Annotated in this window: 38 protein-coding genes (1 of these 38 running past the window's edge); 20 read left to right on the top strand and 18 right to left on the bottom strand. The window is 66.0% G+C overall.

Going from position 1 to position 57,671, the window contains the following annotated elements; translation table 11 throughout:
• Positions 1 to 464: 464 nt before the first annotated feature.
• Entirely contained in the window at positions 465 to 3,485 is a 3,021-nt protein-coding gene (locus tag G5C50_RS23920) for a BPTD_3080 family restriction endonuclease (protein ID WP_165073492.1), read from the bottom strand.
• Positions 3,486 to 4,149: 664 nt separating this feature from the next.
• On the bottom strand, positions 4,150 to 5,088 hold the full coding sequence (locus G5C50_RS23925) for an NAD-dependent epimerase/dehydratase family protein (protein ID WP_165073493.1): 939 nt from the start codon (positions 5,086 to 5,088) through the stop codon (positions 4,150 to 4,152).
• Positions 5,089 to 5,301: 213 nt separating this feature from the next.
• Here G5C50_RS23925 and G5C50_RS23930 point away from each other — a divergent pair, with 213 nt between their 5' ends.
• Positions 5,302 to 6,267, top strand: a complete 966-nt coding sequence (locus G5C50_RS23930) for a DUF1570 domain-containing protein (RefSeq protein WP_165073494.1) — start codon at positions 5,302 to 5,304, stop codon at positions 6,265 to 6,267.
• Between the two features lie 5 nt (positions 6,268 to 6,272).
• Here the strand turns inward: G5C50_RS23930 and G5C50_RS23935 are convergent, their stop codons facing one another.
• The 4 genes from G5C50_RS23935 to G5C50_RS23950 all read right to left on the bottom strand — a co-directional run bounded on the left by G5C50_RS23935 (position 6,273) and on the right by G5C50_RS23950 (position 11,072).
• On the bottom strand, positions 6,273 to 8,222 hold the full coding sequence (locus G5C50_RS23935; RefSeq protein WP_165073495.1) for a preprotein translocase subunit SecA: 1,950 nt from the start codon (positions 8,220 to 8,222) through the stop codon (positions 6,273 to 6,275).
• A 158-nt stretch (positions 8,223 to 8,380) separates the two neighbouring features.
• A complete protein-coding gene (locus G5C50_RS23940; protein ID WP_165073496.1) occupies positions 8,381 to 9,370 on the bottom strand; it encodes a cell division protein FtsQ/DivIB in 990 nt (329 codons plus the stop codon).
• A 100-nt stretch (positions 9,371 to 9,470) separates the two neighbouring features.
• Complete coding sequence (murB, locus tag G5C50_RS23945; protein ID WP_165073497.1) at positions 9,471 to 10,355, bottom strand: UDP-N-acetylmuramate dehydrogenase; 885 nt, start codon at positions 10,353 to 10,355, stop codon at positions 9,471 to 9,473.
• A gap of 75 nt (positions 10,356 to 10,430) precedes the next feature.
• A complete protein-coding gene (locus tag G5C50_RS23950; RefSeq protein WP_165073498.1) occupies positions 10,431 to 11,072 on the bottom strand; it encodes a hypothetical protein in 642 nt (213 codons plus the stop codon).
• Between G5C50_RS23950 and G5C50_RS23955 the strand changes: the two genes are divergently transcribed.
• Positions 11,058 to 11,414, top strand: coding sequence for a hypothetical protein (locus G5C50_RS23955; RefSeq protein WP_165073499.1), 357 nt, complete (start codon positions 11,058 to 11,060; stop codon positions 11,412 to 11,414). The two genes, G5C50_RS23950 and G5C50_RS23955, sit on opposite strands and share 15 nt — an antisense overlap.
• A gap of 68 nt (positions 11,415 to 11,482) precedes the next feature.
• Positions 11,483 to 13,828 carry a hypothetical protein gene (locus G5C50_RS23960; protein WP_165073500.1) on the top strand — a complete coding sequence of 782 codons (2,346 nt, stop codon included), beginning with the start codon at positions 11,483 to 11,485 and terminating at the stop codon, positions 13,826 to 13,828.
• Here the strand turns inward: G5C50_RS23960 and G5C50_RS23965 are convergent.
• Positions 13,727 to 16,372: a serine/threonine-protein kinase gene (locus tag G5C50_RS23965; protein WP_240907345.1), complete on the bottom strand. Its 2,646-nt coding sequence runs from the start codon at positions 16,370 to 16,372 to the stop codon at positions 13,727 to 13,729. The two genes, G5C50_RS23960 and G5C50_RS23965, sit on opposite strands and share 102 nt — an antisense overlap.
• Before the next feature lie 37 nt (positions 16,373 to 16,409).
• On the bottom strand, positions 16,410 to 17,468 hold the full coding sequence (locus G5C50_RS23970; RefSeq protein WP_165073502.1) for a Gfo/Idh/MocA family protein: 1,059 nt from the start codon (positions 17,466 to 17,468) through the stop codon (positions 16,410 to 16,412).
• A gap of 374 nt (positions 17,469 to 17,842) precedes the next feature.
• Between G5C50_RS23970 and G5C50_RS23975 the strand changes: the two genes are divergently transcribed.
• Both G5C50_RS23975 and G5C50_RS23980 read left to right on the top strand, forming a co-directional pair.
• Positions 17,843 to 19,144, top strand: coding sequence for an acetyl ornithine aminotransferase family protein (locus G5C50_RS23975; protein ID WP_165073503.1), 1,302 nt, complete (start codon positions 17,843 to 17,845; stop codon positions 19,142 to 19,144).
• 28 nt (positions 19,145 to 19,172) lie between these two features.
• Complete coding sequence (locus tag G5C50_RS23980; protein WP_165073504.1) at positions 19,173 to 20,588, top strand: hypothetical protein; 1,416 nt, start codon at positions 19,173 to 19,175, stop codon at positions 20,586 to 20,588.
• A gap of 241 nt (positions 20,589 to 20,829) precedes the next feature.
• Here the strand turns inward: G5C50_RS23980 and G5C50_RS23985 are convergent, their stop codons facing one another.
• From G5C50_RS23985 to G5C50_RS24005, 5 genes are all read right to left on the bottom strand, one after another.
• Positions 20,830 to 23,181, bottom strand: coding sequence for a c-type cytochrome domain-containing protein (locus tag G5C50_RS23985; protein ID WP_165073505.1), 2,352 nt, complete (start codon positions 23,179 to 23,181; stop codon positions 20,830 to 20,832).
• Positions 23,182 to 23,237: 56 nt separating this feature from the next.
• Entirely contained in the window at positions 23,238 to 25,742 is a 2,505-nt protein-coding gene (locus G5C50_RS23990; protein ID WP_165073506.1) for a DUF1549 and DUF1553 domain-containing protein, read from the bottom strand.
• A 71-nt stretch (positions 25,743 to 25,813) separates the two neighbouring features.
• Positions 25,814 to 28,273, bottom strand: a complete 2,460-nt coding sequence (locus G5C50_RS23995; protein WP_165073507.1) for a peptidase — start codon at positions 28,271 to 28,273, stop codon at positions 25,814 to 25,816.
• 106 nt (positions 28,274 to 28,379) lie between these two features.
• Positions 28,380 to 29,687, bottom strand: coding sequence for a DUF1501 domain-containing protein (locus G5C50_RS24000; RefSeq protein ID WP_165073508.1), 1,308 nt, complete (start codon positions 29,685 to 29,687; stop codon positions 28,380 to 28,382).
• Positions 29,688 to 29,969: 282 nt separating this feature from the next.
• Positions 29,970 to 31,526: a glucoamylase family protein gene (locus G5C50_RS24005; protein WP_165073509.1), complete on the bottom strand. Its 1,557-nt coding sequence runs from the start codon at positions 31,524 to 31,526 to the stop codon at positions 29,970 to 29,972.
• Between the two features lie 413 nt (positions 31,527 to 31,939).
• Between G5C50_RS24005 and G5C50_RS24010 the strand changes: the two genes are divergently transcribed.
• From G5C50_RS24010 to G5C50_RS24025, 4 genes are read left to right on the top strand one after another with little or no spacing between them, the layout of a single operon-like run.
• Positions 31,940 to 32,968 carry a cobalamin-independent methionine synthase II family protein gene (locus G5C50_RS24010; protein ID WP_165073510.1) on the top strand — a complete coding sequence of 343 codons (1,029 nt, stop codon included), beginning with the start codon at positions 31,940 to 31,942 and terminating at the stop codon, positions 32,966 to 32,968.
• Between the two features lie 33 nt (positions 32,969 to 33,001).
• Positions 33,002 to 33,847 (top strand): MBL fold metallo-hydrolase, encoded by an 846-nt coding sequence (locus G5C50_RS24015; RefSeq protein WP_165073511.1) that lies wholly within the window; start codon positions 33,002 to 33,004, stop codon positions 33,845 to 33,847.
• On the top strand, positions 33,844 to 35,385 hold the full coding sequence (xylB, locus tag G5C50_RS24020) for a xylulokinase (RefSeq protein ID WP_165073512.1): 1,542 nt from the start codon (positions 33,844 to 33,846) through the stop codon (positions 35,383 to 35,385). Before G5C50_RS24015 ends, xylB begins: the two co-directional genes overlap by 4 nt.
• 55 nt (positions 35,386 to 35,440) lie before the next feature.
• A complete protein-coding gene (locus G5C50_RS24025; RefSeq protein WP_165073513.1) occupies positions 35,441 to 37,585 on the top strand; it encodes an ArnT family glycosyltransferase in 2,145 nt (714 codons plus the stop codon).
• Here G5C50_RS24025 and G5C50_RS24030 read toward each other — a convergent pair.
• Positions 37,575 to 38,471: a class I SAM-dependent methyltransferase gene (locus G5C50_RS24030; RefSeq protein WP_240907339.1), complete on the bottom strand. Its 897-nt coding sequence runs from the start codon at positions 38,469 to 38,471 to the stop codon at positions 37,575 to 37,577. The two genes, G5C50_RS24025 and G5C50_RS24030, sit on opposite strands and share 11 nt — an antisense overlap.
• Positions 38,472 to 38,602: 131 nt before the next feature.
• On the opposite strand from G5C50_RS24030, the gene ispG reads away from it, so the two are divergent.
• On the top strand, positions 38,603 to 39,772 hold the full coding sequence (gene ispG / locus G5C50_RS24035; RefSeq protein WP_165073514.1) for a flavodoxin-dependent (E)-4-hydroxy-3-methylbut-2-enyl-diphosphate synthase: 1,170 nt from the start codon (positions 38,603 to 38,605) through the stop codon (positions 39,770 to 39,772).
• 24 nt (positions 39,773 to 39,796) lie between these two features.
• Here the strand turns inward: ispG and G5C50_RS24040 are convergent, their stop codons facing one another.
• Positions 39,797 to 41,266 carry an NAD-dependent succinate-semialdehyde dehydrogenase gene (locus G5C50_RS24040; RefSeq protein ID WP_240907340.1) on the bottom strand — a complete coding sequence of 490 codons (1,470 nt, stop codon included), beginning with the start codon at positions 41,264 to 41,266 and terminating at the stop codon, positions 39,797 to 39,799.
• A gap of 281 nt (positions 41,267 to 41,547) precedes the next feature.
• On the opposite strand from G5C50_RS24040, the gene G5C50_RS24045 reads away from it, so the two are divergent.
• The 6 genes from G5C50_RS24045 (at position 41,548) to G5C50_RS24070 (ending at position 46,700) form a co-directional block, all read left to right on the top strand.
• Positions 41,548 to 42,165, top strand: coding sequence for a PEP-CTERM sorting domain-containing protein (locus G5C50_RS24045; RefSeq protein WP_165073515.1), 618 nt, complete (start codon positions 41,548 to 41,550; stop codon positions 42,163 to 42,165).
• A 145-nt stretch (positions 42,166 to 42,310) separates the two neighbouring features.
• On the top strand, positions 42,311 to 43,780 hold the full coding sequence (locus tag G5C50_RS24050) for a DUF1501 domain-containing protein (RefSeq protein ID WP_165073516.1): 1,470 nt from the start codon (positions 42,311 to 42,313) through the stop codon (positions 43,778 to 43,780).
• Positions 43,781 to 43,978: 198 nt separating this feature from the next.
• Complete coding sequence (locus tag G5C50_RS24055) at positions 43,979 to 44,716, top strand: YebC/PmpR family DNA-binding transcriptional regulator (protein WP_165073517.1); 738 nt, start codon at positions 43,979 to 43,981, stop codon at positions 44,714 to 44,716.
• Positions 44,717 to 44,912: 196 nt separating this feature from the next.
• Positions 44,913 to 45,215 (top strand): hypothetical protein, encoded by a 303-nt coding sequence (locus G5C50_RS24060; RefSeq protein ID WP_165073518.1) that lies wholly within the window; start codon positions 44,913 to 44,915, stop codon positions 45,213 to 45,215.
• On the top strand, positions 45,216 to 45,680 hold the full coding sequence (locus tag G5C50_RS24065) for a type II toxin-antitoxin system VapC family toxin (protein WP_240907341.1): 465 nt from the start codon (positions 45,216 to 45,218) through the stop codon (positions 45,678 to 45,680). It begins immediately after the preceding gene.
• Between the two features lie 237 nt (positions 45,681 to 45,917).
• Complete coding sequence (locus G5C50_RS24070; protein ID WP_165073520.1) at positions 45,918 to 46,700, top strand: SDR family NAD(P)-dependent oxidoreductase; 783 nt, start codon at positions 45,918 to 45,920, stop codon at positions 46,698 to 46,700.
• A 406-nt stretch (positions 46,701 to 47,106) separates the two neighbouring features.
• Here G5C50_RS24070 and G5C50_RS24075 read toward each other — a convergent pair whose 3' ends face one another.
• Positions 47,107 to 48,375, bottom strand: a complete 1,269-nt coding sequence (locus tag G5C50_RS24075; RefSeq protein ID WP_165073521.1) for a three-Cys-motif partner protein TcmP — start codon at positions 48,373 to 48,375, stop codon at positions 47,107 to 47,109.
• Positions 48,376 to 48,588: 213 nt separating this feature from the next.
• Between G5C50_RS24075 and G5C50_RS24080 the strand changes: the two genes are divergently transcribed.
• The 3 genes from G5C50_RS24080 to G5C50_RS24090 all read left to right on the top strand — a co-directional run bounded on the left by G5C50_RS24080 (position 48,589) and on the right by G5C50_RS24090 (position 53,708).
• Positions 48,589 to 49,440, top strand: coding sequence for a DUF5131 family protein (locus G5C50_RS24080; RefSeq protein WP_165073522.1), 852 nt, complete (start codon positions 48,589 to 48,591; stop codon positions 49,438 to 49,440).
• Positions 49,441 to 50,460: 1,020 nt separating this feature from the next.
• Positions 50,461 to 52,047, top strand: coding sequence for a methionine--tRNA ligase (gene metG / locus G5C50_RS24085; protein WP_165073523.1), 1,587 nt, complete (start codon positions 50,461 to 50,463; stop codon positions 52,045 to 52,047).
• 137 nt (positions 52,048 to 52,184) lie between these two features.
• A complete protein-coding gene (locus G5C50_RS24090; RefSeq protein WP_165073524.1) occupies positions 52,185 to 53,708 on the top strand; it encodes a hypothetical protein in 1,524 nt (507 codons plus the stop codon).
• Between the two features lie 3 nt (positions 53,709 to 53,711).
• Here the strand turns inward: G5C50_RS24090 and wecB are convergent, their stop codons facing one another.
• Positions 53,712 to 54,854 carry a non-hydrolyzing UDP-N-acetylglucosamine 2-epimerase gene (gene wecB / locus G5C50_RS24095; RefSeq protein WP_165073525.1) on the bottom strand — a complete coding sequence of 381 codons (1,143 nt, stop codon included), beginning with the start codon at positions 54,852 to 54,854 and terminating at the stop codon, positions 53,712 to 53,714.
• 60 nt (positions 54,855 to 54,914) lie between these two features.
• Positions 54,915 to 56,147 carry a glycosyltransferase family protein gene (locus G5C50_RS24100; RefSeq protein WP_165073526.1) on the bottom strand — a complete coding sequence of 411 codons (1,233 nt, stop codon included), beginning with the start codon at positions 56,145 to 56,147 and terminating at the stop codon, positions 54,915 to 54,917.
• A 577-nt stretch (positions 56,148 to 56,724) separates the two neighbouring features.
• On the opposite strand from G5C50_RS24100, the gene G5C50_RS24105 reads away from it, so the two are divergent.
• Positions 56,725 to 57,671: the 5' portion of a glycosyltransferase gene (locus G5C50_RS24105; RefSeq protein ID WP_165073527.1), read on the top strand. The gene runs 3,616 nt beyond the window's last position; the window shows 947 of its 4,563 coding nt (coding positions 1-947); the start codon lies at positions 56,725 to 56,727; its stop codon lies beyond the right edge, outside the window.

The following is a 57,671-nucleotide window of genomic DNA, read 5'->3' on the forward strand; positions in this document are numbered from 1 at the left end:
CTCGCGGGGGAAGGTGGCCGCGAAGCGGCCGGATGAGGGGGGATCGGCTCCGCGTTCAGGTCGGCCGGACGGATGCGTGTCCGACGTCGGTCGTCCCCCTCATCTGACCGCTGCGCGGTCTGTCTACCCCCGCGAGGGGGGAAGACCGTGCTCCAGAAATCCGACCACGACGGCCTTCCCCCCTCGCGGGGGAAGGTGGCCCGAAGCGGCCGGATGAGGGGGGATCGGCGTGGCGTACGGGCGATCGTCGGATTCACATGCGACGGCGGTCGACCCCCTCGTCTGACGCCTTCGGCGTCTGTCCTCCCCCGCGAGGGGGGGGGAAGACCGTCGGGCGCCTCGCTCGTTTCGAAGTCCGACGACCCTCACCCGGCCCTTCGGGCCACCCACTCCCGGGAGGAGAGGGGACTTCGGCTCGGCCGGCTGCTGGGATGGTGGAACGTCCATCTTGCCTGGTCTCCACGTCAACGAGTTGCGGCCGTCTCGACGAGCAACTTCCGGATCTCCTGCTTGGTCTTGTGGAGGTTGGAGCCGTCGATTTCGAGGAACGCCCAGCGGCCGAACGTGCCCTGGTTGTTGACGGCGGGAATCCACATCGATTTCGTCGTGTTGACCTTGGACTCCTTCTCCTTCTTGCGCTGGCCCGAGACCTCCAGGACGAGGTTGAGCAAGTCGCCGGGCCCGCGGCCGTCATCGAGCTTGACGATGAGGTCGGGGAAGTAGTTGCCGGGCCGGCCCTCGCAGGTGTAGGGGATGCGGAAGCCCATCCCCTGGTTCTTGGCGTAGGCGCGGACCTCGTCCATCTCTTCGAGCTTCTGGCAGACGATCGTCTCCCAATCGCTGTCCTGGGGGACGAGGTTAAGGTGGCACCTGGCCGGGTCGGTGGTCCAGCAGGTCTTCACCGTGTCGAACGAGACCCCCGCCGTGGTGCCGATGGGATCGTCCCGTTGCAATTCCGCCCGCATCCGCTGGGCGCCGCCGGAGGAGTTCCGGATCGCCCCCATGATCTTCTCGCAGACCGCGTGCTTCTTCTCGCCGAGCAGGAGCAGCCCGGGGAAGGTGTCGTCGCCGTAGTCGACGTTCGGCGAGTCCTCCTCGGGATCGCCCAGCCATTCGCGGACTATGCCGAACAACTGCGGGAAGAGCCAGGCCTTCTCCGGGAAGAAGCGCTGCTGAAGGTGGGTGGCCAGCCGGAAGGCGACCGCCTGGGGCCGCATCTCGCGGGCGTCGTCCAGCGTCAACTCGGCCTGCTCGCCCACGATCGGCGCGTTCAGGGTGCTGGTCGGGACGTCCTGGGTGGTCAGGACGATCCGGTGCGTTTCGTCGAACCGCGCTGAGAGGTGCTCGGCGGGGACGTCGAAGCGATAGCCGGTGACGCGAGGGAAGGTGACTTCCAGCCAGGGGGCGTCCAGCAGCCGTTCGGCGACGGCGCGCACGGCCTTGCCGGGCTTCGGCGTGGGCGGGGTCCGCGTCTCGGGGAGGCCGGCGACGGGGAAGCCGGTGAAGGGGACGCCGAAGATGTCGGCGTATTCGGGGGTCATCATGCCGTCGTCCCCCAGCGCGTAGCTGCGGCGGCGGAGCCCGCGGCCCATCACCTGCTCGCAGAGCAGGCGGGTGCCGAACGCTCGGACCCCCAGGATGTGGGTGACGGTGTTGCAGTCCCAGCCCTCGGTGAGCATCGAGACGGAGACGACGCAGCGGATGTTCTCCCCGAGCTTGCCCGGCTTGCCGACCGTGTTCAGGACCTCGCGCATCAGGTCCTCGTCGGTCAGGTTCTCAACGTCTCGGCCGGGGAAGCGTTTGCGGTACTCGGCCTTGAAGTCCTCGATTTGGTGCTTCGCCAGCTTCTTGAAGTCGTCGGACATGCTTTCGCCCGAGTCGAGCTGGCGGCTGTCGACGAGGATGGTGTTGGGTCGGTGCAGCCAGCGGTCGTTTTTTACGTTGCTGAACAGCGCCAGCTCCCCGCCGCCGGCGACGACCGGCTCGCCGTCGGGATGCTTGTGGCCGTTCTCATACCCCGAGATGTAATCGAACACGGCCTTGCTGACGTTGGTGTTGTTGCAGACGACGATGAAGACCGGGGGCGTGCTGCCATTCGCTCGGGCCTCCTCGTCGGCTTCCCAGGCGGCGAAGGTCTCGGCGTAATGGCCGTACAGGCTCTTGAGGGCTCCTTCGAGCAGGCCGGGGATCGAGGGGGGGAGATTCGCGTCCTCCGGCCCTCGGCGGAGGTCCTTCAACCCTTCGCGGACGTGGACCCAGAGGTCGCGGTACTTGGGGTAGTCGCCAGTCATCGCGTTATCGGCCACCGGCACGCGCGGGATCTTGACGATGCCGGATTCGATCGCGTCCATCAGCGAGAAGTCGCTGACGACCCAGGGGAAGAGCGTCCCTTCGGGATAGCCTGAGCCCTTGAGGTAGAAGGGCGTTGCGGAGAGGTCGACGACGGACTTCACGCCGATCTTGCGATGCACGGCCTCCAGGCCGGTGATCCAGAGCCGGGCTTCCTCGGCCCGGTCGCGGGCCTCGCTGGCTTCCTCGCGGGTGAGCTTCTCCTTCTTTTCGACCGGCCGGCCGCGGTAACAGTGGTGGGCCTCGTCGTTGAGGACCATGATCTCCCTGCGCCGGCCCAGGTCCTTGCAGATCCGGTTGACCATCTCGTCGGCAGACTCGGTGAAGGCGCCCGGGGTGTTCACGGTGAGCAACCGTTTCGTCAGGCCGCCGGCGTCCCCCTTCTCGCGGAGCTTGAAGGCGTGGAAGTTGGTGACGACGATCTGCGCCGTGGCGAGGTCGGCGCGAGATTCGGGGGGGACGATATCGAGCTCCCGGTAGTAGCTGTTGGGGTCGGACGGGAGCAGGACGCGGAGCCGATCGCGGATGGTGATGCCGGGGGCGACGACGAGGAAGGCGTCGGTGAAGCGGTTGTCGCGTGGGTATCGGCGTTTGTTGAGGACCTGCCAGGCGATGATCATGGCCATGACCACCGTCTTGCCGCTGCCGGTCGCCATCTTGCAGGCGATGCGGAAAAGGTCGGTGCCGGCTTCCTCGGCCTTGTCCCGGAGGTACTTCTCAATCCACTCGTCGCCGTACTTGGTCTGTTTGGCGACTTCCGTGACGTAGACGAGCGTCTCCAGGGCCTCGATCTGGCAGAAGAAGAGGGCGCGCGAGCGGTCGTCGGCCTCCCAGTGCTCGAAGAGGGCCCGCGTCGCGGGCGTGATGTCGGGCCTCCCCATGCTGCGCCAGGTTCGGAGAAGCCCTCGGATGCGATTGACGTGTCCGCTCTCGGTCTTCTTCTCCTCCAGGGCGTCGAAGAGCGAAGGTGCGGCCTTCTTCTTGGGCGTGGCGATGGGGAGGAAGTAGCTGCTCTCCCTGCGGCCGGGGTCGACGGCGTCGGTGATCTGGTTGTTGGCGTCGAAGCGGAAGTGCTTGGAGGGCTCGGCGTAAGGCGAATTCAGGATCGGATTGTTGAGGGAAGCGACCTTCGACATCGAGCGACTCCGTCTAAACTTCGACCGATCGGATCGGCCCGGACGGAATTCATTGTAACCGACGATTCGAAGGACCACGCAAGCGTGGGCCCGACGTTCGGCCAATCCTTCGCGTCACCCGTTTTGCCGAAGATGTCGGGGGTTTCGTTTGACGCGGTTGCGCAGGGGCCTCTTTCGCCCTTTTCCGGGTCGGAATCCGCACCCCTGCGACAGGGTATTGAATGGAGAGCCGAGGTCTTTTCGCTGGCTCCCTGGGCGAAGTTCGGGGCGAAAGCGACGCAGGTTTCTCGACATCACCGGAGGAGGCATGCCATGGACCTGCGTGAAAGCTTCACCCGACCATCGCCGATCGCGTGGCCATGTAAGAGTGGCCATGGCACCCGAGAACGATTCTCTTCCTGGATACGAGGAGCGGCGTCATCGAGTCGAAAGCGTCTTGAAATTGGTCGAACCAACCCAATTTCGGGGGGCGGTTTGGGTGACCCAATTGATTTCATTTCAAGGACTTATCGTGTCGCATCTGCGTGGGAACCACGCACGGACGAACCCAATCGAAGCCGGCCGGCCGGTTCGATGGGTGAAGGCGGGACGGGAAACGAGAAACGCCCCGGACGCGGCGGGGCGTCGGGGGCGTTTGGTGGTTGGTTGGTCGATCGGGGAGGGCTCAGTTGCGGGCGTCGGCTTCGGCCTTGTTGGCCATGTACCACTTGATGGTCTTGGCGAGGCCGGCTTCGAGGCTGGTGGGAGGACGCCAGTTGAGGACGGATTCCATCTTGGAGACGTCCAGCACCTTGCGCATGACGCCGTCGGGCTTGGTCTTGTCCCAGACGATCTCGCCTTCGAAGCGGGTCAGGCGGGCGACGATCTCGGAGAGCTCCTTGATCGTGGTGCCGACGCCGGTCCCCATGTTGAGGGGCTCGGTGTAGCCGCTGTCCAGCAGCCGGGCGGTCCCTTCGGCGGCGTCGCCCACGTAGATGAACTCGCGGACCGGAGCGCCGGTACCCCAGCAGACGACTTCCTTCTTCTTCTCGATGACGGCGTCGGCGAACTTCTTGATGAGGGCGGCGGCGACGTGGGAACGGTACTCGCCGAAGACGTCGTGCTCGCCGTAGAGGTTGGTGACGATCGGCATCTGGCCGACCATCCCGCAGCCCTTCTGGTAGGCCCGCATGCCGACTTCCATCACCTTCTTGGTGAAGCCGTAGGGCTCGACCGAGGGGTGGAGGGCGCCCGACCAGGAGTCGGACTCTTTCATGTCGCCGTTGACGGCACCGGCGTAGGCGCAGGCGGAGCCGATGGTCATGAACTTCTTCACGCCGACCTTGGAGGCGGCGTCGAGCAGGTTCACGCCCATCACGACGTTGCGCTGGAAGATCTGGATCGGCTCGGCGACGCAGATCCCCAGGCCGCCGTAGTACGCCGCGGAGTGGACGACGGTGGTCGGCTTGACCTGCTCCAGCGTGCGGAGCGTGGAGGCGGCGTCCATCAGGTTGAAGTCGGGCCGGCCGGGAGTGACGACGGTGTGGCCTCGGCCGCGAAGGGCCTCGGCGATGCGGCGGCCGAAGAAGCCGGTTCCACCGGTCAGCAAGATGCGCTCAGACATGGCGATCCTCGCAGGCGTTCCGGCGCGGGGAGCGTCGTCGAAGGTGCGGACGGCGCGTTCGGCACGCGAGGGAACGAGGGGGTGTTGCTCTTGATCCAAATCCATCCCTGTGGGGCCCGATGCGGAACCGAGCCCGTTCTCTGGACGGGGCGGAGTATAATCGAGTCTCCCTCGCGCGCCGAGACGAATCGCTTTCCGATGGAGCCCGCACGCATGGACCGGCAACAAACCAACCTCGATCTCTCGAGGCGGCAGTGGCTCTATCAGGCGTCCGCGGCGTTAGTTCTCGCCTCATCGGGCCTTTCGACCTCGTCCCAGGCCGCCGACCCACCGGCCGCGCCCGGGGAGGACGAGCGGATCGGCAAGATCGTGGAGAAGGCGAAGGATGCGGGGATCGCCCCATTCGGGGTTTCGCGGTCGACGCATTTTCTGGGCGTCGGCAACGCCCCGGACGACTTCCGGGCCGAAGCGCTCGAGGTCTGCGAGGGGATCGGCCGCGTCTTCCTCAAGCAGTTGCGCGATCGCGGGTTCAAGATCGACTATCCAACCGAGCGGATGATGGTCGTGATCCTGAAGGATGCGACCTCCTACGGCGCGTTCGTCGGCGGCGTGCCGATGCTGAACGTCGGCGGCCACTTCGACATGGACTCCGACCGGCTCGTGGTCTTCGACTTCCGGGCCGACGCCGCGCCGGGGGCGGCTCGCACGAACACGTTCGCACTCGTCCACGAGACGACTCACATGCTGAGCTATCACACGGGGCTTCTGACGCTCGCCCGGGATCCCGGCAAGTGCGTGAGCGAGGGGATCGCCGCGTACTTTGAGATGTGGCGGCCGACCGGCAATGCGCCCGTGGGCCGGATCAACCAACCCCGTCTGGAATCGATCCGCCGGGCCTCGCGTCAGGATGCGGTCGAGTGGATCGACACCGCCAAGCTGCTGACCACCGACGCTCTCTTCGACGAGGAGAAGACGGCCGAGCAGGCGTACGGTCAGGCCTGGTTGATGATGTACCACCTGCTGTCGTCGCGGTCGCTCTGGCCGAAGGTCGTCGACTGGTTCGGCGACCTCCGCGCGGGGAGCAGCGACCGGATCGCGACCCTGGAGAAGCACCTCGGGCCGATCGCGAAGCTCGACGACAGCCTGCGACGGCTGGGCCGGGAACTGGTTCGGGGCTGAGGCGATCAGCCCAGGACCGGATTGAGCCCCATGTTGGTGCGCATCTCGGCCCGCTGCTTCTCATAGTGCATGAGGAGCTTGCGGTCCTTGAAGTGCTGCCGCTCCTTGCGACGTTGGGCCTGGACGAAGTAGCGGCGCCAGGCGGCGCTGGTGAGTTCGCCCCGGCCGTCGTTGCGGAGCCGGACGCGGTTGGCGGGCTTCTCGCCGAAGGAGTCGACGATCTCGTCTCCCAGACAGACGAAGAACTGGCAGATGCCGGGGTCGCCCTGACGGGCGGAACGGCCGGCGAGCTGGCGGTCGATCCGGAGCGACTCGTTGCGCTCGGTGCCGATGACGTGGAGCCCGCCCAGATCGGCGACGCCCTCGCCCAGCTTGATGTCGGTGCCGCGGCCGGCCATGTTGGTGGCGACCGTGACCTTCCCCTTCTGACCGGCCTGAGCGACGATCTGGGCCTCGATCTCGTGGTTCTTGGCGTTGAGCACCTGGTGCTCGATGCCCGCCTCGGCCAGCAGGGCGCTGAGGTGCTCGGACTTCTCGATCGACCGCGTGCCGACGAGGACCGGAGCGCCCTTGCGGTTCCACTCGACGATCTGGTCGGCGACGGCCTGGAACTTCTCAAGCTCGTTGGAGAAGACCCGATCCGGCAGCCAGACGCGGGCGTTGCGGCGGTTGGTCGGGATCTGCATCACGCCGACCTTGTAGATCCGGCGAAGTTCGGCGGCGTCCGAGGTGATCGTGCCCGTCATGCCAGCGAGCTTCTTGAACCGCTTGAAGAAGTCCTGGACGGTCACGCGGGCGGCGGTGATCGTCTCCAGGGTGATCTCCAGCTTTTCCTTGGCCTGGATCGCCTGGTGGAGGCCGTCCTGCCACTGGCGGCCGGGCATCATACGGCCGGTGAACTCGTCGACAATGACGACCTCGCCGTCGTGGATGACGTAGTCGCGATCGCGGAGGTAGGCGATCTGAGCCCGCAAGGCGCGCTCGACGTACTCATACAGGCTGTCGACCGTCAGCATGACGAACGACGGATGCGCCGCCCGGGCCTGAACCTTGCGGCGGCCGGCGGCGGTGAGTTCGGCCTTCTTCTCGACCGGATCGTACTTGTAGTCCTTGATCCGGACGAGGGTCAGGGCGAGTTGGTCGGCGCCGTAGTAAGCGGAGGCCTCTTCCTGAGTCGGCTGGTTGTTGGCGCCGATGATGAGCGGGGTTCGGGCCTCGTCGATGAGGATGCTGTCGGCCTCGTCGACCATCGCGAAGTTGTGGCTGCGCTGGACGGGCTGTTCCCCCTCGCCGTGGTTCCCCTGGCCGAGGAACGCCTGCTCGAAGGACTTCCGCGTGGTGTCCCCCAACTGGAGCCGCTTCAACTCGTCCCGGAGGAAGTCGAAGCCCATCTCCTTGCTGGTGCCATAGGTGATGTCGCAGTTGTAGGCCCGGCGGCGCTCGTAGTCGGACATCCCGGTCTGGATGCAGCCGACGGTCAGGCCCAGATGGCGGTAGATCTGGCCCATCCACTCGGCGTCGCGGCGGGCGAGGTAGTCGTTGACGGTGACGACGTAAACGCCCTTGGCCGGCAGGGCGTTGAGCACGGCCGGCATGGTGGCGACCAGCGTCTTGCCTTCACCCGTTTCAAGCTCGGCGATGCAACTGTTGTGGATCGCGATGCCGCCGAGAACCTGGACGTCGAACTGGCGCTGGCCGATCGTCCGCTTGGCGGCCTCTCGGGTCAGGGCGAAGGCCTCGGGGAGAAGCCCGTTCAGCGAATCCCCCTGGCGAGCCCGAAGGCGAAGGGCGAGGGCCTTCTCTCGCAGCTCGGCGTCGGTCATCGGCTCGAACGTCGGCTCCAGAGCGTTGACGCGCTGGACTTGCACGGCGAACGAGGCGAAGCGTCCCGCCGACGTCGGCCCCGCGAGTCGGCCCACCTGGTTGATCCATCCGACGCCGAGTCGGTTTGCCATGGGTGCTTCCTCTGACTGGCCCAAGAGTCCCGATCGACGGTTCCGAAACGCCGCCGCAGGCGCAGAACGGATCCCGCCGTAGAGAATGGGACGTCGAGGAACGACGCCTTCCCGGGAATTCCGAAAGGAGGCCGTCTCTGGGGAATGGAGACGCTGGCTCAGGGGGGGGCGACCCGCGTGTAGATCATCCCGGTTCGGTTGAACGACCAGTAGTCCCCTGGTCGTTCCAACTTGACTTCGCCCTCCTTGGCTTGCTTCGCCAGCATGCCCCATTTCTCATCGGCCGAGGGCTCGCCGGACTTCTCATCGCCGGGTCCGTGGCCCCAGAGAATCAGGGCTCGCGTGGCCGTCTGGACGAACAGTCCGCGGTTGTTCGGGGGATTATCCGGGAGGATGGCGGTGATCCGAAGCGAAGGGTCAGTCTTGGCTTCGGACTCGCGGGAGGGGTCCAGAAGAAACCCGGCGAGCCGGGCGGCCTGAATCACCATCCGGTCGACGTCGGGGTCGGCGGTCTTCCAGATCAGGCCGACGCGGTCAGCGGCCGGGGCGACGAGGCTGCGGCCCGAGACGGCGATCAACCGTCCGATCTTCTCCGTATCGATGTCCTCCATCGGCAGGATGCAGCCCTCGCGGTCGAGGACTTGCTGAACGGCCCCCGCCGCCTGCACCCGGACGACCGGCTTGCGGTACGCCAGGCGGACGACCAGCGAGTGGGGAGGGAACTCAACCGACTCCACCCGCTCGACCCAGGGGAATTGCTTGAACGCTCCGGCCAGGCTTTCGGCGTCGACGTCCAGGACGGGGAGGACTTCCGGCTCCCGGGCGTTCTTGCGGACCCGTTCCAGGAACCCGGCCGCGCCGCCTCGAAAGCACTCGGGCGGCGGTACGGGGAGTTCGATGCGATCGAACGGAAGCTGGTACTGGGGCTGACGATGCAGCCAGGCGACGGCCGACTGGAGGGCGTGCCCGCCGGCATAGAAGAGGACGACCAGCAACGCGACGACGATCCCCGACGCGGCGGCGACCTTGCGGAGGTCCAGTCGGCTGGCGGCACGGGCGAGTTCAAATCGGCGAGGGGGGGGCGGGAAGTCCTCGCCGTCGTCGTCGCCGTCAGGGGCGACGATTCGGGTCCGGTTGCGGTACTCCATGTCCCCGGCTCCTCCCTGATCGCCCGGCGCGCAACGGCCCGGGCGCGATGGAACGCCGGCGGATCCCGCGTCGCGACGCCTCGCTCCGGACGTGTTCACCCTACCAGACCTGGAGCTGGAGTTCCAACTCGTAGCCGAACTGCTGCCAGACCCGCTGCTGGATCTGGTCGATCAGGTGGAGGACGTCTTCCGCCTTCGCGCCGGGGTGGGCGATGACGAAATTGGCGTGGCGGTCCGAAACCTCGGCCCCGCCGTGCCTCGTCCCCTTCAGGCCGGCCTGGTCGATCAGGGCGCCGGCGGAGATGTCCGGCGAGGGGTTCTTGAACATGAGGCCCGACGACTGATGGCCGTAGGGCTGGTTCTCCTTCTTGACGATCCAGATCTTCCGCATTCGACGGACGACGGCCTCGGGTTCCTCCCGGGTCAATTCGAACCGGGCGGAGAGGATGACGGGCTCGTCCAGGTTCGATTCCCGGTCGACGAAGCTGAGGTCGTCGCGCTCGCGCTGCTGGACCTCGAAGGAGGAGTCAAGCACGTCGACGCCGCCGACGAAGGGGCCGATCGCACCCTGGCGGCTGCCGGCGTTGCCGCGAAGGGCGCCGCCGACGGTGCCGGGGATGCCGGTGAGAACTTCCAACCCAGCCAGGCCCGCCCGCGCCGCCTGGGAAATCAGGGCGGTCAGCGGCACCGCGGCACCGGCGGTGATCGTTTCACCTTCGATGGCGACGTCGGAGAAGAAGGGGCTGTCCATGTGGACGACCAGGGCGTCAGTCCCCTGGTCGCGGACGAGGACGTTGGTCCCCCCTCCGAGCATCTTGACGGGGATGTTGGCCTCGGCGGCTCGACGCAAGACGGCGCGAAGGTTCTCGACCGTGTGGGGCTTGGCGAAGTAGGCAGCCGGCCCCCCGATGCGAAACCAAGTCAGCGGCGCCAGCGGGTAGTCCTCGGCGACGAACTCCTGGAATTCCTGAAAGGGATGCTGCAAGCGACGAACCCCAAACTGGCGACCATACGGACCTTGAGCCGGACGGGCGCATGGTAGCCGCAACCCGAAGGACCGTCAAGCGCGCGGAGCGCCTCCGGGGCGAGCCGTCGACGTCGGCGGGGCGTTGGTAGACGGCGAACCGCGGCGAGCCGTCGCGCCGGCCTTCGCACCCTTGGCCGCGTCGGCCTTGGAGATCGCCGTCGTCGGCGGTTCTGCCGGCGTCTTCGCCTTACGATATGCTGCCAGGGACCGACCCGCGTCGAGCCGCCATCCCGAGCCGTCGTCCCCCGTGAGGACCAGGGTGATGTCCACCGAGCCTCCCATCCGAGGGTCGATTGAGACGTCGTGCACGGAGATCCCGGTACGTCCCCCCGCGCTCTCCGGCTTGATCGAGGCGATCACCTCCGCGAGCCCTGGACCCGGGGATTCCGTCTTCCGCGCGACTTCGACCATCGGCGAGGTCGATCCCACGATGTCCGTCCGCCCCTGGAATTCGGGCTGCACCGCTTCCGAAAGTTCCTTCGCCGCGGCGGGGTCGACGGTGAGATCCTTCAACGCGTTGGGATCATTGTGGGCCAGGGCGCGAGCGACGGCCGTCGTCTGGTCGGTGAGCCCGACCGGTCCGCGTCCCCGAATGAACGGCCAGGCGATGACAGCCGCCACGAGCAACCCCAGGGCGATTGCAACCTTCGGCAGCGTGTCGTGGATCTTCTTCATGACGAGGTCGATTTCCTCGTCGACATGATCGAACTCGTGCCCCGGCGTTTCGTGATGGACGGGTTCTTCGTCCTCGTCGTGGGGCGGTGGTCCAGGCAAAACCCTCTCATCCATCGTCAGATGGAAGGTCTTGAGGCACTTTTTGCAGATGAGGCGCTGGTTGATTTTCTCTTTCGGGATTCGACCTTCCGCGCCGCAGGAGGGGCAGTGCATGGCAATCACGGCGAGATTCCTCCTATCCTGGATTCGCGGGCGTTTCTCCTCAGTTGCTTCGGGGAATTCGCGCACGATCCCCCTGATATACATACGGGCGATCGGTCGGACTGTGTCGACCTCGGATGAATAAATCTGCGGATTTGCGTTTTAAAGATATCGGCCTTCGTCCCCTGTTCGGAAACCTTGGATCGAACATGAAGAGTATCGGACTCGCCGCATGCAACTCCGCCGCGCTCTGGACCTTGGCTCTCGCGGCGGCGGTTCTCTCAGGCTTGCTGATCGGCGTCGAGCCGGTCGGCGGCGACCCCGATCGGATGTACCGACCGATCAAGGCTGAGCTGGCGAAAAATCTTGCCGAGGGCCGCATCCCGTACTGGTCGGACAACGTCGGCCTGGGCTTCCCGCTGGTCGCCGAGAGCCATGCGGCAGCGTTCTATCCACCCAATCAGATCTTCTATCGCGTGCTCTCCGTCCCGGTCGCCTATCGCCTTTCCATGTTCCTGCATTATTTGATGATGGCGGGGGCGACGTTCGCCTATGGTCGTCGACTGGGGCTGACTCCTTATGGAGCGGGTCTGGCCGCGATCAGCTTCACCTTCTGCGGGTTCCAGTCGATCCACTCCAGCCACGAGTGGTCCTACCACGCACTCGCCTATCTACCGCTCGTGTTGCTGCTGGCTGACCTGGTTATGGCGGAGGGCCGGTGGATCTGGGTCGCCGGATTGGCGGCGGCTTATGGGATGCAGTTGACGGTGGGGCACTTCCAGGTGCAGTCCTGGACGGGAGGACTCGCAGCGGCGACGGCGCTCTGGCGGTGGCTTGGCTCGCCTCGCCAGATTGGGCGAGTGGGCATGGTGTTCCTCGGTCTGGTCTGGGGAGCGGCGATCGCCGCCGTTCAGCTTTCGCCAAGCTGGGAGCTGACGCGGTTCGTCGGGTTTGACGAGAGGCCGTTCCGCGAGCTGGCGTTCTTCGGCTTCCCGTTCGCTCATTGGGCCGAACTGATCGCGCCCTGTTGGCTGCGCGGGATCCCGGGAGGGCCGGAGGCTGGTTACTGGTACTCGCTGGGGACGACGGGCTATGAAGCCTGTCTCTATGTCGGGACCATCCCGCTGATCTTCGCGGTCGTGGGGCTCTTCGCGAAGGGCGATTCGGCAACGCGGTTCTGGACGCTCGTCGTCGCGATCACCTTCGCCCTGGCGATCATGCCGACGACCTGGCTGACCGGATATCAGTGGGTCGCTTCGATCCCCGGGATGGGACTGTTTCGTGCCCCCGGGCGATTCCTGGCGCTGACGAGCCTGGGGCTGGCCCTTCTCGCCGGCAAGGGGCTCGATTCGGCGAGTCGCCGCGGCCGGGCCTGGATCGGTCTGGGAGTCGCGGTTGGGCTTGCAGCGGTCGGAGCCTGGTGGATCGTCTCGTGGTCGATGCGGCCCGACCATGTCCGCGAGCTAGGCGGCGATCGACTCCTGATCCGGCTGGCGACGGCCGGCGGGGTCTGGCTCGTCGCGGCGATCCTGGCGGCGGTCTGGATCCGGGGAAGACTCGCGCCGCAGATTTTGCTGATCGCGACGGCGCTGGAACTGGGCGTCCTCTACTACACGTCGACGACCGACTGGGGATGGGCGGTGCCCGTGCCCGAATCAAGCCCCATCATGACACGCCTGGCCCAGGAGGAGGGCGTCGGCAAGGTGGCCGGGTTGCTGACCGACATGCCGATGCGGATCGGACTGGCTCCCCTCTACCCATACACGGGCTTCGCCGCGCCCGCGCCGCACCCGAGGCTGGAGGCTTTCGCCCAGCGCAAACCGCCGATCGGCAGCCGGCTCGACGAGCTTCGTTTCTTCGGCGCGACGCACGGCGTCTGGGACGGGCCGATCGACCCGTTCAACCTCGTCCCGAACACCTTCGAGACTATCCTGGAATCGCCCGACGAGGCGCTCGACCGCCTCGTTCACAAGGACCCAGGAATGCCTGCGCATGCGCTGTGGCGGCTGGTTCGGTTCAAGAATCCGATCCCCCCGGCGCGAGCTGCGCGGAAGGCTCGCTACGGCTGGAGCGAGGGGATGGGCTTCGCGAATGATCCTTCGGTCGTCACTTACGCCCGAGAGGATCAGTCGCCCCCCGGTCGTGAGCCGACCGCCAACGTGGCCGAGGTGGATTCATGGGACGGCCGAACCGCGAGCGTACGCCACGACGGTCCCTTCGACCTCGTCGTCAACCGGATGTTCTACCCCGGCTGGTTCTACTCGATCGACGGCGGTCCAGCCGAGCCCGTCGCGCGGGCAGTCTTCGGCATTCAGGCCGCACACGTTCCCGGCGCTGGGACGCATCAGGTGACGTTCAGCTATCAACCGACGCGCGTGTTCCCGGCTGTGGTCGTCAGTGGGACTTCCGTCGTGCTCGCGCTCGTCGTGCTCGGCCTGGGCGCCTTGCGGCGATCATCGCCGCCCGAAAACGACTCCCAGGGCCAGCAGGACGACGCCCAGAAGCATGGCCTGGGTGGCCGGGGCGAAGGTTCCGGCGAGGCTCTGGCTGGTTAGGCCGATCACCGGGGCGAAGAGCACGGCTGCCGCGGCGAGGTACGCGGCGAGCCCCACGCCTCGCGAGCGATACACGGCCGAGAGCAGCAGCAAAAGTCCGGCGACTCCCAGGTTGGCGGCGAAGATCGAACGGAACGGACCTGGGACCCAGTCGTCGCCGAGCGGCTTCGCAACCTGCGAGGCGTCGACGTTGGGGACGTCCACGTGGGTCTCGGCCAGGGCGTTCGGGTCGGCGTTCTCGGCCGACTTCTTGACGGCCTGCCCGATCTGGCTCGCCGCCTGCCCGACCTGTTCCAGGGTCACGACCTTATGCGTGTGCATCCAGTAGGCGAACGCCGCCAGCAGGACCGCGCCCAGCACCAGGCGTGGGAGGCGACCGAAGATGCGGTCGCTGAGTGAATCCAGCCGTTGCGCCAGCGGACCGGGGCCATCCTCGCGTCCGGCGAGGACCCGCTCGGGCTCCTCGATCGCGTCGCGGAGGTGCTGGGAGATCGTCGGTCCGGTCGCACCTGGAGCCAGGCTGCCGGCGCGGAGCGCGACCTGCTCGTCGCGCCACTCGGCGGCTGCGGCGATCAGGGCTCGCGAGACTCGCCACGAGTGCCGGCGGGCCGTCATGAGGTTCACGCCCTCGGCCTCGAACCTGGCCTCCTCGACGTCCTGGAAGAGTCGCCGGAGCCGGGCGTCGCGACGCATCTCGACGACGGCCGTCAGCAGCCGTTCGAGCCTCCCCGACCACCATCGCCGGCCCTCGCCGCTGGGGGCGGTCGGATCGTGCAGAGCGCGGAGGCGTTCGGCGGACAGGGCTCGCTCGCCGAAGACGCCCGCGAAGAGGGGCTCCCAGCCTCGACCTGCCGTTGCGATCAGAGCGTCGCGCAGACGCTGTTCGTCGGCGCCGGCGTCGCGGAGTCGCTTCAGAGGCTCTTTCACTCGGGCGACCGCCTCGTCTCGGTCGGCCAGGTAGGGCTTCTCGACGAAATGGCGGAAGCCCGCGATGAGCGCCCCAACGCAGATCCCCAGGAAGATCAAGGAGCCAAGGAACCCCCCGTAGATCGTCATCCCCAGCAGCAGAACGGCGACGACTCCCGAGGCGATCCACGATCGAAGCCCGTTCCCCAGGAAGACGTGGCGAAGGGTGTCGACGAGGCCCGAGGGCCGTAGCGATCTCAGGGCGAACGCCAGCGCTCCGGTGGTGAGCAGGCCGAAGCCGCCGACGACGATCAGGGGACGGAACGCTCGCATCGCGAGCAGGAGCAGCAGGAACGCCAGCCAGGCGCCGCCGGCGGCCATCAGAATCCGGCTTCGCAGTTTCGCCGAGGGAGAGTCGATCGTCTGCGCGGCGGCTTCGCGAACGGCCTGGCGATACTCTTCCTCGACGGCCGCCGTCTTCCCCTGGGGAAGCCCCAAGGCATTCTCCAGCACGTCGACGACGACGTTCATGCTCGGGTAGCGTTCCTCGGGCGTCTTGCGGACCATAGTCAGGATGACGTCGGAGATCCTGGGAGGAATTCCGGGGGCGAACTCCTGCGGCGGGATGACCTCGTCCGCCTGGTGGCTGGCGATCAACTCCGTCGCCGAAGGCCGGACGAACGGCGGCCGGCCAGCCACAAGCTGGTAGAACGTGCAGCCCAGCGAGTAGACGTCCGCGCGGCCGTCGATGATGAGGGCGTGGCGAGCCTGCTCCGGAGCCATGTAAACGGGCGACCCGGCCGTGACCCGCGCGACGCTCCGCGTGGTCGGAGCGTCCTCGGCGACGGTCCTTCCCTTGCCGCGTGGGCCCTTCGAGCCGGCGGCGTCGCGGGCGCTCTCGGCCGCGGCGAGCGACGGCGTCGTCTCCAGCCCAAGGTCGTCCACAACGACTAGGCCGTCGGGGGTGACTCGGAGGTTCTCGGGCTTGATGTCGCGGTGCCAGATCCCCTGTTCGTGGGCGACGGAAAGCCCTCGCGCCGCCTGGAGGATCCACGCGGCGGCCAGACGAGGCTCGATCTTGCCGCGCCGGGCCAACTCCTCGGCGAGCGAGGCGCCGGGGACGTACTCCATTGCGGTGAACGTCGAGGAGCCGTCGCGGCCGATGTCGACGATCGGGATCAGGTGGGGGCTCGAAAGCTGGGCCGTCGCCAGGGCCTCGCGCAGGAAGCGTTCGACGAAGATCGCGTCGCGGCCTCGATCGGCGGCGATCACCTTCAGCACGACCCTCCCCGCGAGCGACAGCGGCCGGGCGAGCAACGATTTGCCTCTCGGCCCGTGCCCCAGGAGCTTCAGCACCAGGCAATTGGCGAGAAACCGCGGCGTCCCGCGCGGCAGACGGCTGTAGCCGGGTTCGAGCGTGGCGGCGTCCAGGTTGGTCGGGATCGCCTCCAGCGAGGGCTCAGAGGCTTCCGCGGGCGGCGGCGACGCCTTGAGCATCTCGACGCTCGGAGCGTTCCCTTCCGCCTCCGGGATCGTCAGCGCGAACGCCTGGTGACAGCTTGGGCACTTCGGCGTGAACCGGCCGGGGAGGACGTCCACGATCCGGATAGGATGCCGGCACGACGGGCAGTGGATCACCAACGCTCAAACCCTCCGACGCTCGCCCTGAGTCGCGTCACGAACCCCAGGGGTCTTCGATGCTCTTGTGCTGGCGCGAGGATGCGAGCGCCGCTTCCAGGATACGCACGACGTCGCGAGCCTGTTCGGCTGTCACCGCCAGAGGCTCGCCTTCGAGCAGGTGCGCCGCCACATTGGAATAATAGCCGTCCCAGTGCGATCGAACCGAGGGGAGTCGGCGACGGACCGTCTCGGGATCTCGGGTGGCTGGGTCGGCGTCGGCCGCCGTGCTCAGGAGCCCTTGCTGACTCTCGGTTTCGTCCGCGCGGTCGATGTCGCCGGCGCGGAGGGCGTCCTCCTGCGGGTCGACGCCGTATTTGACGTAGCCGCCCGTTGTCCCGACGACCCACCACCTGGGGCGGTCGATCCGGCAGATCCGGCTGGTCTCGGCCTGGAAGACGGCGTGGTCGAACTCCAGGATCATCCGGCCGTGGCCGCCGATGTCCACGCCTTCCCACGGGCTCTCGAAGAGCCAGGACGTCACCCGCCGGCAGGGGCCCAGGCCCAGTTGCAGGGCGTGGTCCACCATGTGCGCCCCCCAGTCGTGGAGGATCGTCCCCGACGCCCCCACTTCGCCGCGCCAGCCTTGCGGCGCCTTGAACCGGCAGACGGCGCTCTCGATCAGCAGCGGCCGGCCGATCGTCCCGTCTTCGAAGAGCTTGCGGATGGTCGAAAAATCCCAGTCCCACCGCCGGTTGTGGAAGACCGAGAGCATCCGGCCTGAACGGTCGCGGGCCTCGATCATCCGGTCGGCCTCGGCTGTCGTCAGCGCCATGACCTTGTCGACGACGCAGTGTCGACCGGCTTCCAGCGTCTGGATCGTCTGCTCGGCGTGGACGTCGTGCGGAGTCGCCAGGACGACCAACTCGACGGCCGGATCCGCCAGGGCGTCATCGAGGCTTTCGAACGTTCGCACGCCATGCTCGGCCTCGGCGCGGGCGCGGACCTCGGGCTTACGCGCGACGACGCCGTAGAGCCTCAGCGCCGGCTGTCGTCGAATCAAAGGGGAGTGCAACTCCCGCCCCGCCATGCCGTAGCCCACCACCACCGTATTCATGAAAAGCGATCCCACGAGCGCAGTCGGACCCCGAGACGTGCCTCGTCCCTCACGCCGACATTACTAGTATTTCCGACCCGGCGCGACGACGCGAGACCACTCTCCGACAACTGGTTAGATCAACTAAGGAATTAAACCTACATTTGCCTGACCCCTGACGCTGCAACAGGTTCCGTCTATTCAATCGGAGAAATTCGATTTGACCTCGGGGCTGAGGGGAACGATAATGGAATGATCACGTGGAGGATGATGCAGGTCGGCCGAAGGCGCCCGAACCCTCCCATCGGGCTGCGCCTGTCCCCCTGCTGGAATCCCCGACGTGGATTTCAGATTAGTACAAGCGAATGGTTCAAGAGACCGGAAAGGGAGACGCGATGGTCGCTTTGCATCGAGACGAGCCCCGGATCAATGGGCCTCTGCCCGGCCCCAAGAGCGAGGCCTGGCTTGAGCGCGACGACCGCGTGATGTCCCCGTCGTACACGCGCACTTACCCGCTGGTCGTGCGCCGGGCGAAGGGGGCGATGATCGAGGACATGGACGGCAATCGGTTCCTCGACTTCACCGCGGGGATCGCGGTGACGAACGTCGGCCACTCGCACCCGAAGGTGGTGCAGGCGATCGTCCGCCAGAGCAAGCGGCTGATCCACATGTCGGGGACCGACTTCTATTACGCTCCGCAGATCAAGCTGGCGGAGAAGCTGGCGGCGATCGCGCCGGGGACGACCCCGAAGCGCGTCTTTTACACCAACAGTGGGGCCGAGTCGATCGAGGCGGCCCTGAAGCTCTCGCGCAAGCATACGAGGCGGCCGCGCGTCGTGGCGTTCCTGCGGGCTTTCCACGGGCGGACCTACGGCGCGATGTCGCTGTCGGCGTCGAAGCCGCTCCACCGCCAGGGATTCGCCCCGCTGGTGGCCGACATCCACCACGCCGTCTACAACGACCTGGAGAGCGTCGAGCGTCTGTTCAAGACGGTCTGCTCGCCCGAGGAGACGGCGGCGATCTTCGTCGAGCCGATCCAGGGTGAGGGGGGCTACATCGTCCCTGACGCCAACTTCCTGCCGGGCCTGCGGAAAATCTGCGACCAGCACGGCATTTTGCTGGTGGTCGACGAGATCCAGGCTGGTTTCGGCCGCACCGGAAAGATGTTCGCCTGCGAGCACTGGGGCGTCGAGCCGGACATCCTTTGCCTGGCGAAGGGGATTGCCAACGGTCTGCCGCTGGGCGCAATCGTCGCCAAGGCGGACGTGATGGACTGGCCGCCGGGAAGCCATGCCTCCACCTTCGGCGGCAACCCTGTCGCCTGCGCGGCCGCGCTGGAGTCGATCAAGCTGCTTCAGGGGAAATACATTCGCAACGCCGTGACGCGTGGGGCGCAGTTGACCGAGGGGCTCAAGAGGCTGGCCGCGGCGAATCCGGGCCTCGTCCGCGAGGTTCGCGGCAAGGGGCTGATGATCGGCATGGAGGTTCAGAGCGAGGATGGCAAGCCCGCGCCGGGGCTTCGGGACCAGATCATCGACTCGGCATTCTACCGAGGACTGCTGCTGCTCCCCTGCGGCCCCAGCACCGTGCGGTTCTGCCCCCCCTTGTGCCTGACCTCGCGCCAGGTTGAAATCGGCCTGGACCTGTTGGCCGCCGCCGTGGCGGACGTGCAAACGGCCGACAAGGCGGGCGTCTAACGCCCTCTCCCCGAGCAGGAGCATCGTGATGGCGACCGCGACCGAGCACGAGAAGACCGCCTCGTTCCAGTGGCGGCGCTGGCCTGAAACCGAGGCCCTGATCGACGAGTTGACGCAACAGGCCCTGTCCCGGAATGCGTTCGCCCAGGCCCTGGCCGAACGACTGATGCCCGAGACGGGGACCATCTTCCAGAACTGGCTCGACCATTTCGTCGTCGCGGGCCCGCCTTCGTTCGCCAACCGGCTGACGACGTTGGGCTACGAGCGCACCGCCGACACCCACGGCGTCGGCGTCCCGGTCTATGCACATCCGGGGGGCGTCTTCCCCCGGATCGCCGTTGGGCCGAGGCCCGGAGGCGGCGAGGCCGTGGTTAAGGACGTCGGGATCAAGGTCGAGTCCGTCGCCGCCTTCTCCGGGGCCCACGACCTGGGCCTGAAGATCCAGGGCTACCCCATGGGCCCCTTGCGCACGGCTCGCGTGCCGGGAGAGGGGACCGACCTCGTGGTCGTGGAGCGTCGGGCTTATCTCGGCTTCGAGAACTTCCCTAGCGACGCCGCCCGCGAGGGCCGGATGAAGCCCCACGCGGCGCGAGAGGCGCTGGCCGCTCGTGACCTCTGGGTCGCGCGTCGCCGCCGGTTCGAAGACGACGCCGAGGGCTTCGCTGTCACCGAAGCATTGGTCGACAAAGTCATCGAAACGGCCGGGTCACGCGACCTGGCCTGCCATCTCATCTTCGAGGTCGAACGGGATTACTGGCAGTCGCGCAATCGTGCGGCGCAGGTTCAGAAGGCCCGTCAGGACAAGCTGGGGCTGGGGTGGGCGAACCACGACCACCACACCTTCCGAAGCTCGCGGCGGTTCTTCCCCAACCTGATCCGGATCTTCACGAAGCTCGGCTTCTTCCTCCGCGAGAGTTTCCACGCCGGTGAACACGCGGGCTGGGGCGCGCAGGTGCTGGAGCATCCCACGACCGGCATCGTCATCTTCGCGGATCTCGACTTGGCCCCCGAGGAGGCCACCCAGGACTTCTCCCACATGTCGCTCCCCGACCTGGCCAGGCCGGGGACGGTCGGCCTGTGGGTCGCGCTTCATGGCGAGTCGATCCTCGACTCCGGCATGCACCATCTGGAGGCTCAGTTCGAGTTCGACGCCCTCCGCGACGGCCTCAAGGCCCAGGCGGGCATCGAGACGATGAAGCCGTTCTCCGACTTCCCCTTCCTCCGTCAGGCCTTCACCGCCGGCGAGCGCTGGGCCGTCTCAGCCCGCCGGGCGGGCCGGGCCCTGGCCGAGGGCTGGATCACCCATGAGCAGCACGACAAGTTCCTCCGCGAGGGGACCATCGGCAGCCATCTGGAGAACCTCCAGCGCCGCGAGGGCTACAAGGGCTTCAACCAGCAGGCCGTCAGCGCGATCATCGCGGCGACGGATCCCCGGCTCCACTGAGTGAGCCGTCGCAGGTCGTTACCGGCCCATGCTTTGAATGAGAGGCTGACGGAAGCCACAGATAGATACAGATGAACGCGGATAAAACTCATGGGGAGAAGCAGGAGAGGCGAACACTCAATGGCGTCCTTCTCCTCATCGGTCTCCATCCGTGTTCATCTGTGGCCGCTCTCCTCATGGAGGGTAGGAGCGTTCCCCAGGATAACGGTCGACTGACGGTGGCTTAAGGACTGGCCGACCGTCAGGGCGTGACGACAGCCAGACCCGGCTTGCCCTGCGGGGCCCGGTCTTTCTCGGCCGAGAGGAGTTCGATCTCCGCCTTCAGGGCCTGGGCGCGGGCCTGGGCGGCGGCGACGGCCTGGGTCTTGTCGGCGACCGCCTTGTCGGCGGCGTTTTTGGCGGCGGTCGCGGCGTCGACCTTGGTCTTGAGGGCGGCGACGTTCGCGACGGCGGACTGGGCGGCGGTGCGGGCTTCGGCCAGCACCTTGTCGGCCTCGGCCTTCTCCGCTTCGAACCGCTTGACGATGTCGGTCGCGGCGGTCAGGCCGAGGGTCGCAGCCTTCGTTCGGACCACGGTTGCCGGCAGCCCCTGGGGCGCGGCGGCCTTGGCGGCGGCGGCCTGCTTGACGCTCGCGGTGGCCGTCGAGCGGGTCGAGCCGGCGGCGGCGAGGGCCTGGATCAACTCGTTCGACCGCTGGGCGCAACGGGCCAACTCCTCGGCGGCCTTGGCGGCGGCGTCGGGATCGGCGGCGTTCTTGACGGCCTCGACGGCTGCGGCGAGGGCGGCGTCGTTGCCGGCCTTGTCGGCGAGCGCCTTGTCGAGGGCTGCCTTGGTCGCCTCCAGCGCGGCGATCGCGGCCTTCTCGGCGGCGTCGGCGTCGGCCACAACCTTCTCGGCGGCGGCCTGGGCGGCGCGGGCTTGTTCGGCGATCTGGCCGGCGGCCTGCGCGGTCTGAGAGGCGTCGGCGACGGCGTCAGTCTTCAGCTTGACGGCGCCTTCGCGCTCGGCGACCACCGCAGCCTGCTTGGCTGAGGCTTGTTCGCCTGCGGCGAGTTCGGCCTGGGCCGTTTTCAGAGCCTCCGTTGGAGGACCGACGGCGGCCTGGAGTGCGGGGACTTCCTTGGTCAACGCCTCGGCCTCGGCGGATGCGGCGACTTGCGCGGCGCGGGCCTGGTCGATGCGGACGACGACCGGCGCTGGGTTGGGGGCGAGCGTGGCGAGCCGCGAGCCGCTCTTGGCGTCCCACATTCGGATTTCGCCCGACCACTGCGAGCCGGCGACGACTCCCGCGTCATGCGTCAGGGCCACGGCGAGCGCCAGGTCGCTGAAGGGCTCGAATTCCTTCTGCTTGCCGCCGTTGGCGTCCCAGAGTCGGACGATGTGGTCGCGACCGGCGGAAACGAGTCGGCCGTCCTTGGCGAACTGGACGGCGGCGACGCCCCCCTTGTTCGCCGAGATGTTCTTGATCGCCTTGCCTTCGTTCATCTCCCAGAGCCGGACGGTGCCGTCCTCGCTGGACGAGGCCAGGACGTTCGAGTCGAGCCGCCAGGAGACGCCCGTAATGGCCAGGGTGTGCCCGCGAAGCTCCTGGTATTCCCGCCCGGTCGCGGCTTCCCAGACCAGGAGGCCGTTGTTGCGGTCGCCGCTGGCGAGCAGAACGCCGTCGGGGCTGAACTCCAGGGCGGTGACCCAGTCGGTGTGCTTTTTGATCTCGTAGAGCGACGATCCGTCGGCCGTGCTGTAGACGCGGACGATCCGTCCCGGGCCGCCCAGGGCGACCATCGACTGGTCCGGGCTGACGTCGGCGGCGAGGACCGCGTCGTATTCCTTGCCGACCTCGAACACCCGCTCGCCCGTCTTGACGTTGAAGCCGACCGCGATGCCCGACTGGCCTCCGCGCCCGCCGCCGACCAGCAGCACGTCGCCGTTGCGGCTGAACTTGAGGACGTGGATCGTCCCTTCGGGGAAGGGGAGAACGCCCATCAGGTGAGCGTCGGTCGTGCGGTAGAGCAGAACCTGTTTGTGCCCGCCGACGGCCAGCAGCGGGGACCAGGGGCTGGCGGCCAGCGCGACGACCGCGCCGGGGTGGGCGTCGGGCGTGAAGGGCTCGACGACCAGGTTCTGCGGCATGGCCGGCTCGCCGGCCGGCTTGCCCATGGCGGCGGGGTCGAGCTTCATCTCGTTCTTCGGCTTGGCCTTGGCGGCGACCTTGCTTCCGGACGACTCCAACGCACCGCCTTCGATCCACTTCCGGATCATCTCGATCTCAGCGTCGGGGATCTTGCCGGCGTTGGGGGGCATCTTGGGTTCTTCGGTCTGGAGCACGACCTGGAGGAGCGTGCTGCCGTCGGCGTCGCCGGCCTGGATCACCTGGCCTGACCCGCCTCCTTGCATCGCGCCGCCGAAGGTCTCCAGATTGAGGCCCCCCTTGGCCTTGTCCGGGTTGTGACACGACCCGCAGCGGTTGCGGAAGATCTGCGAGACGTGGTCGGTGAAATTGACCTTCGCTCCCTCCTCGGCGCGGACGACGGCGGGGACGAGGGCGAGGATCAGGGAGGCCGAAAGCAGGGTCGTCGCGTTTCGGTGTCGCATGGCGGCGGACCTCTCGGGGCGGCGGGCTTCAGTCGGGGCGGCGTCGCGTCGGCGGATCAATGGTTGAACAGGAATTCGCGGCTGTTGAGCAGGGCCCAGAAGACGTCGCCGAGCGCCTGGGCCTGGTCGGTGGCCTGGGTCAGAACGGGGGTCAGCTTGGCCAGTTCCTCGGGAGTCGGGCGGCGTGAGAAGCACCGGACGTAGAGGTCGGTCAGCCGCTCTTCGGGAGTCTGTCTGGCCTTCATCAACTCGGTGATCACGCCGCCTTGCTGGATCTTGGCGTTGACCGTGTCGCCGTTGAGCAGGTGCAGGGCCTGGGAGAGCGTGGGCTCCATCTTCACCTCGCAAGAGCAGGGGGTCTCGCGAGTGGCCCGGCCGAAGGTGGTCAGGAAGTAGGTGGAGCTGTTGCCGTCGGCGATCTGGACGGCCCGGGCACCAAGCGGCAGGCCGCGGAACTTGTCCTTGGTGTTGGTGACGTGGCTGATCGAGTCGAGCAGGTTCTCGGCCTTGATCCGGCGCACCAGGGCGTGGGCGAAGTTCTTCTCGTCGCTGGCGTTGCTCTCGTTGCGGCGAGTCGTTCGCTGGTACGCCCGCGAGTTGCAGATGTCGCGGACGAGAGCCTTGAGGTTGTAGTTGGTCTCTGTGAACCGCTTGCCCAGGGCTTCCAGCAGCTCGGGGTTCGAGGCCGGGTTGCTGACGCGGAAGTCGTCGACGGGTTCCACGATCCCGACGCCCATGAAGTGCGCCCAGACGCGGTTGGCGAACGACGTGGCGAACCAGGGATTCTTGGGGGAGGCCAGCCACTCCGCCAGGATGACCCGACGATCCTTGCCGGCGACGTCCGGCGTCTCGCCGCCGAGGAACTTGGGCTTCATGACGCGATTGCCGACGGGGTGCTTCATCTCGCCGCCGCCGGAGTTGAAGACGATCAACTCGCGGTAGTCCTCACCCTGCTTGCGGCCGATCTGGGAGAAGAACGCGGCGAAGCTGTAATAGTCGTCCTGGGTCCAGCGGTCGAACGGGTGGTTGTGGCACTGGGCGCACTGAATCCGCATGCCCATGAAGACCTGGGCCACGTTCTCCGTCAGGGGGAGCGTCTGGGTCTCGGTCTGGTAGAAGTTCGTCGCCGGGTTCTTGAACGTGCCCCCGTTCGCTCCCAGGAGCGCCTGGACCATCTGGTCCATCGGCATGTCCTTCGACAGTTGCTCGACGAGCCAGTTGTAGTACAGGAACATCGACTTGTAGCTGACGGTGTTCGTGGTCCGGATCTGGAGCAGCTCGGCCCACTTGCTGACCCAGATCTCGGAGAACTCCTTGCGCTGGAGGAGTTCGTCGACAAGCTTGGCCCGCTTCTCGGGATCGTTCGAGGTCATGAAACGCTCGAAGTCCTCGACCGTCGGCGGGACGCCGACGACGTCAAGGTGGACCCGACGGCAGAAGACGGCGTCGTCGCAGACGTCGGAGGGGGCGATCCGCAGCTTGCGGAGCTTGTCCGCCACGAGTTCATCGACGTAGTTGCCGGTCGACTCGTCGGGGTAAGAGAACTGGAGCCCCTTGGGCAGAACGATGAACTGGGAGCCGACGGTGTACGTGTCGAACCGCGCCATGACGAAGGCTTCGCCACGCTCGCCGGCCTTCACCAACCCATCCTGACCGACGGCGGCCGAGGTCTCATTGTTGGTCAGGAAGACGGCCATATTGGTGACGTCGCGGTCGGAGCCGTCCGAGTACTTGGCCAGGACGGTCAACTGCTGCTTGGATCCCTTGCCGTCGAGGACGCCCCCCTTGGGGTAGAGTTCGACGCCGACGACCTTCGGGAGCTTGGCGACGTCGTCGTTAGAGGCCCCGGCGCTGATCCATTCGTGGACGGTGCGATACAGCTCGCTGTCGACCTCGAATCGCTTGCCGCCGGTGTGCTGGACCGCGCCGACGGACTTCTCTAGCAGCGTGCTGTCGGCGGGGACGGCCGTGTTGATGCGGCGGCCAACCATCTCGCGGGTCAGGCGGAAGTGGTCGCCCTCGGGGTCGAAGCCGAAGAGGGAGATCCGGAAGCCGTCTTTGCCGCGGGCCGCCCCGTGGCAACTGCCGGTGTTGCAGCCGGCCCGCATGAAGACGGGCATCACGTCGAGCCGGAAGCTCAGCGGCTCGGTGGCGACGGCCTTCGCCACCTTGATGGGAATCGTCGCCGTCTTGTCGCCGAAGGCGACGGCCAGAGTGCTCTGACCGTCCTTGGCGGCGCGGAACGTGGCGCCGTCGCGGGCGACGAGGGACGGGTCGGCCGGCGTCAGGCTCGCCGCGTGGGTCAGGTCGCGCGTCAGGCCGTCGGCGTAGAGGCCCTGAACGACGATCGACTGACGGTCGCGGGTCGTCGTCAGATCGACGGCGTCTGGGAAGACGCGGATCTCGACGAGCCCGGCGGTCGGGGTCGGTTCGGGGGCGAAGGGATCGTCGGGGATCGGCGAGGGATCGCCGGCGACGGCGACGCCCAGAGACAGGCCGCCGAGGACGAGGCCGGCGAAGAGCCTCCGGAACGCTCGGGTCGAGGGGTTCGACTGGATCATCACGAGGTCGTCCTCAATCTGGGGCCGTTGCGGTTCGTCGTCTTCGTCGTCGTCGTGTTCTTGAGGCGGCGTCAGGGATTCGCGCCGGCCTTTTGTTTGGCTTCCAGCCGAAGCTTCTCCAGGCGGCTCAGCGGCTTGGCCGGGGCTTCCGCGGGTTTGGCGGCCTGAGCCGGGGCCGGCGCTGCCGCGGGGGCGGCCGCGGCCGGCTTGGGGGGCAGGGGAGCGTCGATCTGGAGCGTCCCGGTGCCGATGTTGTGGGTGATCGGCTCGCCGTCCTGGGTGACGACCACCTGGCAGAACAGGTTGGCGTGCTTGCCCACGGGCGAGGCCGGGTCGGTCTTGATATGGAACGTCAGGTCGGTCGAATCCTTGGTGATCTTCTTGGCGTCGGTCGTCGCCTTGTTCGGCAGGCCGATCAGCGTGACGGACGCTTCCCCGGGGAAGTCGACGTTCTTGGAGACGGTGACGGCCATGTCCGTCTCCTTCCCCTGTTCGACGCTGGCGTTCTGGAAGGCCAGACCGACGTAGGGGGCGGCGATCGTCAGGTCGGCAAGCTGCGAGGAGACCATCACCGGGCCGCCGGGGCCGGTCCCCGTGCCGTTGACGACGATCTTCCAGGTCCGCAACTCGGCGTTGCCGTCGGCGTTGATCGGGATCACGGCCTCATCCTGGCCCTCGGGGATTGCTATGCCGCCGCCGGAGCCGACGCCGGGAGGGTTCCACGGGAGGGAGACGGCGATGGCCGCCTTGAAGTCGGGCTTGCGGATCGCCCGGACCTTCAGCCCCATCTGCCCGCTGCGGACGAGCGGGGCCTTGGGCTGGACGATCTCCAGGGCGAAGGGAGATTCCTCGGTCGCAGCGACGGCCAGGCGGTCGACCGACCGGGACCACATGATGATCCCGTTGTTGTTCGGCGCCAGCACGAAGGCCGAAAGGGTGTCGAAGTGGGACTTCACCTTCACGTTCGGGTCGACCGACTTGCCGACGACCTCGACGAGCGCGCCAGCGGGGGCGGCGTCGGGCTTCGCCTTGAACAGGATCGGCACGAGCGCCTGGCTGGCGGCGAGAGGCGGGATCTCCACCTCGACTCCCGGCGGCAGGCCGTCGATGCTGAACTGAACTTCGCCGCCGAAGTCGGTCCGGCTCCCCTGGATGAGGATCGCCTGCCGTCCCCCCTTGGGGACGCTCACCGCCATGACGCCGGTTCCGAGCATGATCTGCTCGGCCGGGGTGGAGACGGTCAGGCTGGGCTCGGGCGTGGTGACCTCGATCCGGTAGATGTAGTCGGGGCCCCCCTTCTTGAGCTGGTCGACGATCGAGACGACGTATTCGCCGTCGTCGGGGAGGGTCTGCCGGATATAGCTGTCGGGACCGTTGGAATCGTCGCTGCCGGCGATCGCCCCGCCCCCCTTCTTGGCGATGTAGAGGACCGAGTCAATCGGCGAACGGAGCTTGCGGCCGAGGACGCGGAGGTCGAAGACCTGGCCCTTCTTGCCCGTGAAGACGAAGTGGTCGGCGTCGCCCGCCTTCCCGAGGACGCCGTTGAGGGCGGCCGGGGCGGTGAAGGGGGTGGCGGTCGCCTGGTCGTCGTTGGGCTCAACCTCCAGCACGTTGTCGAGTTCGGCCAGCCGGAAGGCGTTCGGGGTGGGAGAGAACCCCTTGTCGTCCTGGCGTTGAACGCCCCACCCCGCGCGGGTCTCGGCCGGAAGGGCGACCTCGGAAGACGCCTCGCCGGCGGGGTCGCCGATCCATTTGACGGCGAGCTTCTGGTTGGGTCGGCCGCCGGGAGGGTAAACGCCCGTGGACCTGGGGAAGTTCCCGACGTGCAGGCGGTAGAGACAATTGGCGTTGCCGGCGTAAGCGCTTTCGCGGACCTGGACGATGTACTTGCCGTCCTCTGGGGCGACGATCGAAGCGAAGGCGTCCTGCCAGAGCAGGGCGGCGTCGTCGCTGGAGGCCAACTCGAACCGCTTGGCGTTGAGGATGGCGACGTAGGGGTCGAACAGCGTGATCCCCAGCCGCATCCCCTCGACCTCGGCGGAGATCCGTTCCCCCTTCTTGGCCTCCACGACGAAGTAATCGACGTCCTCATTCTCGGCGACGCCGTTGACCACCACGTTCATCGGGATCGACTGGGGCGCTTCGAAGTCGTTGTTGGGCTCTTTCTCGGACACCTCGGGCATCGCGCCGACGCTGAAGCCCCTCAGTTCGCTGACGCCGGTCGCGGTGCGGACCCGCAGGTCGCGGAAGCCCAACGGAGCGTCGGCAGAGATCTTGACCTTCGCCTTGAAGCTGTTGTCGTCGATCTTGGTGATGCCGGTCGCCGTGACTCCCGGCTGATAGAACATCACCTCCTGGGCGTCGCCGAGCCGGGCGCCGGAGAAGACGACCTCGACTTCCGCGCCCCGCTGACCTCCCATCGGGCGGACGGCGGTCAGGCTGGGGGAGGATGCGATGGCGGTGGTCGCAAGGGCGAGGACCGTCGCCGTCGCGGCGAGCAGCGGGAACGATCGCGGGCGGGGCTGACGCATGATCGAGGCTCTCGGGGGGGCTGTCGGGGGGCCGATCAGGGCGGGAGTGGGAGAGTCCCGGGCGGGCGTCGGCGTCGACGCCCGCCGCCTCGGACGAACAATCAGGTCAGGCGAGCAGTTCCTTCACGACCTTGCCGCCGTCGACGATCTCGATGGGGCGATCGCCGGGGGCCATCAGCTCCTTATCGGCGACGATCCCCATCATGTGGTAGACCGTGGTCGCCAGGTCTTCGGGCCCGAGCGGGTCGTTTTCGGGCTCGGTCGCGGTCGCGTTGGACGACCCGTAGATCAAGCCCTTCTTGGCGCCGCCGCCGGCGAGAACCACGTTGAAGACCTTCGGCCAGTGGTCGCGGCCGCCGTCGCGGTTGATCTTGGGGGTCCGGCCGAACTCGCTGGAGACCATGACGAGCGTGCGGTCCAGCAAACCCTGACGGTCCAGGTCGCGGATCAGGGCGGCGAAGGCCTGGTCGAAGGCCGGCATCTGCCGCTTCATCCCGGAAACGATCTGGTTGTGGAGGTCCCAGCTGCCGTATTCGAGCGTCACCATCCGGACGCCGGCGGCGACCAGACGACGGGCCATCAGCATGCGCTGGCCGGCCGGGTTGCGGCCGTACTCGTCGCGAATCGCGTCGGGTTCGGCCGAGATGTCGAACGCCTCGCGAGCCTTCTGCGAGCTGATCAGGCTGTACGCCCGGTCGTAGAAGGTGTCCATCGCGTTGATGTTGTCGCTTTTTTCACGCTCGCGGAAGTACTCGTTGACGGTGTCGAGCACCTTTCGACGCGAGCCGAAGCGGGCGTCGTCGATGCCGTTGGGGAGGTTCAGGTCCTGGACCCGGAACCGCTTCGAGGCCGGGTCGCTCCCCAGACTGAACGGCGAGAAGGCGGAACTGAGGTAGCCGGTCCCCGCATAGATGTTCGGCATCCTGGGGATGCAGACGTAGGGCGGCAAGTTGTTGCGGGGGCCGTACTCATGCGAGACGACGCTCCCCAGGCTGGGATACTGGAGCGCCGGGCTGGGGCGGTAGCCCGTGAACATGTTGTGCGTGCCCCGCTCGTGGGCGGCCTCGCCGTGGGTCATCGACCGGATCACGGTGAGCTTGTCGGCGATCTGCGCGGTCTGGGCGAGCGTCTCGCTGAACTTCTCGCCTTCGATCTTGGTCGCGATCGAGCCCATGTCGCCGCGGTACTCGACCGGGGCGAACGGCTTGGGGTCGAAGGTTTCCTGGTGGGAGATGCCGCCGGGCAGGAAGATGTGGATGACCGAGTCCGCCGTGGGCTTGATCGCCTCGTAGGTCTTCAGGTCGGCTCGAGCCTGACCGCGAAGCAGGTCCGGGAGCGTCAACCCTCCGAACCCCAGGGCGCCCACGGTGAGGAAACCTCGACGGCTCAACGGCCCGGGACAAGGGATCGCCATTTGGGGGGCTCCTTCGGCGAAATTCGGGAGGGATCAAGTAGTCGCGGCAGGCGCGGAAGCGGAGGGATGGTTGTTGCCACCACGCTGGCGAGCGACTTGATGCACCCTCGGACTGGCCATCGGGACCAAATGAGGGCGATCATGCCTCGACGCGGGTAGAATTATTATCAAACACCTTGGTCGTTCTGCAAGATGTTACGCCGCCGAAAAAGTCGACGTTGGCGCGTTTCTCGAAATCAACGATCCAAACGGAACCGGCGACGCCACGTTCGTGGAGGGAAATCAGCGCTTGGCGTCGGGCGTGCCGCGGGTGAGCCGGGTGAGCTGAGGCTCGAAGTGGTGGGCGGCCGGATAGCGGCCAGGAGCGCCGGCGGTGAACTCTTCGGGCGCGATGAGCGGGCGGATGATTTTCTCGACGGGACCGGCGGTGAACGCCTTCTGCATGTAGCCGTCAGCCAGCTCGTTGGCGATGGCGGCCATGATCATGCCCTGGTCCAGGGCCAGCACGTAACCCGAAACCATCCCCGTGCTAACGTCGACGGAGTCCTGGAAACCCAGGGGACCGTAGACGGGGAATCGCTCCTTCATCGCCTTGAGGTTGTCCATCGCCTCACGAGGCGCGAAGGCAAGTGCAAGGAACGAGGCGTGGGGCGTCACGACCCCATGAATGGTGTTGCTCGTCAGCGTGGTCATATGGGGAGGAAGCCCCCAGGCCACGTCGAACGAGAGGTAGCCGTCGGGGTTGGTGCCCAGTCCCTTGACGCCGTAAACCTCGTAGCCGCCGGTGGGACGGAAGGCCGGGGAGAATCCCCAGTAGCCGTATTTCATCTCCTTGAGGCCGTGATCGATCTGCCCGCGCACATAAAGAGGATGGTTCACGCCCCAACTCTTGGGCGCCCAGGCGGCTTCAGGGATGAAAAGAGTCACCATCAGGGCTTCGAACATACTGCCGCCCCAGCTTGGGACGACGCGCATGTTCATGTAGTCGTAGGCCCCCTCGAAGACGCGCAGGCCGTGGTAGTCGCGAGGCTCCCCGGTGGGGGTTTGGGTCTGCGGCGCAACCTCGGTCGGGAGCGTCCGATACATCCGATAGTAGTGTTCAGGCGGAAGCTGGCCGCGGGCGATTGCGATATAGCTGGCGATCCTCGCCTCGGTGTTGAGCATCCCGTAGTGGCCGTAGAACGAGTTCTCGTCCACCCAGTAGCCGACCCGGAGCAACCCCGGCTGGTGAATGGGGTCTTGCTGGTCGTAGAAGGAGAAGAGGAAGCCGAAATCCATCGCCTCCAACAGCCGCTCGGCGTTGGGCGCCAGTTCGGGGCGGGTGTTGGAGACCATCATCAACGCCATCGCCATCCAGGCGTTGTCGACGGTCGAGATCAGAGGGCGGCGCGGGGCTGAATCCACGGGCGACGTCGCCAGCCGCTTGCCGTTGCGCGGATCGATGTCGTTGACGAAGAACCCGTGGGGCCGGTTCATCGCATCGAGCGTCTGAATCGTCCGCGTCAGCCTCCCCTGGGCTTCCTCGTGCGAGATGATTTCCAGCCGCTCCGCGGCCATCACGCTCCAGATGTACGACGCGATGTTCGTCGGCGTGGTCTCGGCCACTGGCTCGCGCCAGCCGTCGCCGTCGCGGTGAATCCGGTCCGACGGCAAGCCGCTGGGATAGGCGAGCTTCTCCATCGACTTCCAGGTGTCGACAGCGTAACGCCGAAGGGTCAGGCGGTCTTCCGCCGTGAGACTCGACGTCCGCGCCTCCGCAAAGGCCGTCGGCGTCGTCGGCGCGGCGACGAGCCAGGCGAGCAGGAGCCAGACGGACGACGAAACAGGCGATCGAGTCATCGCACCACCTCGGGGAGAGGGTTCTCGGTCGGTGCGGGGAATCCGCGGCGATCCCCCACGAACTCGCTCTCTCTCAGAGCCTCCGAGGGGTTATGCCTCTATCAATCAGTATACTCAAATTTACTAATCGTGACAAATCCTCGTGAGGATTCATGCAAGCAATGCAGTTTGGGTGCAACGTCGACCGATGGCTGCCGCCGGCGTCTGGCGTCGCTGGGACAGCACCGTTAGATTCAACGGTTGGTTGTGCACGATATTACGGATCGGTCGCGGCGTAAAGACGCGTCTAGGTCGGCCCTCGTTCGGGCCGTGGGAAGAGTCGATCCGTCCGAAGTCTTCCGCTCGCGGGCTCGCACCCCCGCTTACCCCTCTCATCGTCCGTCCCAGGACGGGACTTGAAGAAAGGATGAGGGATGTCGGCTCCATGGATTCCCGCCACGGTCATCGGCAGTTGGTCGTTCCCGGGCTGGTACGAGAAATTCGTGCTTGATGTGAAGCAGCATCCCGATTTCTACGGGCCCGTGGATCGGGAAGAGGCCGTCCGCGACGCCGTCCGCCTGGCCGTCGACGACCAGCTCCGCGCAGGGTTGGACCGGATCACCGACGGCGAGGTGCAAAGGGTTGACTTCAATCTGGGCTTCTACGAGTATCTGGGCGGCTTGCAGCCTTTGCGGCGGGCTCGGCATTGGGGGGCTCCGGCCCACGACCAGCGTGATCGCTATCGATGCGTCGCTCCGCTCTCCGCACCAGAGGGTCTGGGGACCGTCGTGGAGTACCACCGGCTCCGCGAGTATACGGACGCGCCGGTGAAGGTGCCGGTTCCGGGACCGTTCACCCTGGCGGGATGTATCGAGGGGGGCGAGGTTTATCGCGACCGGCAGGCTGTGGCCGAAGACCTGATCCCAATCGTCTCCGCCGAGTTGAAGGCTCTGGCGGCGGCCGGGGTCGATTTCATCCAGTTGGACGAGCCGAGCTTCGCCTGTCACCCCGACGCACCGGACTACTTTCTCGACGTGATCGCCCGAACCGTCGAGGGTGTCGACGCTTACGTCAGCATGCACATGTGCTTCGGGAACTATCGGGCGCGGGCGGTGGGGAGGAGATCGTATCGATCGCTCTTCCCCCACATCGGCCGGGCGAAGGTGAATCAACTGGCCTTGGAGTTCGCGAGCCGTGAAATGGCCGAAATCGAGATTCTCCGGGAGCTTCCGGAGACGATGGATGTGGCCGTGGGTCTCGTCGATGTGAAGAATACATGGGTGGAGCCGGCCGAGTTGGTCGCGGAACGGCTTCGCGAGGTGCTCCGACACATGGCGCCGGAGCGAGTTTCGGTGACGCCTGACTGCGGGTTCTCGCAGACGGCGCGGCACGTCGCCGTGGCGAAGGCGCGGTCGCTGGCCCAGGGGGCGGCGATCGTTCGCCGCGAACACGGGCGTTCTTGAATCGGTCGGTTCAGACCGAATGAGGTTTTCGTCATGATCGAACCCGTGCGGAGCGGGGCCGAGTTGGTCCATGAGATCGAGGAACCGGTCGCGCCGACGTCGGGGCTGGTCGTCTGGTGGACGGGGCAGAGCGGGTTTCTGATCCGATCCGCCCAGGGCTTGCTGGCCGTCGACCTCTATCTATCCGAGCACCTGACGAAGAAGTATCAGGCGTCCTCGCGACCTCACGTCCGAATGACGCGGGCGCCGCTTCGAGGCGTGGACCTTCAGACGGTCGACCTCCTGCTGGCGAGTCACAAGCATTCGGATCATCTCGATCCGGGGACGGTCCCAGCGCTGCTGGCCGCCTCGCCTTCGGCGATGCTGGTTCTGCCGGAGGCGATCCGCGAGTACGCTCTCGATCTGGATCTCCCGGAAGACCGCCTGATCGGCGTGGATTCGGGCTCGGACGTGCGAGGCGCGGGCTTCCGGATTCGGGCGATCCCCTCGGCCCACGAGGAGTTCGATCGCGACTCGGCCGGTCGGCACCCTTATCTCGGCTTCATCATTGAGGCCGCCGGTCTGCGGATCTACCACAGCGGCGACACCGTCGCCTACGAGGGGTTGGCGGAGGTTCTCGGGGAGGAGCGTTTCGATGTTCTCTTCCTGCCGATCAACGGCCGAGACCCCTCGCGTGGGGTCTCCGGCAACATGACCGCGGGCGAGGCCGTCGATCTGGCCGCGCGAGTTCGACCGCGGTACGTGGTTCCTCACCACTATGACATGTTCACCTTCAATACGGTTCCTGTCGGCGATTTCGAGGCCCAGGCGCGTCGCCTGCCCGCCGGCGTCGAGGCGAAGATTCTGAAGTGCGGCGAGCGGTGGGAGATCAAGCCGTGAGCGTGACCATCGGCATCGACATCGGGACGTCCGGAACCAAGACGCTGGCGATCGACGAGTCGGGGAAGATCCTGGCGTCGGCCTCGTCCGAATATCCTTGCTCTCATCCCAGGCCCGGCTGGTCGGAGCAGGACCCCGAGCTATGGTGGACCGCGACCTGCGAGACCGTGAAGTCGGTGCTTTCCTCGGGAGCGTTCTCCCCGTCCGACGTCGCCGGTTTGGGACTGAGCGGCCAGATGCACGGCTCGGTGTTTCTCGACGCCGACGGCCAGGTCGTTCGACCGGCCTTGCTCTGGAACGACCAGCGCACGGCCGCCGAATGCGCCGAGATCGAGGAGCGAGCCGGCGGTCGCGAGGAACTCATCCGGATGGTCGCGAACCGGGCTCTGACCGGTTTCACGGCCCCGAAACTCCTCTGGGTTCGTCGCCACGAGCCCGCCGCCTGGGACCGCGTCCGTCAGGTGCTCCTGCCGAAAGACTACATTCGATACCGGCTCACCGGCGCGTACGCGACCGAGGTCAGCGACGCCTCCGGCACGTTGATGCTGGACGTCGCCAACCGCTGCTGGAGTCGGGAACTGCTCGGGAAGCTGGATCTCGACCCCGCGCTCCTGCCGGCCTGCTATGAGAGCCCCGAGGTCTCGGCGACGGTCAGCAAGATCGGCTCGGAGGCGACAGGGCTTCCCGTTGGCGCGAAGGTCGTCGGCGGCGGCGGCGATCAGCCGGCCGGGGCGGTCGGCAACGGGATCGTTCGGCAGGGAGTGGTCTCGGCCACGATGGGGACCTCGGGCGTCGTCTTCGCCCATTCCGACCACCTCGGCTTCGACCCCCAGGGACGCCTTCAACGCGGTTGCCATGCCGTGCCGGGCGCGTACCACGTGATGGGGGTGGTCCTCTCCGCTGGAGGGAGCCTCCAGTGGTTCCGCAACGAACTGGGCAAGGCGGAGGTCGCCCTGGCGAAGCAGCAGAAGATCGACCCCTATCAACTCCTCACCTCGGAGGCCGCTCTGGCGGGGCCGGGGGCGGAGGGACTGTTTTTCCTGCCGTACCTGACGGGCGAACGCTCGCCCTACTTCGACCCCGACGCCAAGGGAGGCTGGGTCGGCCTGACCGTCCGCCACGGCCGCCCGCACATGATCCGGGCGGTGATGGAAGGGGCGACGTTCGCGATGCGCGACAGCCTGGAGCTGATCCGCGACATGAACGTGGCGATCGAGCAGATCCGCGTCTCCGGCGGCGGGGCTCGCAACGCGCTCTGGCGGCAGATCCAGGCCGACGTCTACGGCGCCGACGTCCACACGATCAACGCCAGCGAGGGGCCGGCCTTCGGGGTGGCGTTGCTGGCGCAGGTCGGCGTGGGAGGATTCTCCTCCGTTCCCGAGGCCTGCGACGCCACGATCATGACCGTCGAGAGCACCGGCGTTGATCGCCGGGCCAAGGCGTACTACGATCGAGCCTACAAGGTCTACCGCGGCCTGTACGCCCACTTGAAGGGGACCTTCCGGGAGATCAGCGAACTGGTCGCCCAGGGCCTCTGATCGATCGACCGGCGCCTCTCGGTCGAGGCCCGCACCATTCGCCAGGAGCCTTCGTTTGGCCCGCAAGTCCCGTGCGCCTCGACCGCAGCCGGCGCTCTCGCAGCAACCGTCCGAGACGCCCTCCGCTCCCGCCGAGCCCATCGTCGTCGCCGACGATCCATCGCCGACCGCCCCGCCGCGCGACCTCCGCCGATCCCTTTGGATCGGTCTGGCGGTCGTCGCGCTTCTGGGCGTCCACCTGGCGCTCGCCGAGCGGAGCCTGCTCTCGGAGAACGCCACGGTCGACGAGGTCGTGCACATGCCGGCCGGTCTGACGTACTGGGACAAGCACACCTTCCGGCTGTACCACCACAACCCGCCCCTGGTGAAGATGGTCGCGGCCCTTCCGGTCTGGCTTGCGAAGCCCGAACTGGAAGAGCTTTACAAGCAACGCTCCTGGAGCCAGCGCGACCCCGCGCAGTTGAACTTCGCCCAGAACTTCGCCTACTACAACATCGACCGCTATTTCGAGCTGTTCGACCTGGCTCGGATGGTCATGCCGCTGTTTTCGGTCCTCGGCGGCGTCGTCGTCTTCGCCTGGTCGGCCCGCCTTTACGGTCCTACGGCCGGCCTGTTGAGCCTGGTCCTGTGGTGCTTCTGCCCGAACATCCTGGCGCACGGCCGGCTCATCACATCGGACGTCGGCTCAACGGCTATCGGCGCCGGCGCGACGTTCCTGTTCTGGCTGTATCTGCGAAGTCCTCGTTGGGGACTCGCCGCGGCTTCCGGGGTGGCGCTCGGGCTGGCGCAACTCACCAAGTTCAGCATGCTCTTGCTGTACTTCGTCTGGCCCTTCCTTTGGCTCGTCCGGCTTGTTTTGGTCCCGTCGGCCGAGGGCTGGCCGCGACGGATCGGCCGTGGGCTTGCTCATGGTTTGCTGGTGGTCGTGCTGAGCATCCTGACGATCGACGTGGGGTATTTTTTCGAGGGCGTCGGCCGGCCGCTGGGGAGTTTTGAGTTCGCCAGCAGCCCTCTGACGCGACCCGTGCCCGGAGGAGTCAGGACGCCGCCGGCCTCGGAGAATCCGCTCTTCGCCATGCACTGGCCGTTCGTGCAGAACCGGTTTCGGGGGACCTTTCTGGAGAAGTTCCCCTCGCCGTTACCCGAGCATTACCTGCTGGGCTTCGACGAGCAGAAGCTGGAAGCCGACGGCATCCCGGTGCGCTTCCAGAAGGCCTATGAGGCCCTGGGAGCGGGCGACGTGAAGGGAGCGATCGCCGAGGCGTCATCCTCCAACCGCGCGGTTTCCGGATACGGCGTCTACCTGAACGGCGAGCTTCGCGCGACCGGGTGGTGGTATTACTACCTGGCGACGCTGGCTTACAAAGTCCCGGAAGGAACCTGGCTCCTGATGCTCGGTTCGATCGCGGTCCTGGCCGCCGCGAAGCGATCGAGGGAGGCGTGGGCCGATGAGGTCGCGCTCTGGACGGTGCCGTCGGTCATCCTCTTCGCGATGAGCTTCCTGACTGACATCAACCTCGGGCTGCGGTACATCCTGGCGATCGTCCCCTATCTCTTCATCCAGGCGGGCAAACTGGTTCCCTGGGTCGAGTCGTTGACGGGGCAGGGGAGAAGGTTGGGGCGGTCGGCGCTGCTGGGCGGACTGGCACTGACGATCACGGCGACGGCGATGATCCATCCCAGCTACCTGGCGTACTTCAATGTGGTCTCGGGCGGTCCTGACAGGACGCCGGCTCGCCTGATCGACAGCAACCTGGACTGGGGCCAGGACCTCGTCAAGCTCCGCGCCTGGTGTCGAGAAACGATTCCCAACGAGCCGATCGGCCTGGCGTACTTCGGCCAGATCAACCCGACGATCTTCACGCTCCGGGGCGATCGTTTCGATTGGTTCCTGCCCCCCGCGAGGCCGAACACCTTCGTGTCGCTGGCCCCCCCTGGCGTTCGACTCATCGGGCCGGCGCAGGAGTTGAAGCCCGGTTGGTACGCCGTCAGCGCGACGCTCGTCTACGGTCTCAAGTGGCGGTTCTACGACCCGACTCCGCTCGTCAACCAGGCGTGGGCTCCGACCTGGAGATCGAAGGATGACGCCTTCGGATACTTCCGGCTCTTCGAACCCACGCATCGCATCGGCCACTCGATCTATCTCTATCACCTGACAGCCGAGGACGTGGCCCGCGCCGCGCCGATGCTCAAGCCGTAGGCTTGCGACAGACGTAGACCTGAGCGAGGTCGTCGTCGGAGACGGGGCCGAAACGGACTTCGGTCTCGAACCCCGCCCGTTTCAGGATCTCGGGGAAATCGAGGCCCAACTCCGTGAAGACGGGATAGCCGACGTCGCCTCCAGGGTGACGGATCTCCTGGGTGAGTCCCTCGAACGAGCCGTCGTGCCGGAGCCGCGCCCGGGGGAACGTCTTGGCCTCGTTGGGCGAGACCGGGACCGTGAAAACGTGGAGCCCGCCGGGGACCAGGACCCGTCGGATCTCGGCTAGCGCTCGATTGAGTTCTGGAACGTGTTCCAGAGTCTCGGAGGTTAGAACCAGGTCGAACCGGGCGTTCTCGTAGGTCAGTCCCATGAGCGACTCATTGCGGATGCCCGAGACATAGGCGCCCGGCCGGACGTTGGGAACGTATTCCGAGGAGTGGAATCGCGCCAGGTTCGAGAGGACCTCGTGGATGCCGTCGATCCGGTTGATCTCGGCGATCCGCAACTCGCCGGCTTCGTGGCTACCAGCCCAGGTGCGTAGGTCGGCGAGACGAGTTCCCGCGACGGGGAAGAGGTCGAGGAGGACCTCGGCCATCCTGCGGGCGCGGAGCTTCGCGCCGCAGCCGGCGCAGTCGTTCGATTCCTTCCTGGCAAGCGCCTCCGCTTGCCGTTCGGTGAGTCCCCACAACTCGACCAGCCGGGGAGGGATCACCCGGCGACGATAGAGCATCCGGCACCGGCGTCCGCAGACCGAGCAGGGCTCGACGCGGCCGTGCAGGATGGCGTCGGCGTGGTCGCGGAGCAGCCAGCCGACGCGATGGGCTTCGTTCCACGCAGTCACCAGCGGTCGCTTGACGACCGGGGGGAGAGGGATCTTGCTCATGTTGGGAGAGGTGTTCAGAGGCCCGCGCAGGCTTGACCGCCGGCCGGGCGTCGTTTACGATCGATTCATGCGTCCACGAGGAGCGGGCACGCGCTAAAGTCGGATTTGACCGCAAATTAGGGCGAGGATCAATGGCCTACGCGACGACCGTCCCGCGGCACAAGACGAAGGAAATCGGCATTGGCGACCACGTGGTCGGGGGGGATTCCCCGATCCTGGTGCAGTCGATGACCACGACCAACACCTTCGACGCCCAGGCCACCCTGGAGCAGATCCGCCGGCTCGAAGAGGCCGGTTGCGAGGTCGTCCGCGTCACCGTCCCCAAAAAGGAGGACGTTGAGGGCGTCAAGGCGATCCGCGACCACATCAAGATCCCCCTGATCGCCGACATCCACTTCGACTACCGCATGGCCCTGGCCTGCCTGGAGGCAAGGACCCCCTCCGGCCGCCGCGCCGTCGACAAGATCCGGATCAACCCGGGCAACATCGGCGGCGAGGAGCGGTTCAAGGAGGTCGTCCGCAAGGCCCGCGACGCCGGCGTCCCGATGCGGATCGGCGTCAACTCCGGCAGCCTTGAGAAGGACCTCATCGAAAAATACGGCTTCCCCTGCCCCGAGGCCATGGTCGAGAGCGCCCTGCGGCACATCGAGACGGCCGAGTCGCTGGGCTACAAGCTGATGATCGTCAGCCTGAAGGCCAGCCACGTTCCGACGGCCGTCGCCTGCTACACCGAGTACGCCGCCAAGGCCGACTACCCCACGCACGTCGGCATCACCGAGGCCGGCTCCCGCGAGTACGGCACCCTCAAGAGCGCCGCGGGCATCGGCGCGATCCTGCTGCGTGGCATCGGCGACACGATCCGGGTCTCGCTGCTGGGCGATCCGGTCCCGGAGATCGAGGCCGGCTTCGACATCCTCCGCGCCTGCGACCGCCGCGTCACCAAGCCTGAGGTCGTCGCCTGCCCGACCTGCGGCCGACTCGACATCGACCTGGAGCGGATCGTCGCCGAGGTCGAGGAGAAGATGAAGCACCTCTCCAACCCGCTGCGGATCAGCATCCTGGGATGCCTGGTCAACGGCTTCGGCGAGGCCAAGGAAGCCGACCTCGGCATCGCCGCCGGCTCCGGCAAGGGGATCATCTTCAAGCGAGGCGTCCCCATCCGCCAGGTCAAAGAGGCGGAGATGGTGCAGGCCCTCCTGGAAGAGGTCGCCCGCTTCGAGGAGTATGTGCCGCCGCTTCCCTCCTTCGTCGAGAAGGAGAAGAAGAAGCAGGCCAAGGCCGGGCTGCCGGTCCTGAACTGATCCAGGACCGGCCCCCGAGTCGGGTCAGGACTGCCGCAGGCCGACCGAGACGTACTTGGTCTCGAAATAGGCCTCGAGTCCCTCGACGCTCATCTCGCGGCCCAACCCCGACTCCTTCATCCCGCCGAACGGGCATTGAGGAGTCGCGGGGACGGGGTCGTTGATGCCGATGATGCCGGCTTCCAGCCCTTCGGCCATCCGGGTGGCGACGGTCAGGTCGTTGGTGAAGACGTAGGCGGCCAGCCCGTAGGGCGTCGCGTTGGCCGCGGCGATCACGTCGTCGAGCTTGCTGAAGTCGAGGATCGGCATCACGGGCGCGAAGGGCTCCTCGGTCAGCAACCGCATCGAGCCGTCGACGTGGTTGAGGATGGTGGGCTCGAACCAGTAGCCCTTCTCGAACCGCTTCGAGCGGCCGCCTCCGGTCAGGATGTGGGCGCCCTTGCCGTGGGCGTCGTCGATCAGCCTCTCGGCCTTCTCCAGACCCTGAGGCGCGAACATCGGGCCGACCTGGACGCCTTCCTCCAGGCCGTTGCCGAGCTTGAGCTTCTTCGTCAGCTCGACGGCCGCCTCGGTGAAGTCCTTGACGATCTTGTCATGGATGTAGAACCGCGACGGCGAGACACACACCTGGCCGTTGTTCCGGAACTTGCCGATCACCGCCGCCTGGGCGACCTGCTCGACGTTCGCGTCCGGGAAGACGATCAGCGGGGCGTGGCCGCCTAGCTCCAGGCTGAGCCGCTTGACGTGGTCCGCCGAGCGCCTGATCAACTCCTTGCCGACGTTCGTTGAGCCCGTGAAGCTGATCTTCCGGACGGCCGGGTGGGCGAACAGGGCGTCGGCGAACGGGCGGGGGGGGCCGATCACGAGGTTGGCGACCCCCTTCGGCACGCCGGCCTCCACGAGGCACTCGAACTGAAGAATCAGGGTGATCGGCGTCTGCTCGGCCGGGCGGCTGACGACCGTGCATCCGGCCGCGAGCGCCGCGGCGATCTTCCGGCTGGCGAGGGCGGCGGGGAAGTTCCACGGGGTGATCGTCCCGACCACGCCGACGGGATGCTTGATCGCGTAGTGGCGACGGGTTCCGGTCGTTGCCGGAATGGTCCGGCCGTAGGCCCGCTTGGCCTCCTCGGCGAACCACTCATACGTGTCGGCGGTGGCGAGCGTCTCGGCCTTGGCCTCGGGGAGCGGCTTGCCCTGCTCCATGGTCATCGCGCGGGCGAGGTGGTCGGCCCGCTCGCGAATCAGCTCGGCCGTCTTCTTGAGGATTTTCGCCCGCTCGTAGGCGGACGTGTTCTTCCACGTCGCGAAAGCCTTGGCCGCCGCCTCGATCGCCTGATTGGGCTCGTCTCCCTCGGCCCAGGCGACGTCGGCGACGACCGATTCGTCGGCCGGGTTGATCACAGGCAGGGTTTTGCCGCCGGTCCCCTCGCGCCAGGCGCCGTCGATGTACATGCGGGTAGGGAAGTCGAGCTTGCTCGGCGCACTGACGGACATGGTTTGGTCTCCCCGGATTTCATCCCGGCTTCGGCCGAGAACGAGTCGCGCGCTAGCGCAACCTGGCTCCACGATACGTTCAGCGACGACGTGGCACAACGAAGCCCGATTCGGTCATCCCCTTGCAGGCGATACGACCCGCAATCTCATCGCTGTAATCCTTCGGTTCGCGTCAATGGTTGGAGTCGTTTCGACCGATTCATTTCCTATCGCGTGACTTCTCGGAAAGCGCGCCCCGGTCACGGACGACCGGGTCCCATCGACGACAAGGCGGGTGATGCATGGACGCGAGCATGGGGAGACTTCAGGGAGCGACGCGGCGAGGGGTTCGCACGGCGGCGATCCTCGTTGCACTGGCAGGCTTGACCGCCACCGCTTCAGCGACGCCTCTCCGCGTGACCCACATGCGCGACCGGTTGAACGCGAACGTCGCGACGCCGGCTGTGGCATTGCAGGTCTCACCGTCTGCCGCGACCTCACTCTCCGGAGCCTGGGCAAGGTTCCTGGCCGGCGGCGAGTCCACCTGGGCCTCGCGGCCTTCGCCTCGTTACACGGCGGGCGTTCGAAACGCGGTTCTCCAACTTCTCAACGGCGATCCGACGGTGGCCGCATCGAGCCCGCTGATCGAATACTTCGTCTGGCGGCGCAATCTGGACCCCACCCGGTTCGACGCTTATCACCCGTACCTGGGGCCTCGACTTCCCCAGGAATTCACGCCCCCGACGCCCCAGGTTGTTGTTCCGCCCACGCCCCCGAACGATAACCCGCTGATCCCGCCGGTTCCCAACGTGGCCCCCCCCCACGTGCCGGAACCGTCGACCCTGGTGGTCATGATCTTCGGTGCGGCCGGCGCGCTGCTCGTCCAACGCACACGCCACGACCGGAAGAGCCGGAATTGAACCGCTGACCGCGCCGGCTCGGCCGTGGGATGCTCGGAAGTTCTGGCTCGGTGCGGGGGAGTGGGGTACGATCGCCCGTTATGGCGGTCGGACAACCGCCGTGGCCCGTGCCGTCATCCTTCGGGAGACGGCGAGGAGGGACGCGATGACTTGCCCCCGCACGGCACCGACCGACGCGACGATCCGGCATCCGGCCTTCACCCGGCGGTTCGCCATCCAGGCCGGGGCGGTGGGCCTGCTCGGGCTTGGCCTCGACCACCTGGCGGCCCTCCGAGCCGCCGGGTCGCCTGCCGGCCTCACGGGGGGCACGGCTCGGTCGGTCATCTTCATCTTCCTTTCCGGCGGCCTGGCCCAGCACGAGAGCTTTGACCCCAAGCCCGACGCCCCCGAGGACATCCGGGGGGAGTTTCGCCCGATCGCCACCCGCACGCCGGGTGTGCACATTTGCGAGCACCTGCCGATGCTGGCTGCTCGCAGCGATCTTTGGTCGATGGTCCGCTCGCTGACGCACCCGCACAACGACCACTCGGCCGGCCACCACGTCATGCTCACGGGGCGGTCTGAACTCCCTCCCGGCTTCAGCGTCAACCGGCCGAACCCGACCGACTGGCCCTCCATCGCCTCCGTGGTTGGGGCGGTGTCGGGGCCGAGGGGCAACCTGCCCCCGGCGGTCGTTCTGCCCGAGCGCCTGGTTCACAACACGGGGAGGGTCATCCCCGGCCAGTTCGGGGGGGCGATGGGGCCTCGCCGAGACCCCTGGTTCGTCGAGGCCTCCGCGTTCGACCCGCGAGCCTACGGGGCGTTCCCGGAGTATGAATTCGACCACCAGGACCGCCCCAGAACGGCGCTGCGTCAGCGGTTCCAGGTGCCCGACCTGACGCTCCCCGAGGGGCTCGGCGGCGGGCGGTTCGAGGGCCGCCTGGGTCTGCTCGCCCAGCTTGACCGTCAGCGCGTCGGGCTGGACGGTTCGTCCTCAGCCGGGGAGTTTGACGCCCGCCGTCAGGCGGCGGTCTCGCTGCTGACCGACGCCAAGATCCGGCGGGCCTTCGACGTTTCGGAGTCCGACCCGAAGCTGCTCGACAGCTACGGCAGGAACTCCTTCGGCTGGTCGCTGCTGATGGCCCGGCGGCTGGTCGAAGCGGGTGTCGCCCTGGTGCAGGTGAACCTCGGCAATAACGAGACGTGGGACACGCACGGCAACGCCTTCCCGCACCTGAAGGACAAACTCCTGCCGCCGACGGATCGGGCCGTCTCGGCCCTGCTGGAGGACCTGCAAAGCTGCGGCCTGCTCGACTCCACGCTGATCGTCATGGCCGGCGAGTTCGGGCGCACGCCGAGGATCTCGACGCTCCCCTCGGCGTACAAGCTGCCTGGGCGAGACCACTGGGGCCGGATCCAGACGGTCTTTCTGGCCGGGGGCGGCGTGGTCGGTGGTCGTGTGGTCGGCTCGTCGGACCGGATCGGCGGGCACCCAGCGTCGGAACCGCAGACGCCTGAAGACTTGGCGGCGACGATCTACCACGCGCTGGGCATTTCGGCCACCGCCGAATGGCACGACGGCCTGGGACGCCCCCATCAGGTCTATCACGGCAAGCCGATTGCCGGGCTCTCCTGAAGATACGGCATGGAGCGAGAGTCGCCATTCCGTCGACCAGCCGTGCCTTCGGCGCCTGGCCAGGATCCGTGCGGCCAGTTTCGGTACAATCACTGAGACGAGCATCTTCTTCAAACGGGCTTCACGGACCGAGATTCATCAAGGGTTTCTAACCCTGGATCGAGCCTCGGTCACCAGAGATATGAAGGCAGAATTCGCATGGGACGGATCTTCGAGAAGCGCAAGGCTTCGATCTTCAAGACCGCCGCTCAGAAATCAAAGCTCTTCTCCAAATATGGACGGCAGTTGTATATGGCCGCCAAGAACGGCGTGCCTGACCCGGAAGCCAATCCGGCGCTGCGCGCTCTGGTCGAGAAGGCCAAACGCGACAACGTAGCCAACCATATTATTGAGAAGGCGATTCAGAAGGCGGCCGGCGCCGGGGGCGAGGACTTCCAGGCCGCCCGTTACGAGGGGTTTGGCCCCGGCGGCTCGTTGCTCATCGTCGATTGCTTGACTGACAACAATACGCGGACCATCTCCGACGTCCGCAATTGCTTCAGCAAGACGGGGTCTAAACTCTCAGCCAATGGTTCCGTGGTCATGTCTTTCGACCACGTGGCGGTCCTTTCCTTCAGCGGCGACGACGAGGAGAAAGTGATTGAGGCCCTGTTCGCCGCCGACGTCGCCGTCGAAGACGTGGAATGCAAGGACGGCTCCATCACCATCTTCGCCCCTCCTACTGAGTTCTACAAAGCGAAGATGGCCCTGCTCGAAGCGTTCCCCGGTCTCGAACTGGAAGTTCAGGAAATCACCTTCCTCCCGCAGTCGAGCAAGACTCTCAGCGGGGACGAACTCGTTGTGTTCGAGAAATTGCTCGGGATGCTCAACGATTGCGACGACGTGCAGGAGGTCTACCACAACGTCGCCCTTCCCGGCGAATCAGGATCCGAATAATAGACACGAGTCTGATTACGAATTCACCCCGGTCCAGCTCGGGGACGAACGACCGCCACTCTTCTGCGTGCGCCACCGAGTCGTACTGAGAGGACTGAATTCGGCAGAATTAGGTTTGCAACGATCCGGCCCACTTGCCGCTTTGGCAAAATGCGGCCTCCATGGCAGCATGGGAAGCATGTGGGAGACGAAGGGTATGGCGATCAACCTACCGCCGGAAATTGAGGAATCGATCCAGGCCGCCGTGCGCGACGGGCGGTTTCGCTCGGTTGATGAGGCGGTCGCCGCCGCTTGGCGCTCATATCGACGCCGTCAAGTGAAACGAACGAAGCGTGAAGCCAAGGCCTCCATCACTCCCGAAGAGCTGAATCAGCGGCTTCTCGCCGAAGGACTCATTTCGCGTCTGCCCGATCCCGCTGCGGACGTTGACGATGATGACGACCCCATCGTCGTCGAAGGTGAGCCGCTCTCGGAGACCATCCTTCGAGAGCGCCGCTGAATGGCGGGATATTTCCTCGACTCGAGCGCTCTGGTGAAACGGTATGTCCAGGAGGCAGGAACCGCCTGGATTCGAGGCGTGACGCGCCGTGGCACGGCCCACCAGATCTATGTGTCCCGAATCACCGCCGTCGAAGTGACAGCAGCCGTGGCCCGGCGTCGCAAAGGCGGCTCGATTCCTTCCCGGCAAGCCTCGTCGGTGCTTTCACGCTTCCGTAAGCACCTGGCAGGCCGTTACACCATCCTGGAAGTCACACCGTCCATCCTTGCCGAAGCCATGAAGCTGGCGAACACACAATCACTGCGGGCGTATGACGCGGTGCAGTTGACGACGGCGATCGAATTGAACAACCGATGGGTTGGGGTCGGCCTTGGCGGCATCGTCCTCGTTTCGGCCGACCGTGAGTTGAACGCGGCTGCCTCGGCCAAGGGGCTGGCGGTGGAGGATCCAACTGCGTATCCGTAAGTTCGACTTGTGCGATTTTGCCTCCAACGACGCGCCTGACGCGAGAGCGATGTAGAGGACTACGCGGATGGGGAGTCGAAGCGTCTGAACGAACTGGTCCGCAGGGGCGGTGGAAAACCGGAGCGACATCGAGTTTTCTCTGCTCGCATAAAGCTGGGCCGTGCGTGCAGCACGTCCCGCGTGGAACGCAAGTCTGGCCGAAGTCACGCCTGATGCGCAAGAGAGCTTCGCACCTGCATGAGCATCTTCGATCGATTCCGATTGACGGGAAAGCGCCTCTTCATCACGGGCGGCAGTCGCGGGTTGGGGCGGGAGATGGCCCTTGCGATTGCGGACGCAGGTGCGGACGTCATCCTCGTCGGCCGCGATCAAACCAGTCTGGAAAAGACGGCTGAGGACATTCGCCTCCTTGGCCGGGAAGCCTGGACCATCGCCGCCGACGTCGGCAAGCCCGAAGAATGCGAAATGGCGTGCCGGTCGGCTCTGGAACGACACGCGCCGATTGACATCCTCATCAACAACGTGGGCGGGCGACGCGAGAACATCCCCACGGAGACGATGCCCCTCGACAAGTGGCGCGAGCTCATCGACCTGAATCTCACCAGTTGCATGCTCTGCACGAGATGGCTTGGCGAGGCGATGATCGAGCGGGGCCAGGGCGGGCGAATCATCAATATCGCATCAATCAACGCCCTGGTCGCCGGGCGAGGCATCGCGGGGAGGCACTACGAAACGGCGAAGGGGGCGATCCTCCAATTCACCCGCGCCGTGGCGGCCGACTGGGCGCCTCACAAGATCACGGTCAACGCCATCCTGCCGGGAGGCTTCATGACGGAGCCGAACCGTCGATGGTCCGAGTCCCATCCGGAAGTGATCGAACTCCTCCGCGCCAATATCCCGGCCGGCGACCTGGGGAAACCCGAGGATCTCGGGCCTCTCGCGGTCTACCTGGCCAGCGATGCCTCACGCTACATGACCGGCGCGGCTTTGGTGATCGACGGCGGATACACGCTGTGGTGAGAGAGCAAGTCGACTCCGACGTCTGATCTATTCATGCCTGCATGCTCATGGGGCAGAGATGTGGCGGAAGAGCGGAGGCATGGACAGATTAGGAGGGCCTCGGGCATCGCTAGTTTGCCTGGATTGCCTGTCTTTGATGCGTGGCCAGGATCTCTGGATCTTTGATGCGTGGCCAGGATCTCTGGATCTCGCGGAGGGAGGATCTCCGTGGCCAGGATCTCGCGGAGGATCTCGCGGATCTCGGCCAGGATCTCACGTGGCCAGGACCTCGGCCAGGATCTCAATGTCCCTGGATTGCCTGTCTTTGATGCGTGGCCAGGATCTCAAGGATTCAGGATCTCAAGGATCTCGCAGGATCTCGTGCGCGTGTTCAGGATCTCGGTTTCTTTCCCCGTCTGGCCGACGATCATCCCCCCATTCCATAGAACAACAGCTTCTGGGGGGGGATCAGCACGAGGTCGTCGTTCCGTTGCACTCCGGCCTTCCTCTCGGTATGCCCCGAGGAATCCTTCACACGGAGGAGCCCTTCCTTGTTCAAGATGCGGATCGACTTGCGGATCATGTCGCTGGTCGCCGGAGTCTCGTTGGTGATGCGGGCGAAGATGCTCCCGAAATCGAGCCCGGCCGGAAGCTCGTAGATGCGACGCGGGAGATCTTCCAGCAAGGAGTCTTCCGTCCTCGCCTCGGCCTTGTCGTCGAAATGGAACTCCGGGAAATAGGGCTGCCCCGTCGCGAGGACGTCCAACTCCGGATCGTACCCGAGCATCTTAAGGCCCGCGCCGCCGAAGTGGGCGACCGAGTTGTGTCGCTCCCAGTGGACAGAGGTCATCACGTCCCTCGCCCGAGGATGGCCGGAGAGGTGGAGGAGCCACAAGTCCCTGTGGGCGTCCTTGGACCGGATGAAGAAGGGGGTGAAGAAGGCCGCGCCCGAAGCCCTGAGGACTTCCTGATGGAGTTCCAGCTGGATCAACCGGCGCCACATGGGGTCCGATTTATCGACGGAGGAGGCCATCGCGTCCACGTCGAGGTTGGGCATGCACTTCAGCCTGCGATTCGGCCTCCCCTCGCGGAGGTAGTCGATCAGGAAGTCCGCCGCGAAGGTCAGGATGACCTCGGCGTTGGGCAATTCCCGGAAGATCGCGCGGATACGCTCGAAAGGGACTTCGTCGTACCCGCATTGATCGAGGTTGAAGATGACGCGGCCCGACCGGCTCTTTTCCTTCACGAACTTTATGATGGCGTCCGCGTGACCGGAGAAGTCCCCCTGCATGACGCGGATCCTGTCCTGGGCGATCCGGGCGTTCGGCGAGTCCGCCAGCGTCCGCCGCAACGACTCGCACGCGGACTTCTTCCGTTCGATGAAGAAGTAATCGTCCACTATTTGGAAGGGCTTCGTCCTCTCCGCATTGACAGTCACCTCGGCGTCGCGGATCGTGTCGAGCATCAGGGAAGGAGAGCCGGTCCGCAGATCTTCCCCGCCCCACCGCCTGTAAATGTTGCCCCCGGCGAAGCCGTCCACGAGGGTGAGTCGCAGCCGGTCCTGCGCCTTCCGCCGGGTCAACGTCCAGACGTACTGAAAAAGATAGGTCTGTAGGAGCCTGTGCTTCTCCAGGCTATGGGGTCGGATAACAGGGGGGCTGTTCTTGTCCTTCCAGGAATGAGACTTGCGACCCATGTTGCCCCTCTTGCCCAAAATAGACGAAGCGACTAGGCTGTCAGCGCCCTTTGTTCCAGCACACATCAAATTACCATACCCACCCTCCAGGCGAGAACATTTGCGATCGAACGTCGCGGGATGCGATGCGGCCCTAAGGCCCTGGAACTCCGACCTTGAGCTGCATGCAGGCGATCTGCACGCCTGTTTAGAATCGTCGGAAGGGGAGATTTCATGAGTGTGCATTCAGACATAGAGTGGACGGACGCGACCTGGAATCCCGTCCGCGGCTGCACCAAGATCAGCCCCGGCTGCAAGCACTGCTACGCCGAGACGTTCGCAGAGCGGTTCCGTGGGGTCCCCAGTCATCCCTACGAGCATGGCTTCGACCTGAAACTCGTCCCCCACAAATTGGTCGAGCCTCTGACATGGCCGTCGGCGAAGACGGTTTTCGTGAACTCGATGAGCGACCTGTTCCAGCGAAAGGTGCCGCTCCCCTACGTGGAACGAGTTTGCAAGGTCATGGAGGTCGCCGACTGGCACACATATCAAGTGCTCACGAAGCGAGCTGAGGAGATGCGGGACGCGCTCGCCGGTCCGCTGACATTCGCAGGGCGTTTTCCGCACGTCTGGTGGGGGGTGAGCGTCGAGGATCGCAAGTACGGTCTGCCTCGGATCGACATTTTGCGAGAAACGCATGCGGCGGTCCGCTTCCTCTCCGTCGAACCGCTCCTGCAGGACTTGGGGGAGATCGACCTTCGAGAGATCGACTGGGTGATCGTCGGGGGGGAAAGCGGCCGTGGGGCTAGGCCGATGGAGGAGGGCTGGGTCCGAAGCCTACGCGATCAATGCGAGGCTGCGGGGGTCCCGTTTTTCTTCAAGCAATGGGGAGGCGAGCGAAAGTCGAAATTGGGGAGGGAGCTTGATGGACGAACGCACGACGCGATGCCTGAACGACTGGTGAAGCCGGCTCCAAGCCCCTCCTCCCGGGCGAGGTCGATCGAGATCGTACGCGAGTGGTCGCGAGAGTTCGTCGCCAAGGCGAGCGACAAGCTGGATCCTGCCCTTCAAACCTTGCTGTTCTGAAGGACTTTGCTTTCCCCATTTTTCCTGAGCCCCACGAGGCTCCTCAGCAGGAACACCCTGGTGCATGGACAGAAGGGACAGAAGAAAGACAGAAGTGGCCATGCATCTCAGAGCGACTACCTGGTGAAACCGGGCGATTTCGGGGTCGGCGGGATAGCCGTCTGCCAGAAGATCCCCGAGTTCGACTCTGCCGGGTACTTTAGAGACTTCGAATCCAGGCACGGCCGCCTATCGCGAGCGGGCGAATCGGGACTGGAAATCCAATCATGCTGATTGGGCCGAAGCGATGGGTCAGGAGAGCTGCTTTTCGCCGCCAGATCTAGATGCCCGGGACCATCCTTAAATAGAGGCATGAGGATGGCACGCGCGGCAATCGGCCGGAGTGCGGGTCGCTCGGGATGAAGACGGGTCGAGAGAGAGGCGGCGGAAAATGGCCGAACAAAGCCGACTTCGGGAGCACCGGGGTTCTGTAAAGATCAACTGGGAAACGGCTTGCATCGCCACGGCGGCTTTGGTGAGGCGCGCGAACGAAGCCGTTCGAAGCCATTGCGTCAGCCATCGCGGGACGAGGCGAAGTCCGCTTGTCTCGACCCGGCTGGATTAGGCCGGGGATCGCGATTCGACCGGGACAGTGGGGGATGTCGACTAGCGAAAACGGACGATCAAAGCCAAAACCGCCGGACGATTGATCGTTGTAAAAATCGATGCACGAATAACTTGCGTTTGTTTCGCGTTGATGTCGCGGGGACGATCGAAGCCAAAACGGAGCCGCCCGAGGTGGAGCAGCGGGAAGGGGATCGTCTGGTAAGAGATGGCGGGCGGGGACCGAGTTGCCTCGTTGGCGAGGGGCAGAGCCGACGCGCTGAGGTCGGGTCTGAGCGACGGCGTGAGTACGGGTGGTTTCTGTTACACTCGGCGGGTTGGACGTTCGGCGGAAGGCGGTGAACCCTCGCCTTGACGGCCGGATCTATCCTTTTTACAAGAGGCCCCGCGATCGAGCGTTCTGGCAAGGACCGGGAAATGGACGAGCAGCAGCGATTTTATATCACGACGGCCATCGACTACCCCAACAGCCGCCCCCACATCGGCACCGCCTTCGAGAAGATCGGGGCCGACGTCCAGGCGCGGTTTCGTCGCATGGAAGGGGCCGCCGTCCATTTCCTGATGGGCAACGATGAGAACACCATCAAGGTCACCCAGCGCGCCCGCGAGTTGAACGTCGAGCCCAAGGCTTACGTCGACGATATGGCTCGCCAGTTCCAGGACGTCTGGCGGGCGCTCGAAATCTCGAACGACGACTTCATCCAGACCAGCGAGGATCGTCACCACGTCGGCTGCCGGAAGTTCATCCAGGCCGTCTACGACGCGGGAGACATCTACAAAGGCACCTACGCCGGCCATTACTGCACGGGATGCGAGTCGTTCAAGACCGAGAAAGAGGTCGCCGAGGGAGGCGGGCGCTGCCCCAACCATCCCAACACGCCCCTGTCCTGGGTCGAGGAAGATAACTACTACTTCCGCCTCTCCGCGTTCGGCGATCGCCTGCTGGCCCACTACGCCGCCAATCCCGACTTCATCCAGCCGGAGAGCCGTCGCAACGAGATCATCAGCCTCGTCGAAGGGGGGCTGACGGACATCTCGATCACCCGCAAAGGCTTTACCTGGGGTATCCCCGTCCCATTCGACCCCAATCAGACGATCTACGTCTGGTTCGACGCCCTGCTCAACTACGTCACGGCTGCCGGTTACGGCACGGATGAGGAGCGGTTCGCGCGGACCTGGCCGGCGGACGTGCACGTCATCGGCAAGGACATCACGCGGTTCCACTGCGCCCTCTGGCCGGCGATGCTGATGTCGGCCGGGCTGCCGCTGCCGAAGAAGGTCTTCGGCCACGGTTTCGTCTATCGCAAGAACGAGATGACCGGCGAGGCCGAGAAGCTGAGCAAGAGCCTGGGCAACGTCGTCGAGCCGATGGAGTTGATCGAGAAGTTCTCGGCCGAGGCCTTCCGCTACTACTTCATGAGCCAGTGCCCGTTCGGCGGCGACGGCGAGTTCTCGTTCGAGCGCTTCGCCGACGCCTATAACAGCGGCCTGGCCAACACGCTCGGCAACAACTACAGCCGCATCATCACGATGTGCCTGAAGTACTTCGAGGGGGACCTGGGGTCGGTCGAGGGGCTCGACCTGACCGCCTGGCGGCGCGGGCTCGACCTGTCGGCGCTCGTGGCGGACCTCCGCGAGAAGGTCGGCGCGTTCGACTACAACACGGCCCTCCAGCGGATCTGGCTCGAAGTGATCGACGCGGCCAACAAGTACCTCCAGGAAACGGCCCCCTTCAAGCTGTTCAAGACCGATCCCGAGGCGACTCGTGTGATCCTGGCGAACCTCGCGGACTCGATGCGGGTGACGGCCGTCCTCATCAAGCCGTTCCTGCCGAGAGTCGCGGAGACGTTCTACACGGCCTTCAACTTCGGCGACCATCAGCCCTGGGACGAGGTGTCGTACGCGACGGCTCCGAAGCCGTTCGCGGGCGACCGCCTCCAGGTGACGGCCCCGATCGTTGAAGGGAAGCCCGCTCCTCTGTTTCCGAAGATCGATTCCAAGTAAGAGAATTCGCGAAATCGGTATGGTTGAAAGAATCGTCATGATCGGCGATGGACTCCGCCGGTCATGATGATTAGATTGCGGCTCGATGCGTCGGCAAGCCTTTGCACAGCACTCAAGGATGGGTCGAGGTAGACGCCATGGATGGACCGAATCGCAAGCTCGTCGTCGCCCTGTGTATGCATCGCAGCGGGTCGAGTCTGACGACCAATATCCTGGAGAAGCTGGGGATGGCGCTGGGGCCGTTCCCCCTGGTCGACGCGGCTCCGAGCAACCCCTATGGCCACTTTGAGTCCATCCCCTTTCACTCCCTCTGCCGAAGGGTCCAGGAATGGGCCTTCGGCTTCGCCGACGACGTCCCCGACGATCCCGCCATCCTCGCCCGTTTCGTGGAGACCAACGGAGCGTGGCCCACGGATCTCGAACTCCCCCAGGAGTGGCTGGACGAGGGTGAGGAGATCACCCGGCAGCTCATCGCGAGCGGGCCGATCGCGGGGTTCAAGGATCCTCGGGCCGTGTTGGTCTGGCCGTTCTGGCGGCAAGTCTTCGCTCGGATCGAGGACGTGGAGATCGTCGCGGCCTCGCTGCTTCGTTCCCCCCACGAGATCGCGATGAGCCTGTGCACGCGCAGCCGGGGCGACATCCCCTACTGGGCGGCCCTCGACGCTGTGGGCGTCCATCTGCAGCATATGCAAGCCGCCCATGACGAGCTGGGAACGGCGTCGCACGTCGTGCGATTCGGGACGGGCCACTTCTGGGACGACATGAAGCGTCTCGCCCAGGCCTGCGGATTGGACTGGGACGACGAGAAGGTGCGGCGGGTCTACGACCCGACGTGCGTCCATCACAAGTCGGCGGTCGTGGCCCATCGTTCTCAGACGATCCTGAACGAGCTGGGCGACGATGCCTGGACTGAGTACGAGCCGGGCCCGAACGCCGAGCGACTGGCTGCCGATTCCCGGAAGTACGAGGCCACCATGCACTCCCAGCTATCGGCGGCTCGCCGGGAGCTTGGCAAGGCGATCGTCGCCTGCAAGGAGGCCCCGAAGTCGGCGGAGGCCGCCGGAACCAGGTCGCATGAGGACAGTGCGAAGGCCATCGAGGTCCGCCGCGAGCTGATCGTGACGAAGGCCGCACTGGCCGAGGCTGAGAAGGCCTTCAGCATCTCCATGACCAGCCTCAAGGAGTCGGAGAAGCACCTGTACCGGGTGTCGGAGAGCCTCGTCACGACTCGCGCCCGGCTCGTCCAGTCGGAGCAAGCGGTCGCCGAGGCCCATCAGCGGCTCGCCGAAGCCCACGATCGGGAGATTCGTCTGCTCGCCCAGGTCGAACAGGCTCAACAAGGGTCGAAGGCCGACGTGGAGGCCGAACGCAAACGCACCGGCGCTGAGAGGTCGCGGGCCGAGGCGGTTCAGCTCAGGCTCGACTCCATGGAAGAGGCCGCCGCACGTCGGGAACGCCAACTCGCCCGGTCTCTGGAGCGCGAGGAGAAGCGCTGGCTGGAGAACCTCGCGCTACGGCGACGGCTCGAGAAGTTCGAGTCGAACTCGATCATCGGCGCGGCGGTGAAGGGACGGCAGCAGATCAAGCAGATCTGGCTCAAGCTCCGCCACATCGGACCGAACGGCGAGCCTCGCTCCGCCCGCGTGGACCGCCCCCTCTGAGCATCAGGCGACGTCGGCTGTCGGGCGGCTCTCGACGACCAGGCGACGGTGAAGGACCGAGACGATCCGGTCGGACGCACGTCCGTCCCCGAAAGGGGAAGCGGCGAGGCCCGAGCGGCGGATCTCACGGCGCTCCCGCAACAGCCGGGCGCCTTCGCAATGGATGGCCTCAGGATCGTCGCCGACGAGCCAGGCCGCACCACAGCGGATCGCCTCGGGCCGTTCGCTGACGTCCCGGAGGACCAGGACCGGCGTGCCGAGCGAAGGGGCTTCCTCTTGCACGCCCCCGCTGTCGCTGAGGATCAGCGAGGCCCTCTTCATGGCGGTCACGAACGGACCGTAGTCAAGAGGGCGGACGAATCGGATCCGCTCCAAGCCACCGAGCGACGCGCGGACGACCGGCTCGACGGCAGGGTTGGGATGCAGCGGCCAGAGGAACTCCACGTCCTGGCAATCGTCGTGGAGTCTTCGAATGCCCTCGCAGATCCGCAGGAGGGGCTCTCCGAAGTTCTCGCGACGGTGGACCGTGACCAGCACGAACGGCCCGCTCGGAGCGTCCTCGCCGATCGGCGTCTGGCGTTCCGCGGCCAGCAGCAAGGCGTCGATCCCCGTGTTGCCCGTCATGTGCACGGCCTCTTGTGCGATCCCTTCGCGGAGAAGATTGGCCCGTGCTTCCGGGGTCGGAGCGAAGTGGAGAGAGGCCAGATGGCTCGCCGCGACGCGGTTGGCTTCCTCCGGGAAGGGGGCGTCGAGCCGATAGGTCCGCAGGCCGGCCTCAAGGTGGGCGAACGGGACGTCGAGCATGTAGCTCGCCATGGCGGCGGCCAGCACGGTCGTCGTATCGCCCTGAGCGATGACGCAGTCGGGCTCTTCGAGACGGAGCGTCTCGTGCAGCGCCACGACCAGGCGATTGCTCAGGTCGGCCAGCGACTGTCCGGGCCGCATGACATCGAGGTCGACGTCCGGCTGGATGCCGAAGAACTCGAAGATCGACGAGGCCAGGTCGCGATGCTGAGCCGTAAAGACCAGACGGCACTGAGCCCACGGCTGGTCCCGGAGCGCCCGGACGACCGGCGCCGTCTTGATCACCTCCGGCCGCGTCCCCGCCACCACGACGACCTTCCTTCGCGGCTCGTCCGATAGCATGTCTGATCCTCCTTGATGCCGACTCGTTGATGTAAGGGCGGGGCTGAAGGGCTTTCGGGTTCACTCGACCTTCGAGAGGCGTCGCAACGCTGCGCGGACGGAGTGATAGGCTTTCACCGCCGGTTCCGGAGCATGGCTACGGATGAGTTTTCGCAGGTTCGGCGAGGCTTCCGCCGGGGCGGTGATCTCGACGGGAGCTTCGATGACAGAGGCCGGCGTCGGCTCGACGATTTCAGCCGCCGGCTGAGTCGTGGCCTGGCCTGTCTCGCCCTTTCCGTGGACCTCGTACCAGTGCGGGAACGAGGTCTCCGGCTTGGCGTCGTCGAACGGGTCGGCGAAGTACCGCATGAGATCTTCGCGTTCGCGGTAGATGGTCCGGTGGACGTCCGGGATCTTCGCGCCGCTCTTGTATCGCGTGTAGATGCAGGGGATCTTGCCGATCGTCTCCTGACCGAATCGGCGGCATTCTTCGAGGTACCACTCGCGGAACTCGTACAGCACGGGGCTGTGCGAACCGTAGCGGTCGAGCATCATGCGCTGGGCGCCGCTGTCGAAGCCGGAGAAGTGATAGAAAACCAGCGGCCGGCCGTTGATCGCGATGTCATACGGGGCCTGGCCGGTCGCGCGGCGGTGGGTCAGATTCCAGGTGGAGACGTTGTACTGGGGGTCGCGGAGGATCTTCACGCCGTCGAAGAGGGCAGGACCCAGATCGACCCAGCGCTGGTCGGTGAAGAGGCCGGCGGCCGTCTCGTCGTAGCACCAGCGAAGCAGCCGATCGGCCCACCAGTCGATGAACTTCCGACCGTTCTCGTCCATCTTCACGGCCAGGAATCCCAGGTTGTAAACGCCGTTGCGAAGGCAGCAACGCTCGTTGTCGATCATGGCCTGGGGATCGGTCTCGGGCGCGATCGAGTGCGGCGTGAGCAGGATGCTCGACTCGTCGAGGGCGCGCTCAAGATCGTCGAGCCGGTTCGTGACGATGATGTCCGGGTCGAAGTAGTAGATTCGCTCCGCCCCGTGGACGTCGGCGATGTGCTGGAAGGCCGTCCCTTTCACGGCCGTGCACAACTCGACGATCCGATGCCGGAACAGGAACCGGGGAAGCTCGGGGATCGGCAGGTCGCGGACGTTGATGATCGAGTCGAAGGCTTCGACGACGGCCGGCGGGCACTCCGGCATGTCATCGGAGATGACGAGGTGGAAGGTCGCCTCGGGGTGGACGCGCTTGACGGAGTGAGCCAGCGCAGCGGCCTTGGGGATGTAGTTGGCCGTGATGCTCGTGAAGACGTGCATGGGCAATCCTTTGCGCCGGTATGGAAGTCTCTCGCCGACGATCACCGGAAGGGAGACGGATGACGGGGCCCTTCCTGGGACCTCTCGTCGCCGGCCGATCGAGGAGACGGATTCGCGGAGTCTCGCGGCCGCGTGAATCTAAACCGATACGACGCATCTGTCAATCGCCGCCGCGATCGACCCGATGCGTCCCGCCGGGCGATGAAATTGCTGGGAATCCTTCGGAGGCGGTTTGATGAAATCGGTTTAAGGTTTCAGGGGCTCCTCCAAGAGGCCGAAACTAATAGAGACGTCAAGGAAGGCGAATGCCCAATCCTGACAGACCTCGAAAGCGATTTCGACGTAACGGCTTGCTGAATCATGAAGATTCGCTAATCGCCGTCGTCTCCTGCCTGGCGACGTCGGAGATTAAAGCCGTTGCTGCCGTGGGGACCGACCTTTGCATTGACAAGGGCCGGTGGGCCTGTCATTTAGGGCGAAACGACTCGGAGGCGGGATGCCTCCGGAAGACGTGGTTTCGCGCGCGGCGACGCTCACCAAAGCGTTGCGTGCGAGGCGGGACCGAGGAGTGAAGGACATGGACGTCGCGCTCTACTTATCGGAAGCCTCGTTTTGGACGTCGGAGCGGTCCTCTGAGCCGTTCGGTCGCACGCCCTTTACGCCGGTCGCCTCCTGGCTGGTCGATGCTGCACGGCCGCGTTGGCTCGTTCAGTTGGGGCTTCGAGAACCTGGCGTCTACTTTGCCCTCTGCGACGCCGTGCGGCGATTGGGGCTCGATGCTCGTTGCGCAGTCGTGGACATCGTCCCCGACGACGAAGGCCAGTCGTTCGCTCAGGCTTCGCTCAAGCGGATACGCGGGGCGCATGACCGCAACTACTCCGCCGTTTCGCGACGCCTTCAGCTTCAGACGGACGAGTGCGTCGACGCCTTCGACGACGCTACGATCGACGTGCTTCATCTGGCGACCTCCGAGGACGCCGAAGCCTTCCTGTCGGCCTTCGACGCCTGGCGGCCGAAGCTCTCCGATCGCGCTGTCCTGATTCTGCCCCGGACGTGCGTCTCGGGTCGCTCCGGAGGCGCGGATGCGTTTCGGAAGCTTGCGGCGCGGCATCCTTCGTTCGAGTTCACCCACGGCGAGGGGTTGGGCTTGATCGCTGTGGGCTCGATGATCCCCCGACGGCTTCAGGCTCTCTTTGACGCCGATGCGATTCCGGCCCGTCGCAACATCATTCGGTCGATCTACGCCCGTCTGGGGGCCGCAGCCGCCCCGAGGGACGAGGCCGACTCGATCCTGGCGATCCGTGATTCCGAAACCGAGGCGATGACCGGCGGCGACGCCGCAGCGGTCGTGGCGCTCCGTGAGCAGCTTTACATGCTTCGGGACGAGTTGGCCGCTGTCGACGACCGCCGCCAGACCGTCGCCCTGGAACGAGACGCCCTGGCGCGCATGGAGCCCGAACTGCGTCGCGACCTGGACTTTCACAAGGACCGGCACGAGGCCTATCGGACGCTTCTGACGGAAAC

Source organism: Paludisphaera rhizosphaerae, from assembly GCF_011065895.1.
In the GTDB taxonomy this organism is placed as follows: Bacteria; Planctomycetota; Planctomycetia; order Isosphaerales; family Isosphaeraceae; genus Paludisphaera; species Paludisphaera rhizosphaerae.

Coding starts and splice junctions, on each gene's coding strand:
- G5C50_RS24000 (WP_165073508.1), bottom strand. CDS start 29,687: ATGGCGATCCCTTGTCCCGGGCCGTTGAGCCGTCGAGGTTTCCTCACC.
- metG (WP_165073523.1), top strand. CDS start 50,461: ATGGACGAGCAGCAGCGATTTTATATCACGACGGCCATCGACTACCCC.
- G5C50_RS23940 (WP_165073496.1), bottom strand. CDS start 9,370: ATGGAGTACCGCAACCGGACCCGAATCGTCGCCCCTGACGGCGACGAC.
- G5C50_RS23925 (WP_165073493.1), bottom strand. CDS start 5,088: ATGTCTGAGCGCATCTTGCTGACCGGTGGAACCGGCTTCTTCGGCCGC.
- G5C50_RS24030 (WP_240907339.1), bottom strand. CDS start 38,471: ATGAGCAAGATCCCTCTCCCCCCGGTCGTCAAGCGACCGCTGGTGACT.
- G5C50_RS23995 (WP_165073507.1), bottom strand. CDS start 28,273: ATGCGTCAGCCCCGCCCGCGATCGTTCCCGCTGCTCGCCGCGACGGCG.
- G5C50_RS24040 (WP_240907340.1), bottom strand. CDS start 41,266: ATGTCCGTCAGTGCGCCGAGCAAGCTCGACTTCCCTACCCGCATGTAC.
- G5C50_RS24015 (WP_165073511.1), top strand. CDS start 33,002: ATGATCGAACCCGTGCGGAGCGGGGCCGAGTTGGTCCATGAGATCGAG.
- G5C50_RS23990 (WP_165073506.1), bottom strand. CDS start 25,742: ATGATCCAGTCGAACCCCTCGACCCGAGCGTTCCGGAGGCTCTTCGCC.
- G5C50_RS24065 (WP_240907341.1), top strand. CDS start 45,216: ATGGCGGGATATTTCCTCGACTCGAGCGCTCTGGTGAAACGGTATGTC.
- ispG (WP_165073514.1), top strand. CDS start 38,603: ATGGCCTACGCGACGACCGTCCCGCGGCACAAGACGAAGGAAATCGGC.
- G5C50_RS23950 (WP_165073498.1), bottom strand. CDS start 11,072: ATGAAGAAGATCCACGACACGCTGCCGAAGGTTGCAATCGCCCTGGGG.
- G5C50_RS24075 (WP_165073521.1), bottom strand. CDS start 48,375: ATGGGTCGCAAGTCTCATTCCTGGAAGGACAAGAACAGCCCCCCTGTT.
- G5C50_RS23970 (WP_165073502.1), bottom strand. CDS start 17,468: ATGAATACGGTGGTGGTGGGCTACGGCATGGCGGGGCGGGAGTTGCAC.
- G5C50_RS23920 (WP_165073492.1), bottom strand. CDS start 3,485: ATGTCGAAGGTCGCTTCCCTCAACAATCCGATCCTGAATTCGCCTTAC.
- G5C50_RS23930 (WP_165073494.1), top strand. CDS start 5,302: ATGGACCGGCAACAAACCAACCTCGATCTCTCGAGGCGGCAGTGGCTC.
- G5C50_RS23960 (WP_165073500.1), top strand. CDS start 11,483: ATGAAGAGTATCGGACTCGCCGCATGCAACTCCGCCGCGCTCTGGACC.
- G5C50_RS24080 (WP_165073522.1), top strand. CDS start 48,589: ATGAGTGTGCATTCAGACATAGAGTGGACGGACGCGACCTGGAATCCC.
- G5C50_RS24005 (WP_165073509.1), bottom strand. CDS start 31,526: ATGACTCGATCGCCTGTTTCGTCGTCCGTCTGGCTCCTGCTCGCCTGG.
- G5C50_RS24060 (WP_165073518.1), top strand. CDS start 44,913: ATGGCGATCAACCTACCGCCGGAAATTGAGGAATCGATCCAGGCCGCC.
- G5C50_RS24100 (WP_165073526.1), bottom strand. CDS start 56,147: ATGCACGTCTTCACGAGCATCACGGCCAACTACATCCCCAAGGCCGCT.
- G5C50_RS24050 (WP_165073516.1), top strand. CDS start 42,311: ATGACTTGCCCCCGCACGGCACCGACCGACGCGACGATCCGGCATCCG.
- G5C50_RS23935 (WP_165073495.1), bottom strand. CDS start 8,222: ATGGCAAACCGACTCGGCGTCGGATGGATCAACCAGGTGGGCCGACTC.
- G5C50_RS24055 (WP_165073517.1), top strand. CDS start 43,979: ATGGGACGGATCTTCGAGAAGCGCAAGGCTTCGATCTTCAAGACCGCC.
- G5C50_RS24090 (WP_165073524.1), top strand. CDS start 52,185: ATGGATGGACCGAATCGCAAGCTCGTCGTCGCCCTGTGTATGCATCGC.
- G5C50_RS23985 (WP_165073505.1), bottom strand. CDS start 23,181: ATGCGACACCGAAACGCGACGACCCTGCTTTCGGCCTCCCTGATCCTC.
- G5C50_RS24010 (WP_165073510.1), top strand. CDS start 31,940: ATGTCGGCTCCATGGATTCCCGCCACGGTCATCGGCAGTTGGTCGTTC.
- G5C50_RS23980 (WP_165073504.1), top strand. CDS start 19,173: ATGGCGACCGCGACCGAGCACGAGAAGACCGCCTCGTTCCAGTGGCGG.
- G5C50_RS23975 (WP_165073503.1), top strand. CDS start 17,843: ATGGTCGCTTTGCATCGAGACGAGCCCCGGATCAATGGGCCTCTGCCC.
- wecB (WP_165073525.1), bottom strand. CDS start 54,854: ATGCTATCGGACGAGCCGCGAAGGAAGGTCGTCGTGGTGGCGGGGACG.
- G5C50_RS24070 (WP_165073520.1), top strand. CDS start 45,918: ATGAGCATCTTCGATCGATTCCGATTGACGGGAAAGCGCCTCTTCATC.
- G5C50_RS24045 (WP_165073515.1), top strand. CDS start 41,548: ATGGACGCGAGCATGGGGAGACTTCAGGGAGCGACGCGGCGAGGGGTT.